Origin of the sequence: Nocardia sp. NPDC046473, from assembly GCF_040645995.1 — a bacterium.
In the GTDB taxonomy this organism is placed as follows: domain Bacteria; phylum Actinomycetota; class Actinomycetes; order Mycobacteriales; family Mycobacteriaceae; genus Nocardia.
Map to the genome: position 1 here is coordinate 190,719 of NZ_JBEYZJ010000009.1, position 55,873 is coordinate 246,591.

At 66.9% G+C, this 55,873-nt stretch carries 57 protein-coding genes (1 of these 57 running past the window's edge); 19 read left to right on the forward strand and 38 right to left on the reverse strand.

Features of this window, described 5'->3' with window-relative positions:
* Positions 1-112 precede the first annotated feature (112 nt).
* From ABZ942_RS31295 to ABZ942_RS31305, 3 genes are all read right to left on the reverse strand, one after another.
* A complete protein-coding gene (locus ABZ942_RS31295; RefSeq protein ID WP_357388295.1) occupies positions 113-367 on the reverse strand; it encodes a hypothetical protein in 255 nt (84 codons plus the stop codon).
* Between the two features lie 75 nt (positions 368-442).
* Entirely contained in the window at positions 443-1,321 is an 879-nt protein-coding gene (locus ABZ942_RS31300; RefSeq protein ID WP_357388297.1) for a hypothetical protein, read from the reverse strand.
* 124 nt (positions 1,322-1,445) lie between these two features.
* Positions 1,446-2,204, reverse strand: coding sequence for an SDR family oxidoreductase (locus ABZ942_RS31305; RefSeq protein WP_357388299.1), 759 nt, complete (start codon positions 2,202-2,204; stop codon positions 1,446-1,448).
* 115 nt (positions 2,205-2,319) lie between these two features.
* Here ABZ942_RS31305 and ABZ942_RS31310 point away from each other — a divergent pair, with 115 nt between their 5' ends.
* Positions 2,320-2,463, forward strand: coding sequence for a hypothetical protein (locus tag ABZ942_RS31310; protein ID WP_357388301.1), 144 nt, complete (start codon positions 2,320-2,322; stop codon positions 2,461-2,463).
* Here the strand turns inward: ABZ942_RS31310 and ABZ942_RS31315 are convergent, their stop codons facing one another.
* The 13 genes from ABZ942_RS31315 to ABZ942_RS31375 all read right to left on the reverse strand — a co-directional run bounded on the left by ABZ942_RS31315 (position 2,464) and on the right by ABZ942_RS31375 (position 18,378).
* Entirely contained in the window at positions 2,464-3,120 is a 657-nt protein-coding gene (locus tag ABZ942_RS31315) for a DUF305 domain-containing protein (protein WP_357388303.1), read from the reverse strand.
* A gap of 2 nt (positions 3,121-3,122) precedes the next feature.
* Positions 3,123-4,697, reverse strand: coding sequence for a hypothetical protein (locus ABZ942_RS31320; RefSeq protein WP_357389004.1), 1,575 nt, complete (start codon positions 4,695-4,697; stop codon positions 3,123-3,125).
* A gap of 321 nt (positions 4,698-5,018) precedes the next feature.
* Positions 5,019-5,918, reverse strand: coding sequence for a 3-methyladenine DNA glycosylase (locus ABZ942_RS31325; protein ID WP_357389006.1), 900 nt, complete (start codon positions 5,916-5,918; stop codon positions 5,019-5,021).
* Positions 5,919-5,979: 61 nt separating this feature from the next.
* Complete coding sequence (locus tag ABZ942_RS31330) at positions 5,980-7,044, reverse strand: hemolysin family protein (RefSeq protein WP_357388305.1); 1,065 nt, start codon at positions 7,042-7,044, stop codon at positions 5,980-5,982.
* Complete coding sequence (locus tag ABZ942_RS31335; RefSeq protein WP_357388307.1) at positions 7,037-8,443, reverse strand: hemolysin family protein; 1,407 nt, start codon at positions 8,441-8,443, stop codon at positions 7,037-7,039. Before ABZ942_RS31335 ends, ABZ942_RS31330 begins: the two co-directional genes overlap by 8 nt.
* A gap of 350 nt (positions 8,444-8,793) precedes the next feature.
* Positions 8,794-10,233 (reverse strand): GuaB1 family IMP dehydrogenase-related protein, encoded by a 1,440-nt coding sequence (locus ABZ942_RS31340; RefSeq protein ID WP_357388309.1) that lies wholly within the window; start codon positions 10,231-10,233, stop codon positions 8,794-8,796.
* Positions 10,234-11,019: 786 nt separating this feature from the next.
* The gene (locus ABZ942_RS31345) at positions 11,020-11,865 is read right to left on the reverse strand and encodes a DMT family transporter (RefSeq protein ID WP_357388311.1); all 846 of its coding nucleotides are present in this window, start codon (positions 11,863-11,865) and stop codon (positions 11,020-11,022) included.
* A 5-nt stretch (positions 11,866-11,870) separates the two neighbouring features.
* Entirely contained in the window at positions 11,871-13,730 is a 1,860-nt protein-coding gene (locus ABZ942_RS31350) for a DEAD/DEAH box helicase (RefSeq protein WP_357389008.1), read from the reverse strand.
* Positions 13,731-13,939: 209 nt separating this feature from the next.
* Positions 13,940-14,878: a M48 family metalloprotease gene (locus ABZ942_RS31355; RefSeq protein ID WP_357388313.1), complete on the reverse strand. Its 939-nt coding sequence runs from the start codon at positions 14,876-14,878 to the stop codon at positions 13,940-13,942.
* Between the two features lie 40 nt (positions 14,879-14,918).
* Complete coding sequence (locus tag ABZ942_RS31360) at positions 14,919-15,308, reverse strand: BlaI/MecI/CopY family transcriptional regulator (RefSeq protein ID WP_150401655.1); 390 nt, start codon at positions 15,306-15,308, stop codon at positions 14,919-14,921.
* Between the two features lie 78 nt (positions 15,309-15,386).
* Positions 15,387-16,256 carry an ABC transporter ATP-binding protein gene (locus ABZ942_RS31365; RefSeq protein WP_357388315.1) on the reverse strand — a complete coding sequence of 290 codons (870 nt, stop codon included), beginning with the start codon at positions 16,254-16,256 and terminating at the stop codon, positions 15,387-15,389.
* Positions 16,256-17,335 carry an iron chelate uptake ABC transporter family permease subunit gene (locus ABZ942_RS31370; RefSeq protein WP_357388317.1) on the reverse strand — a complete coding sequence of 360 codons (1,080 nt, stop codon included), beginning with the start codon at positions 17,333-17,335 and terminating at the stop codon, positions 16,256-16,258. The genes ABZ942_RS31365 and ABZ942_RS31370 overlap by 1 nt, the downstream gene beginning before the upstream one ends.
* Positions 17,332-18,378: an iron ABC transporter permease gene (locus ABZ942_RS31375; RefSeq protein ID WP_357388319.1), complete on the reverse strand. Its 1,047-nt coding sequence runs from the start codon at positions 18,376-18,378 to the stop codon at positions 17,332-17,334. Before ABZ942_RS31375 ends, ABZ942_RS31370 begins: the two co-directional genes overlap by 4 nt.
* A gap of 107 nt (positions 18,379-18,485) precedes the next feature.
* Between ABZ942_RS31375 and ABZ942_RS31380 the strand changes: the two genes are divergently transcribed.
* From ABZ942_RS31380 to ABZ942_RS31400, 5 genes are all read left to right on the forward strand, one after another.
* Positions 18,486-19,196, forward strand: a complete 711-nt coding sequence (locus ABZ942_RS31380; RefSeq protein ID WP_357388321.1) for a hypothetical protein — start codon at positions 18,486-18,488, stop codon at positions 19,194-19,196.
* Positions 19,197-19,395: 199 nt separating this feature from the next.
* Positions 19,396-19,836, forward strand: coding sequence for a PaaI family thioesterase (locus ABZ942_RS31385; protein ID WP_357388323.1), 441 nt, complete (start codon positions 19,396-19,398; stop codon positions 19,834-19,836).
* Positions 19,837-19,980: 144 nt separating this feature from the next.
* Positions 19,981-20,283, forward strand: a complete 303-nt coding sequence (locus ABZ942_RS31390; RefSeq protein WP_357388325.1) for an urease subunit gamma — start codon at positions 19,981-19,983, stop codon at positions 20,281-20,283.
* 86 nt (positions 20,284-20,369) lie between these two features.
* On the forward strand, positions 20,370-20,705 hold the full coding sequence (locus tag ABZ942_RS31395; protein WP_357388327.1) for an urease subunit beta: 336 nt from the start codon (positions 20,370-20,372) through the stop codon (positions 20,703-20,705).
* On the forward strand, positions 20,698-22,419 hold the full coding sequence (locus tag ABZ942_RS31400) for an urease subunit alpha (protein WP_357388329.1): 1,722 nt from the start codon (positions 20,698-20,700) through the stop codon (positions 22,417-22,419). The genes ABZ942_RS31395 and ABZ942_RS31400 overlap by 8 nt, the downstream gene beginning before the upstream one ends.
* A gap of 3 nt (positions 22,420-22,422) precedes the next feature.
* Here the strand turns inward: ABZ942_RS31400 and ABZ942_RS31405 are convergent, their stop codons facing one another.
* Together ABZ942_RS31405 and ABZ942_RS31410 are read right to left on the reverse strand one after the other, a co-directional pair.
* Positions 22,423-22,953, reverse strand: coding sequence for a DUF3558 family protein (locus ABZ942_RS31405; RefSeq protein WP_357388331.1), 531 nt, complete (start codon positions 22,951-22,953; stop codon positions 22,423-22,425).
* A 93-nt stretch (positions 22,954-23,046) separates the two neighbouring features.
* The gene (locus tag ABZ942_RS31410) at positions 23,047-23,388 is read right to left on the reverse strand and encodes a metalloregulator ArsR/SmtB family transcription factor (protein WP_357388333.1); all 342 of its coding nucleotides are present in this window, start codon (positions 23,386-23,388) and stop codon (positions 23,047-23,049) included.
* 464 nt (positions 23,389-23,852) lie between these two features.
* On the opposite strand from ABZ942_RS31410, the gene ABZ942_RS31415 reads away from it, so the two are divergent.
* Genes ABZ942_RS31415 through ABZ942_RS31425 form a run of 3 tightly spaced genes read left to right on the forward strand, consistent with a single transcriptional unit; the run spans position 23,853 to position 25,763 of the window.
* On the forward strand, positions 23,853-24,041 hold the full coding sequence (locus ABZ942_RS31415) for a hypothetical protein (RefSeq protein ID WP_357388335.1): 189 nt from the start codon (positions 23,853-23,855) through the stop codon (positions 24,039-24,041).
* A 2-nt stretch (positions 24,042-24,043) separates the two neighbouring features.
* The gene (locus ABZ942_RS31420) at positions 24,044-24,988 is read left to right on the forward strand and encodes a CorA family divalent cation transporter (protein ID WP_357388338.1); all 945 of its coding nucleotides are present in this window, start codon (positions 24,044-24,046) and stop codon (positions 24,986-24,988) included.
* A 55-nt stretch (positions 24,989-25,043) separates the two neighbouring features.
* Positions 25,044-25,763: a TetR/AcrR family transcriptional regulator gene (locus ABZ942_RS31425; protein ID WP_357388340.1), complete on the forward strand. Its 720-nt coding sequence runs from the start codon at positions 25,044-25,046 to the stop codon at positions 25,761-25,763.
* A 1-nt stretch (position 25,764) separates the two neighbouring features.
* Here ABZ942_RS31425 and ABZ942_RS31430 read toward each other — a convergent pair whose 3' ends face one another.
* The 6 genes from ABZ942_RS31430 to ABZ942_RS31455 all read right to left on the reverse strand — a co-directional run bounded on the left by ABZ942_RS31430 (position 25,765) and on the right by ABZ942_RS31455 (position 32,036).
* Complete coding sequence (locus tag ABZ942_RS31430) at positions 25,765-26,817, reverse strand: ferredoxin--NADP reductase (protein WP_357388342.1); 1,053 nt, start codon at positions 26,815-26,817, stop codon at positions 25,765-25,767.
* 4 nt (positions 26,818-26,821) lie between these two features.
* Positions 26,822-27,769 carry an SDR family NAD(P)-dependent oxidoreductase gene (locus tag ABZ942_RS31435; protein ID WP_357388344.1) on the reverse strand — a complete coding sequence of 316 codons (948 nt, stop codon included), beginning with the start codon at positions 27,767-27,769 and terminating at the stop codon, positions 26,822-26,824.
* Positions 27,766-29,304: an NAD(P)/FAD-dependent oxidoreductase gene (locus ABZ942_RS31440; protein ID WP_357388346.1), complete on the reverse strand. Its 1,539-nt coding sequence runs from the start codon at positions 29,302-29,304 to the stop codon at positions 27,766-27,768. The genes ABZ942_RS31435 and ABZ942_RS31440 overlap by 4 nt, the downstream gene beginning before the upstream one ends.
* Positions 29,301-30,164: a metal-dependent hydrolase gene (locus ABZ942_RS31445; protein ID WP_357388348.1), complete on the reverse strand. Its 864-nt coding sequence runs from the start codon at positions 30,162-30,164 to the stop codon at positions 29,301-29,303. Before ABZ942_RS31445 ends, ABZ942_RS31440 begins: the two co-directional genes overlap by 4 nt.
* Before the next feature lie 44 nt (positions 30,165-30,208).
* A complete protein-coding gene (locus tag ABZ942_RS31450; RefSeq protein WP_357388350.1) occupies positions 30,209-31,087 on the reverse strand; it encodes a metal-dependent hydrolase in 879 nt (292 codons plus the stop codon).
* A 124-nt stretch (positions 31,088-31,211) separates the two neighbouring features.
* Positions 31,212-32,036 carry an amino acid-binding protein gene (locus ABZ942_RS31455; protein WP_357388352.1) on the reverse strand — a complete coding sequence of 275 codons (825 nt, stop codon included), beginning with the start codon at positions 32,034-32,036 and terminating at the stop codon, positions 31,212-31,214.
* Between the two features lie 734 nt (positions 32,037-32,770).
* On the opposite strand from ABZ942_RS31455, the gene ABZ942_RS31460 reads away from it, so the two are divergent.
* The gene (locus ABZ942_RS31460; RefSeq protein WP_357388354.1) at positions 32,771-33,058 is read left to right on the forward strand and encodes a hypothetical protein; all 288 of its coding nucleotides are present in this window, start codon (positions 32,771-32,773) and stop codon (positions 33,056-33,058) included.
* A gap of 199 nt (positions 33,059-33,257) precedes the next feature.
* Here ABZ942_RS31460 and ABZ942_RS31465 read toward each other — a convergent pair whose 3' ends face one another.
* The gene (locus tag ABZ942_RS31465) at positions 33,258-34,220 is read right to left on the reverse strand and encodes an NADP-dependent oxidoreductase (RefSeq protein WP_357388356.1); all 963 of its coding nucleotides are present in this window, start codon (positions 34,218-34,220) and stop codon (positions 33,258-33,260) included.
* A gap of 381 nt (positions 34,221-34,601) precedes the next feature.
* Here ABZ942_RS31465 and ABZ942_RS31470 point away from each other — a divergent pair, with 381 nt between their 5' ends.
* Positions 34,602-35,504 carry a trypsin-like peptidase domain-containing protein gene (locus tag ABZ942_RS31470; RefSeq protein WP_357389010.1) on the forward strand — a complete coding sequence of 301 codons (903 nt, stop codon included), beginning with the start codon at positions 34,602-34,604 and terminating at the stop codon, positions 35,502-35,504.
* Between the two features lie 22 nt (positions 35,505-35,526).
* Here the strand turns inward: ABZ942_RS31470 and ABZ942_RS31475 are convergent, their stop codons facing one another.
* Positions 35,527-36,213, reverse strand: a complete 687-nt coding sequence (locus ABZ942_RS31475) for a TVP38/TMEM64 family protein (RefSeq protein WP_357388358.1) — start codon at positions 36,211-36,213, stop codon at positions 35,527-35,529.
* A gap of 183 nt (positions 36,214-36,396) precedes the next feature.
* Here ABZ942_RS31475 and ABZ942_RS31480 point away from each other — a divergent pair, with 183 nt between their 5' ends.
* The 3 genes from ABZ942_RS31480 to meaB are packed head-to-tail and all read left to right on the forward strand — an operon-like array spanning position 36,397 to position 41,677.
* Positions 36,397-38,274, forward strand: coding sequence for a methylmalonyl-CoA mutase family protein (locus ABZ942_RS31480; protein ID WP_357388360.1), 1,878 nt, complete (start codon positions 36,397-36,399; stop codon positions 38,272-38,274).
* A complete protein-coding gene (gene scpA, locus ABZ942_RS31485; protein ID WP_357388363.1) occupies positions 38,274-40,574 on the forward strand; it encodes a methylmalonyl-CoA mutase in 2,301 nt (766 codons plus the stop codon). Before ABZ942_RS31480 ends, scpA begins: the two co-directional genes overlap by 1 nt.
* Complete coding sequence (gene meaB, locus ABZ942_RS31490) at positions 40,571-41,677, forward strand: methylmalonyl Co-A mutase-associated GTPase MeaB (protein WP_357388365.1); 1,107 nt, start codon at positions 40,571-40,573, stop codon at positions 41,675-41,677. Before scpA ends, meaB begins: the two co-directional genes overlap by 4 nt.
* Before the next feature lie 3 nt (positions 41,678-41,680).
* On the opposite strand, the gene ABZ942_RS31495 is transcribed toward meaB, so the two are convergent.
* Positions 41,681-42,088, reverse strand: coding sequence for a type II toxin-antitoxin system VapC family toxin (locus ABZ942_RS31495; RefSeq protein WP_357388367.1), 408 nt, complete (start codon positions 42,086-42,088; stop codon positions 41,681-41,683).
* 12 nt (positions 42,089-42,100) lie between these two features.
* On the reverse strand, positions 42,101-42,424 hold the full coding sequence (locus ABZ942_RS31500) for a type II toxin-antitoxin system Phd/YefM family antitoxin (RefSeq protein ID WP_357388369.1): 324 nt from the start codon (positions 42,422-42,424) through the stop codon (positions 42,101-42,103).
* A gap of 259 nt (positions 42,425-42,683) precedes the next feature.
* Between ABZ942_RS31500 and ABZ942_RS31505 the strand changes: the two genes are divergently transcribed.
* Together ABZ942_RS31505 and ABZ942_RS31510 are read left to right on the forward strand one after the other, a co-directional pair.
* Positions 42,684-43,358, forward strand: coding sequence for an L-2-amino-thiazoline-4-carboxylic acid hydrolase (locus ABZ942_RS31505; protein ID WP_357388371.1), 675 nt, complete (start codon positions 42,684-42,686; stop codon positions 43,356-43,358).
* Positions 43,359-43,588: 230 nt separating this feature from the next.
* Positions 43,589-44,053, forward strand: coding sequence for a hypothetical protein (locus ABZ942_RS31510; RefSeq protein ID WP_357388373.1), 465 nt, complete (start codon positions 43,589-43,591; stop codon positions 44,051-44,053).
* Positions 44,054-44,141: 88 nt separating this feature from the next.
* On the opposite strand, the gene ABZ942_RS31515 is transcribed toward ABZ942_RS31510, so the two are convergent.
* Positions 44,142-44,636: a MarR family transcriptional regulator gene (locus tag ABZ942_RS31515; protein ID WP_357388375.1), complete on the reverse strand. Its 495-nt coding sequence runs from the start codon at positions 44,634-44,636 to the stop codon at positions 44,142-44,144.
* 91 nt (positions 44,637-44,727) lie between these two features.
* On the opposite strand from ABZ942_RS31515, the gene ABZ942_RS31520 reads away from it, so the two are divergent.
* The gene (locus tag ABZ942_RS31520) at positions 44,728-45,387 is read left to right on the forward strand and encodes an NAD(P)H-binding protein (RefSeq protein ID WP_357388378.1); all 660 of its coding nucleotides are present in this window, start codon (positions 44,728-44,730) and stop codon (positions 45,385-45,387) included.
* Between the two features lie 100 nt (positions 45,388-45,487).
* Entirely contained in the window at positions 45,488-45,979 is a 492-nt protein-coding gene (locus ABZ942_RS31525; RefSeq protein ID WP_357388379.1) for a hypothetical protein, read from the forward strand.
* A 52-nt stretch (positions 45,980-46,031) separates the two neighbouring features.
* On the opposite strand, the gene ABZ942_RS31530 is transcribed toward ABZ942_RS31525, so the two are convergent.
* The 3 genes from ABZ942_RS31530 to ABZ942_RS31540 all read right to left on the reverse strand — a co-directional run bounded on the left by ABZ942_RS31530 (position 46,032) and on the right by ABZ942_RS31540 (position 49,789).
* Complete coding sequence (locus ABZ942_RS31530) at positions 46,032-46,940, reverse strand: amidohydrolase family protein (protein WP_357388381.1); 909 nt, start codon at positions 46,938-46,940, stop codon at positions 46,032-46,034.
* Complete coding sequence (locus ABZ942_RS31535) at positions 46,933-47,955, reverse strand: nucleoside hydrolase (protein WP_357389012.1); 1,023 nt, start codon at positions 47,953-47,955, stop codon at positions 46,933-46,935. Before ABZ942_RS31535 ends, ABZ942_RS31530 begins: the two co-directional genes overlap by 8 nt.
* 487 nt (positions 47,956-48,442) lie before the next feature.
* Positions 48,443-49,789, reverse strand: coding sequence for a CoA transferase (locus tag ABZ942_RS31540; RefSeq protein ID WP_357388383.1), 1,347 nt, complete (start codon positions 49,787-49,789; stop codon positions 48,443-48,445).
* 40 nt (positions 49,790-49,829) lie between these two features.
* On the opposite strand from ABZ942_RS31540, the gene ABZ942_RS31545 reads away from it, so the two are divergent.
* Complete coding sequence (locus tag ABZ942_RS31545; protein ID WP_357388385.1) at positions 49,830-50,591, forward strand: alpha/beta fold hydrolase; 762 nt, start codon at positions 49,830-49,832, stop codon at positions 50,589-50,591.
* A gap of 43 nt (positions 50,592-50,634) precedes the next feature.
* Here ABZ942_RS31545 and ABZ942_RS31550 read toward each other — a convergent pair whose 3' ends face one another.
* From ABZ942_RS31550 to ABZ942_RS31575, 6 genes are all read right to left on the reverse strand, one after another.
* Positions 50,635-51,024 (reverse strand): DUF2784 domain-containing protein, encoded by a 390-nt coding sequence (locus tag ABZ942_RS31550; RefSeq protein WP_357388387.1) that lies wholly within the window; start codon positions 51,022-51,024, stop codon positions 50,635-50,637.
* Positions 51,025-51,040: 16 nt separating this feature from the next.
* Positions 51,041-51,820 carry a class I SAM-dependent methyltransferase gene (locus tag ABZ942_RS31555; RefSeq protein ID WP_357388389.1) on the reverse strand — a complete coding sequence of 260 codons (780 nt, stop codon included), beginning with the start codon at positions 51,818-51,820 and terminating at the stop codon, positions 51,041-51,043.
* Positions 51,821-51,874: 54 nt separating this feature from the next.
* Entirely contained in the window at positions 51,875-53,305 is a 1,431-nt protein-coding gene (locus tag ABZ942_RS31560; RefSeq protein ID WP_357388391.1) for an SDR family NAD(P)-dependent oxidoreductase, read from the reverse strand.
* Positions 53,306-53,400: 95 nt separating this feature from the next.
* Positions 53,401-54,111: a hypothetical protein gene (locus ABZ942_RS31565; RefSeq protein ID WP_357388393.1), complete on the reverse strand. Its 711-nt coding sequence runs from the start codon at positions 54,109-54,111 to the stop codon at positions 53,401-53,403.
* A 126-nt stretch (positions 54,112-54,237) separates the two neighbouring features.
* Positions 54,238-55,761 carry a hypothetical protein gene (locus ABZ942_RS31570; RefSeq protein WP_357388395.1) on the reverse strand — a complete coding sequence of 508 codons (1,524 nt, stop codon included), beginning with the start codon at positions 55,759-55,761 and terminating at the stop codon, positions 54,238-54,240.
* Positions 55,758-55,873 carry the 3' portion of a hypothetical protein gene (locus tag ABZ942_RS31575; RefSeq protein WP_357388397.1) on the reverse strand. 100 nt of this gene lie beyond the right edge of the window, so only the last 116 of its 216 coding nucleotides appear in the window; its start codon lies beyond the right edge, outside the window; it ends in the stop codon at positions 55,758-55,760. Before ABZ942_RS31575 ends, ABZ942_RS31570 begins: the two co-directional genes overlap by 4 nt.

Below are 55,873 nucleotides of genomic sequence, written 5' to 3' on the forward strand. Positions count from 1 at the left end.
CGCGGTATTCGAGCACATAGGACCGCTGTCCCCACTCGACTCGGCCGCCCCGCACGAAGGCCGTCACCTCGAGGTGACGGCCGACCTGTTCGCTCGATCTGCGACGCTGAGGTCAGTCGGCGAACACTTCTTCAAGTGGCTTCCCCGTAATCGCGTCAACTAGCCACTGCGTCAGCTGCTCAGGATCTGCGCAGTGAGTTATCCGGGCGTCGATCTCCGGCGATGTCTCGATCTGTTTGGTGGACAGGGCCATTCGCAGCACCTGGCGGCAACCTATGTTGATGCTTTCGTTGTAGCCTTCGTTGTAGCCAGCGAAGTAGATATTGCGAAGGTAGTCGCTGTTTACCGGGCAGTTGTCAGTCCGCAAGGGATTCTCCGGGGATGGGTTGATCCTCACCTCACGACGAGGACCAACTTGGGCGTTTGACCTGTATCGCTGCGGCTACTCGGCGAACACTTCTTCGATCGAGTCCACAGTGATGGCTCGCATAATCCAGTGGTCGAGCTGATCCGGGTCAGTGCAGCTATTGACCTTGGCCTCGATGTCGGCGGTGACTTCGAAACGCATTGTTGCCAGAATCTTCAGCAGGGTTCCGGCCTTGCCTTCGGCCTTGCCTTCGGCCTTGCCTTCGGCCTTGCCTTCGACGTACAGCTCATTGAAGTAGTCGCTGTAGAACGGGGCGGCGTCAGTCATCATCAGCATCTCCCGGAAGTGCTGGGCCACCTTCTCGGAGAAGGCGGACATTATGAGGTCAAGATACTCTTTGCTCTTGGGAAAAAGGTACAGGGTCTCGGCGAGGTTCGTCAGGATCGCCTCGTTGTCGGGGTGATCGAGGTGGGCGATGGCGGTGAGCACGGTGAGGTCGGGATGTTCGGTGGCGGTCTGCGCGTCGGTGATCACGGGTACATCGGCCGGGCCGAGGACGAGCGGCGTCAAGGTGAAGCCCGGTGAGACCGTGATCGGGTGGCGGCAATGCGTTGCCGCGCGCTGATTCGGGCACAGCACGACAAGCATGGACTGACAGCGCAGCCGGGCGCGCAGGGTCGTCAGGTATACCGGCCAGCTCCAGTTCTTATCCTTGTCCGGTCTCAGTTGGACCTCGACGACGACGCCTAACACCGGCACCGTCTCGGCGGTCAGGGTGACGACGAGATCGGCACGGTATTCGGTGGGATGTAGATCGGGCAAGTCGCAGGAGTCCAGGCGTGCCTCATCGAAATGCGGCAGCGTGGCACCGACGACAACAGTTAGTAGCTCAGCGACGAATTCCGGTCTGCGCCGCAACAATTGGATGAGTGCTTCGTGCACCGAGGAGGGCATGCAGCGTAGGTTACCGATATCCACCGACAAACGTATACGTATCGCCTATGGATTACTATTGCGATTACTTCGGGCTCCTGAATGGCACAGCCGAATGTTCCGGAATTAGTTCAGGCGAACGTTCCTAAGTGATCAGCATGCCGCCGTCTATGACGATGATTTCGCCGGAAATCCAGGAGCTGGCGGGGTCGGCTAGGCGGGTTATCCAGGGGGCTACGTCGGATACTTCGCCTATGCGGCCGGTGGGGGCTTTGTCGGCGTAGCCGGAGCGCCAGGTGGTGACGGTTTGGTCGGAGAGGCCGCCGGTGGTGAGGATGGGGGTGCGGACGTTGCCGGGGGCTACGCCGTTGACCCGGATGCCCTTGGGGCCGAGTTCTACTGCCCAGCTGCGGATGAGGCTGTCTATGGCGGCCTTGCTTGCTGCGTATACCGATTGTTGGGGGGTGGTGCGGCGGGCGGAGATGCTGGAGACGACGACGATGTTGCCGCCGGGGGCGCGGAGCAGTGGAAGTAGCTTGGCGGTCAACAGGATTGGGGCGAAGACGTTGACCTCGAACTGGTGGCGGACGTCGGCGGGGTCGAGCTCGTCGAGTGGGGTGAGGCCGAAGACGCCTGCGTTGTGCACGAGCACGTCGAGCTTGCCGCCGCGCGCTTGTACGGCTGCGGCGATGGCATCGACGCCTACCTCGGTCGCGATGTCGGCGATCACCGGGATTACCGCCGGGTGCAGGGCGGCCACCTCGTCGAGTGGCTCGCTGCGGCGGCCGGTGATGATCACGCCGGCCGCGCCCTGTTCCGCGAACGCGAGGGCCGCGGCCCGGCCGATGCCGGTCCCGCCGCCGGTGACGACAACGTGCTGCTCTGCGAACGCCTTATCGGACAATGCCGTGCCTCTCTGTCGCCGGCCGGCGATCCGTGCCGACCTTCGTTGTCGGCAACACGGCAAACGGGCCAGGCATTCCGATAGGCAGATACGGCCTGGTCCGATGCGGATTGGAATGCTGCCGGTTGACCTGCGCGAACGCCTGTCGAATCTGGCGAAGATCGAGCCGATCCGGCATCGATCGCAGGGCGGCGACTACGACCGCAGCCTGCGGCTGGAAGCCGCGGACGCGACCGGCTTCGGGTCGCACACCACCTGATCAGGGCAGGGGTGCGGCGCCGAGTTGGGTGAGTAGCATCCCCATCACCCCGGTCTCCTGTCCCTGAGCCTGGATCATCGAACGCGCGGTCTCCTTCACCGGTCCGGACGGCAGCAGTTCATCGGCGGCTTGCGCCATCGCGATCCCACCCTGATGGTGTCGAAACATCAACTGCAGGAACAGAACTTCGGCGTCACGACCGTGCGCGGCGGCAAGGGCGTCGAGTTCGGCCATCGTCGCCATTCCGGGCATGATGGTGTCCGGCCCCTTCTTGTCCGGCATCGCGACCGCTGCCGAATGCTGATGTGGCACAGCATCATCGGTGTGCATCCAGGCCATCGGATGCGTTGGCACGGGCGACGCGTTGGCCAGCCGCAGCCAGCCGAGCATGGTGCCGATCTCGAGCCGTTGCGTGTCGTCGAGCTGGTCGGCCAGGCGCACGACGACGGGATCGATATTGCGGTCGAGGCGTTGCACCATGATCAGCGCCTGCTGATGGTGCGCGGTCATGTCCTGCACGAAGCCGATCTCGACCGAGTTGAGAATCGGTGTGGCCGTGTGTGTTTCCGGCAGCACGAGCGGTCGCAGCGCGGCGCCGAGCACCAGCAGAACGAAGGCGAGCGAGGTGAGTGCGGCACCGCGCATCCAGCGTGGCATCGCTACGACCCGACGATCGACTCTTGGTCCGCCGGAGGCGAATACACGTTGTTGTCCAGCTGTAACACCATGAATCCGTTGTCGCTGCACGTGACATACAGTTGTGAGCCTCGCCATTCCGGCGGCGAGAGGCACCAGTCGGTGGAGACGTCGCCGAAGGCGAGCCTGCCGGTGCGTGGGGTGAGCGCGTCCAATGGATTGAACTGCCCCTCCAGTACGGCGCGAATCGCGGGCGGCGCGCTCATCAACGGCACGCCGATGATCGACGCGAGCGCGTGCGGCGAATTCCAGAGGCTCAGGTTCTGACCTGTCCGTGCGGGCGGGTTGTAGTAGGCGATCTCATGAATGTTGAACGGGTCACGCACATCGAAAACCCTGATGCCGGAAGAGATCCAGCCACATGCGAGAGCCGTCGGGTTGTCCCTGCGGTCGGCCGTGCAGTAATGCGATTCGTAGGCGAAGGCCGAACCGCCCATGGACGAACCGATATTGCTGTCGATGTTCTGCGGCAGGTTGATTTCCAGCTTGATCTTCGCGGCGACCTTCGGGTTGGTGTCGTCGGCGATATCGATGAGTTTCACACCGCCGGAACCACCTTCGTCGACGGTGTAGAGGTAGGGCTTGCCGTCGTAGGTCACCGGGATGCTGTGCTGGGTGGCCCAGCCGTCGGTCCAGAAGACCCGGCCGATGTGCAGCACCTGCGGGTTCGGGTCGCGGCGCTGCACCGCGCTGATGTCGAGCACGGTGAAGCCGCCGAGTGCGGACAGGTACATCCGGTTGCCGTCGGCGCTTACCCCGAAGCCGTGCGCCTCGATGCCGGTCAGGCCCTGCCAGACGACGTGTGGGTTGGTCGGATCGGTGAGGTCGACGGCGCTGACGAAACCGGGCGCGATGCCCGAGGCCCAGTAGGTGTTTCCGTCGGGGGAGAAGCCACCCTCGTGCGTCGTAATCGGCAGGGGCATCAGCATATTCGTGCCGGGGCCGGGATTGAGCAGTCGCGGATGCGCGCAGTCGGAGATGTCGTAGACCGACAGGTAGCCGACGCCGGTGCCGATCGGGACGCCCGTGCCGACGAGCAGCTTGCGCGCGGTATTGACCTTCAGACTCTCCCAGGTGCCCGCGAGCATCGCGGGTTCGGCGAGCGTGGCGGTCGGTCGCGGGTTCGCCGGATCCGACACATCCAGGACCTGGACGCCGCGGCCCTCGCTGATCAGGTCGCCGGGGAAGAAGGAGCCCATGTAGGAGCAGTGCTCGAAGCTGGTCGAGGTGATGCCCGCGCCGCGACCGGCGAAGCCGCCGACGAACGACATATTGCAGCGGTAGCCCTGGGTACTGCGGCCACTGTCTCGGTCGGCGGCGGTGACGTCGCCCTGCATGCCGTTCTCCGGCAGTGAGCCGGGCCCGCAGTCGGCGCGCGGGATCGCGGTGCGGCCGACGTCCAGGAATTCCTGGACGGCGTTCTGGAGGTCGGACTGTAGATCCGCCGATGCGCTGCTCGGCAGCATCAGTACAGCGGCGAGGCCGACCGTGACCAGGGCCAGCGGTTTGAAACGGCGCAAGCTCGTCAGTGAGCGCATCGTCGGGTCCCTAACCTTCATCAGTTGATCCGTCATCCCTCTGCTGACTGGGACAGCTGAGGGAACTGACTGAATGGTAGTAACTGCCGTTAACTTATGTGGCAGGTTTCGCGGAAATCCGATGAAGTGGCTGGTCGGCGGCACGGCGTAGCTACGCGGCGGCTTCGCTGCGTGGTCGCGGCTGCTGCAGTAGGGGATGTGTGCAGGCCGCCGCGTCTCACGATGGGTGGTGCTTACGAGGCGGGAGGGGGCGATGAGAGGTGTGGCGGTGACTGGTGCAGGCTGCGCGGCCGCAGGGCGTCGCCTTACGGAGCGCGGGTGTTAGTGGGCGGACAGTTGCGCCAGGTCGTAGGCGAGGAGCTCATCGCAGGCCGCCAGCAGCATCCGGCGCAACTCCGCCGACCGTTCGGCCAGTGCGGACTGGGATCGCACGTACTCCGCACGTCCGGAAGGTGTTTCGATCCGGACGGGTTCGTATCCGTACTCGGACAGATCGTAGGGGCTGGCCCGCATATCGAGTTCGCGTGCCGCGCAGGCGAGTTCGAAGCAGTCCAAGACCAGCGAAGACGAGATCAGTGGGGCCAGTTTGAAACCCCACTTGTAGAGATCCATGTTCGCGTGCAGGCAGCCGGGCTGTTCTCGGCTGACCTGGTCGGCGCGGGTCAGCGGCTCGACATTTCGGCCGACCGCTTCCGGCGTGAAGAAGCGAAACGCGTCGAAATGGGTGCAGCGCAGCGACATCGATTCGACAACCTCGTCGGTGCCTGCTCGGCCCAGACGCAACGGCACCTGCTGATGCCGGACGTCTTCGGTGCGGTACACCATCGCCCATTCGTGCAACCCGAAACAGGACAGTTGCGCGGGCCGTGACGCGGTGGCGCGCAACAGTTTCGCGATGAACTCGACGGTGTCGCGGCGTCGGGCCAGGTAGCCGGGGTCGGCCGTGAAGACAGACTGCGGTGCAACAGAATCCGGACCGATCGAGATCCGGTGGTACCCCCGCGCGCCGTCGTATTCGCGTGCATCGGCCAGCCCGACGCCGAACCCTGGATGCCAGCGCCGCAACTGGGCGGGCTTATGTCCGTAGTAGGTGAACAGAAAATCGATCACCGGATGCGACGAACCCGCCGCTCGCCGTTCGACATACGGCCCGACCAGCCGATCCACTCGAACGAGATGCTCGGCCACCTGGGTGCGCCACTGTTCTTCGGCCAGCACCATTGGCTCGGCCCCGCTCATGCCGCCGCCCGAGACTCGGCGCGCACCCGCTTGCCCCACCCGCTCATTCGATGATCCGGTGCGTCCCGTCGCGGACGGTGCCGACGAACTCTTCCACCAGATCTTCCAGCGCCACAATGCCCGTCGTGTTGCCACGAGCATCGACGACACGACCGAGGTGACTGTTGGTGCGGCGCAGCCTGGCCAGCGCCTCGTACAGCGGCGTGTGCAGGCTGACCGTCGGCAGTGGGCGGATGTCGGTGCGCGGGATGGGGGTTCCCGGTCCGGCGCTCTCATCGGCGACCTTGTCCAGCACGTCCTTGACGTGCAGGTAGCCGACCAGCGAACCGTCACTCGCCTGCACCGGATAGCGCGAAAAACCCGTTTCGGCGACGGCGGTTTCGATGTCGCCGAGGGTGGTTCCGTTGCCGCGCAACGGAACTGTCCTTGTCGTGGCCAGCGCCACCATTACGTCGGCGACCACCCTGTCGCTGGTGCCGAGGGCCTGGGTGAGCCTGCGGTGTTCCTCCTCGTCGAGCAGGCCCTCCGAGCGCGACTCGCCGATCATCTCGGCGAGTTCCACCGAGGAGACGGTCGCCTGCAGCTCGTCCTTCGGCTCGATCTGCAGCAGTCGCAGCGTGAGATTCGCGGCCAGGTTGTAGAGGGCGATGAGCGGCCGGGCGAGGCGCAGCCACATGAGGTGCACCGGAACCAGCAGCAGCGCACTGCGTTCCGGGCCGGCCAGCGCGATGTTCTTCGGGATCATCTCGCCGAACAGGATGTGCAGGATCACCACGATGGCCAGCGCGAGTGCGAAAGATACCGGGTGCAGCAGCTGTTCGGGCAGGCCGAGGAAATCGAACGGGCCCTCCAGCAGGTGGGCCACGGCGGGTTCGCCGACGCGGCCGAGCAGGATCGAACAGATGGTGATGCCGAGCTGGGCGGCGGCGAGCATCATCGACAGGTTCTCGCCCGCCCGAATCACGATGTCGGCGTTGCGCTTTCCCTGCGCGGCCAGCGCTTCGAGCCGGTCGCGGCGGGCCGAGATCAAGGCGAACTCGGCCGCGACGAAGAACGCGTTGCTCGCCAGCAGCACCGCGGTGAGCAGGACAGCGAGGAGGTCACCCATGACTGTGCTCCTGCTCTGGCTCGGCCTGCAGCTGTCGGAACGCGAGGTCGTCCGGTGCGACCGGAATCAAGCGGACCCGGTCGATCCGGCGTCCGTCCATCCGCTCCACCCGGGCGATCCACCCGCCGGTGGTCGGCTGATCGCTCGAAGACCATTGCTGCGAGCGTGGATTCGGCAATACGACCTCGTCGCCGGCCACCGGGATGCGACCGAGTCGGGTGAGCACGAGGCCGCCGAGCGTCTCGTATTCGCCTTCGGGAGCGTCGTATCCGGTGGCGCGGGACACCTCGTCGATGCGCAGCAGGCCGGAGCAGTCCCAGCCGTCCGACACCCGGCGCACGTCGAGTTCTTCCTCGTCGTGCTCGTCACGGACGTCGCCGAGGATCTCCTCGATGATGTCCTCCATGGTGACGATGCCCGCGGTGCCGCCGTATTCGTCGACGACCAGCGCGACCTGCATGCCGTCGGCCCGGATCCGTTCCAGCACCTCGTCACCGTCCAGGCTGGCGGGCACGATCGGGACCGGATGGGCCAGCATCTGCAGCGGGATGGTACGACGCACGTTCGTGGGATGGGTGAACGCCTGCTTGATGTGCACCACGCCGAGGGTGTTGTCGAGGTCGCCGTCGATCACCGGGAACCGGGAGTAGCCGGTGCGGCGGGCGGCGTCGATCAGGTCGGCGATCGTGTCCAGCTTGTCCAGCGCCTCGATCTTCACCCGCGGGGTCATCAGTTCCTCGGCGCTGCGCTCGCCGAACTGCAGCGACCGATCGATCACCAAGGCGGTGCGCTGATCGAGCGCGCCGCGCAAGGCGGAGGTGCGCACCAGCGACCCGAGTTCCTGCGGCGACCGCGCGGAACGCAGCTCCTCGGCCGGTTCCACGCCGAGCCTGCGGACGACCCAGTTCGCGGTGTTGTTGAGGAAGTGGATCAGCCACTTGAAGATGACGGAGAAGGCGACCATCGGCGGAGCCGTGGTGCGTGCGGTGGCCAGCGGCTTGGCGATGGCGATGTTCTTCGGTACCAACTCGCCGTAGATCATCGACAGCGACGTGGCCAGCACCAGCGCGAGGGCCAGCGAGATGCCGTGCGCGGCGCCGTCGCTCAGCCCGATGCCGCTGAACAGCGGATCCAGCAGCCGGGCCAGCACGGGCTCGGCGATGTAACCGGTGATCAGGGTGGTGATGGTGATGCCGAGCTGGGCGCCGGACAACTGGAACGACAGCGTCCGATGCGCTTGGCGGACCATTCTGGCGCGGACGTCACCGTCGCGCGCGTGCGCTTCTACGGTGCTGCGTTCCAGCGCGGTGAGGGAGAATTCGGCGGCGACGAAGAGGGCGGTGCCTGCCGTGAGAGCGACGAATCCCAGCAGGCTGAGCACCGTGAGTGTGACGGACATCGTCAGCACCCGCCGAACGGTACTGGGAACTGGCCGGTGGGACGTGGGGCTGGGAGTAGGAGGACGCCGGGTTTGTCACCCGGCTCGGTAGAGGAGCCCTCCTGTGCTGCGCCCTCGGACGCGGGTGACAACTGGATCCTTTCGCAAGCCGGAGATGTTGGGCCGGAGACCGGCAACCACCATGTTACCGGCCCACGCGTCAGGTCGCGTGGGCCGGTGGTCGTGCCGTCGTGGGCGTGTCGCGAGACGATCACCCGCACGGCCGGGGTCTATCGAAGCTCGAAGCACCTGGGTGAGTCGCGGCCGCGCGGGCGAGCCGCGAACTCACAAGTGCGGCAATCGGTTACCGCTCACCAACCGCTGGGCAGCGGGCGGCCCTCGGCGAAACCGGCCGCCGACTGCACACCGAGCACCGCCTTCTCGTGCAACTCGGCCAGGCTGCGCGCACCCGCGTAGGTGCAGGCGCTGCGCACGCCGGAGCAGATGTGATCGATGAGGTCCTCGACGCCGGGGCGTTCTGGGTCCAGGCGCATGCGCGAGCTGGAGATGCCCTCCTCGAACAGAGCCTTGCGGGCCCGGTCGAAGGCGCTGTCGGTGGCGGTGCGGGCGGCGACGGCGCGCTTGGAGGCCATGCCGAAGCTTTCCTTGTAGGCGTTGCCGTCGCGGTCGGTACGCAGGTCACCGGGGGATTCGTAGGTGCCGGCGAACCACGAGCCGATCATCACGTTGGACGCGCCCGCGGCCAGCGCGAGTGCGACGTCGCGCGGGTGCCGCACGCCACCGTCGGCCCAGATGTGCACGCCGAGTTCCTTGGCGGCAGCGGCGCATTCGGCGACCGCGGAGAACTGCGGGCGGCCGACGCCGGTCATCATCCGGGTGGTGCACATGGCGCCGGGGCCGACGCCGACCTTGATGATGTCGGCGCCCGCGGCGGCCAGGTCGCGGGTGCCCTGCGCGGACACCACATTGCCCGCCACCAGCGGCAGGCCGAGTCCGAGATCGCGGACGGCGCTGAGGGATTCGAGCATCTTGGCCTGGTGGCCGTGCGCGGTGTCCATGACCAGGACGTCGGCCCCCGCGTCGGCAAGGGCCTTGGCCTTGGCGACCACGTCACCGTTGATGCCGACGGCCGCGGCGACGCGCAGCTGGTTCTGATCGTCGACGGCGGGCTGGTAGATCCCGGCCCGGACCGAGCCGGTGCGGGTCATCACGCCGGCCAGGGTGCCGTCCTCGGCGGTGAGCACCGCGAGCTGGGTGTGCTTGGCCTCGAGCAGTTCGAAGATGTCGCGCGGCGAGGTGCTGGCCGGGGCCTGCACGAAATCGGTGATCGCGACGTCACGCAGCCGGGCGAACCGGTCGACATCGGTGCACGACGCCTCGGTGACGACACCGATCGGCCGTCCGGTCTCGTCCACCACGACGACGGCGCCGTGGGCGCGCTTGTGCATCAGGGCGACGGCCTCGGACACCGAATGCTCCGGGCCGAGAATGACCGGGGTGTCGGCGGTGAGCGAACGGCTCTTCACGAACGCGATGGTGTCGGCGGCCGCGCTGATCGGCAGATCCTGCGGGAGCACCACGAGGCCACCTCGGCGGGCGACCGTCTCGGCCATCCGGCGACCCGCGACCGCGGTCATATTGGCCACGACGATGGGAATGGTGGTGCCGGACCCGTCGACGGTGGAAAGGTCGACGTCGAACCTCGAGGCGACATCCGTCCGATTAGGGACGAGGAAGAGGTCGTCGTAGGTCAGGTCATACGGCGGCTGATGGCCAGGGAGAAACTGCACTTAACCGATGATAACCAAGTCCGCCCGGTACCGCGCAATTCTCCAGCACCCGGCGGAGACGAACTTCACAGCCAGCAGCGCCCCCGCTGACTGCGTCGACGGCGTCACCCCACCGCGCACAACGAGCCCGCGCATCACAGCGAACCGTCCGCCGCGCACGAATTTGCCCGCCCCGCGCAAACCTGCCGACAATGTCGTGCGCAGCGGGCCATTACGTGCGCTGCGCGGCAAACCGCACAGTCCGTTCGCCAGCACGTCGCCAGTAGGCGCCGCGCACAGATCCGCCTGCCGCGCACGGATCTGCCTGCCGCGCACGGATCTGCCTGCCGCGCACGGATCTGCCTGCCGCGCACGGATCTGCCTGCCGCGCACGGATCTGCCTGCCGCGCACGGATCTGCCAGCTATTTCGTGCGCTGCGAGCCACTAGGTGCGCTGCGTGATAGCAAACCGCACGGTCTGCTCGCTAGTGCATCGCCAAGGGCTCCGCGGCGCCGCCGATTGGGTGCCGCGCACAGGTTTACTTGCCGCGCACGAATCCGCCAGCAATTTCGTGCGCGGCGGACGAGAAGGTGCGCGGCGGCCTCGAGCCTCGCAGTAGGTCACCGGGCTGCTGCGCATCCGACTGCGCCGATGATCAGGACCGTGCGCGGCGTGGCAATCCACACGGTCTGCCCGCCAGCGGGCGCCGAGGTGCACAGTTCGGCCTGCTGTGCACAGATTTGCCTGCTGCGCACGAATCTGTCGGCGATTTCGTGCGCGGCAGGCGAGAAGGTGCGCGGGGTCGGTCAGGTGGCGGCTTGGGTTTGGGATAGGCGGATTGTGGTGGCGCACATGATGGTTACGGCGAGGGCTGTTATTGCTAGGCCGAAGGTGCTGGTGCGGAAGCGTTCGTCCAGGACGGTTACGCCGATGAAGGCTGCGGCGAGGGGTTCGGCGATGGTGACTGCGGGCAGTGATGCCGAGAGCGGGCCTGCTTGGAAGGCTCGTTGTTGCAGGTAGACGCCGGTGATTCCGGCGGCTACCAGCGCCCAGGTTTGCCAGCTGCTGAGTACTTCGCCGATGCCGTGGTCGAAGAGTGAGGTGACGTAGGAGGTGAGGGCGGCGGCCAGTCCGTAGAGGGAACCGCTTGCGGTGCCGAGAAGCAGCGCTCGTCGGCCGGGTTCGGTGCTGTTGAGACCGATGATCGTGGCCGCACCGATGAGGGCGACCAGGATGATCAATGGGAGTAGCCAATCATGTAGTGGCGCAGTGGTATTGCCCTCGGAGGGGTTGCCGACCACTAGGAAGCAGACTAGTGCTGCGGTGAGTGCGAGTGCGGTGGCCCAGGTGCGGGCGGTGATGCTGCGGCCATTGAGTTTGGCGGCGAGTGGTAGCGCGAATACCAACGCGCTCACCAGGATTGGCTGGACCAGCAGGACCGCGCCTAACGCGAGTGCGGCGACCTGCATCGCGTATCCGCCGACGTCGCCGACGATACCGGCCCACCAGCGCGGGTTGCGCAGCAGTGCGCGGACCAGCGAATCACCCTCGGGCACTGCGGCGGCCGCGCGCTGCTGTGCGACGGCCGCTACCGCGAAGAACAGCGCTGCCAGCAGGGCGCAGGCTATAGCGCCCACTGGATGATTGGACACAACCGTCAGTTTGCCCCACGATTGCGGGTCCCCGGCGCGCGCTGCGGGCGTACGGCGCGTCGCCGTGCATTCCCGGGCGTGTCGCCGCTGGTAGAGCCGCTGGAACGGCCAGCGAAACCGGAGGTGGAACCGGTTGAACGACCAGCGAATCCCGATGCGCCCCCCGCGTTGCGACCGGAACCAGCCGACCCGCGAGCGCCACCGGCACCCATCCCGCCCGAACTACGAGCGCCGCCGCTCGCCGCGCCAGTCCCGCGTGCGTTGCCGGATCCGGAGCCGCTGTTTGCCGCACCCGATCCGCGTGCGTTGCCGGATCCGGAGCCGCTGTTTGCCGCACCCGATCCGCGTGTGCCGCCGGATCCTGAGCCGCTGTTTGCCGCACCCGATCCGCGTGTGCCGCCGGATCCTGAGCCACCGTTCGCCGCACCCGATCCGCGTGCGCCGCCGGAACCTGAGCCGCCCTTCGCCGCACCCGATCCGCGTGCGGTGCCCGCCGCAGCCGACCGACTCGACGAACCCGCATCGCGTGAGGATCCCTTGATGGACCCGTCCTTGCGCCGTTCACTCGCCGACGCCTCGGCCCGCACCGGAGCACCCCCACCCCGAGTCTCCGTCGTGCGCCGCCCCGATCCGCCACGCCGCCGCCCGGTCCCCGCCTTCGAGGCCCCTTCTGCCACAGGCTGTTTGGGCGGCGCGGGAGCCGCAACCGGAACCCCGGACGGCTGCCGTGCCCCGGTGATCTCGATCAACCGACGATCCCCGGGCCGCACCTCGATACCGACGATCTCGACGCCGGCCTTGCGCGTCATCGCCTCGACCTCGCGCCGCTCCTCGTCCATCACCAGCGTGACGACCACACCGTCCTCGCCGGCCCGCGCGGTACGCCCGGCACGATGCAGATACGCCTTCGACTCAGCGGGCGGATCAACATGCACCACAAGGGAAATGTTGTCGACGTGGATACCGCGTGCCGCGACGTCGGTGGTCACCAACACCGGAATCGAACCATCCGCGAACGCCGCCAATGTCCGCGTCCGGTTGTTCTGCGCCTTCCCACCATGCAGCGCGCCGGTCGCGATCCCAGCCCCGCGCAACTGCTTGGCCAACCGATCGGCCCCATGCTTGGTGCGCACGAACATGATGGTCAGTCCGTCCCGCGCGGCGATCTCCGCGGCAACGGTCCGCTTCGCCATCTTGTCGGGCACGAAGAGCAGGTGGTGCGTCATTGTCGCGACCGACGCGGACGCGGGCGCGGTGGAGTGCGTGACGGGGGAGCGCAGGTACCGCTTGACGAGCTTGTCCACCTCCCCGTCCAACGTGGCCGAGAACAGCAGCCGCTGACCATCTTTCGGCGTCTGATCGAGCAGCTTGGTGACCTGCGGCAGGAACCCCATGTCGGCCATGTGATCGGCCTCGTCCAGCGCGGTGATCTGCACATCGCCCAGCGCCGCCGACCCCTGCGCGATCAGATCGGCGAGTCGCCCCGGTGTGGCGATCAACAAATCGACGCCACGCGCGAGCCGCTCGGCTTGTCGCCGAATCGGCGCACCGCCGACCACCGACGCGACCCGCAGACCAACCGCGAGCGCAGGGGTGTCCAGCGCGCGTTCGATCTGCGCGGCCAATTCGCGAGTGGGCACGAGCACTAAACCGCGCGGCCTACCCGGCTTCGTCGCCCCGCTGGCCAGCCGAGCCAGCATCGGCAGGCCGAAGGCCAGCGTCTTGCCGGATCCGGTCGGCCCGCGCCCGAGCACATCCTTACCCGCAAGGGCATCCGGCACCGTCGCGGCCTGAATCGGGAACGGTGCCTCGATGCCGTCGTTGCGCAGTGCTTGCACGAGCACGGCGGGCAGGCCGAGGTCCATGAAGGTCACGGGCGCAGCGGCGACTGGCGTCGAGGAGGTCACGGGTGGTGTGTGCCTTTCGTAAGACGACGCGCTCGGGCTGCGCGCTGTTCGGTGGATCGGGCGGAGACCGGTTCGGTCCGCGCACTGCGACCAAAGAGCGCAGCGCGAAAAGGTGAGGAGGCCGACCGGGTGGCAGGCCAAGTGTTCAGGATACGTCCTACGACTGTCTAGCCGCGGAAGAGTCGGCCCAGCTCAACGAGCCACGGCACCGCGACGGCCATCGTCGGAACGACAAGGATGGCGGCCGAGCCCAGGTAGGCGGCGCTGGCGACCCGGACATCACCGATCCGCCCGGTGAGGCGCTGGATGCGAATCAGCGTTGTCGGCCCGCCCGCGGCGAGCGCACCCTGCGGCGCGGTGGACTTCGAACACGCGACGAGCGCGCGGGCCAGCGGCTTCGGCCCGGTGACCTTCACCGCGGAATCGTCGGCGAGTAATTCGATGAGCAGTTTCACCGAGCCGAGTGCGGCCTTGCTACGCACGAAACGCGGAAACGCTTCGTGCACAGCGGTAAACGCCTCGAGCACCAGGTCGTGCCTGGCGCGCAGGTGTGAGCGTTCATGACTGACGATCGCGGTGATCTCGGCATCGTCGAGATTGGTCAGCGTGCCCTCGCTGATCACCACCCGCTGCCGCAGGCCGGGTAGGCAGTAGGCGATCGGCTCGGTCGCGGCGAGCACCCGGATATCGGAGGCGCGACGGCGCGGTCCGCTTTGGTCGAGCAGGTCGACCAGCATCCGATGCCTGGCCCGGCGCCGCCGCGTGTGCACCCCGACCCGGACGATCGCGTAACACAGCCGCGCACCGACCAGCAGCGTCAGCGCGAACACGAAAACATAGGCCAGCCACAGCGGTAACCCGAGCGCGTCGATCTCGCGGGTGGGTTGCGTGGTCGGCCGACCGTCGAGACCGGGCACCAGCAGTTCCGCGGCGATGGCCAGTCCGGACCCGAACGCACTGAGCACGGCGGCAAGCGCGATGGCCTGCCACAGCACCAATGCTGCGCGGGGCGTCCGGTATGTCCAGGTCGCCCGGCTGAGCAGGGCCGGGGCAGGCCCCGCGAGAAGCAATGCGAGTCCGGCGAATACCGGCGCGGTTGCGTTCATCGACTCAGCTCACTGCGTTGGGGGCAAGGTCGCGAGGAGTCTACTGCGGGGGCGGTGTGTCCTCGGTTGCTTCGAGCTTAGCGAGTGCCTCCCGCAGCGCGTCAGCCTCATCCTTACCGACCTGTTCCACGAAGTGCACCAGCGCGGCGGCGCGGCTGCCCGCGGCGTCGGCCTGTTGCAGTGCGTCCACCATCAGACTGGCGACCAATTCATCCCGGGTGTGCACCGGCGCGTAGCGATGAGCACGGTCGTCGCGCTGCTGGACCACGAGGTTCTTCTTCGCGAGTCGTTGCAGCACCGTCATCACCGTGGTGTACGCGAGTTCGCGGCGTGCGGCCAATGCCTCGTGCACCTGCCGGACTGTCTGCGGTTCATCGGTCGACCACAACTGGTCCATGACCGCCTTCTCGAGTTCACCAAGTCCTGCCATTCCACAATTTTACGGACTCAACGACGCGCATGCGTACTACAGGGTGTCGTAACTATGGAATAGCTGGTGTGTTAATAGTCATACTGCGGTGGATTCGGGCATGACGGGACCGCCTGCCTTGCCCACGACATGCCGCGTTCCGATGGGAACCACCATCGGTCGACCGGAGACCGGATCCTCCAGCACCGAGGCGTCGAGGTCGAAAACCTCGCGCAGCAACTCGACGGTGATGATGTCGGCGGGACGGCCCTGCGCGACGATCCGGCCCTCGCGCATGACGATCAGTTCGTCGCTGTAGCGGATCGCCAGATTGAGGTCGTGCAGCACCATCACCACGGTGCGGCCGAGTTCGGCGTGCAGCCGGTCGACCAGGTCGAGCACGTCGACCGCGTGCGCGAGGTCGAGATACGTGGTCGGCTCGTCGAGCAGCAGGATGTCGGTGCCCTGCGCCAGCGCCATGGAGATCCAGGCCCGTTGACGCTGTCCGCCGGACAGTTCGTCGAGCGCGCGGTCGGCCAGGTCGGCGATGCCGGTCTGCCCGAGCGCGGCCAGCACCTCGTCCTCGTCGGACGCCGACCACTGCCGGAACCAGGTCTGATGCGGATGACGCCCGCGCGCAACGAGATCGGCGACGGTGAGCCCCTCCGGCGCGACCGGCGACTGCGGCAGCATGCCGATCACCCTGGCCACGTCCTTGGTCTTCATCGTCGAAATGGCCTTGCCGTCCAACAACACTCGCCCCTGTTGCGGGCGCAGCAGCCGGCCGAGCGAGCGCAGCAGCGTGGATTTACCGCAGCCGTTCGGGCCGATCACCGTGGTGATCACGCCGGGCGCGATGTCGAGGGTGAGTCCGTCGATGATCACCCGGTCGCCGTAGGCGAGCTTGACGTGGTCGGCGGCGAGCCGGGTGGACACCGGCTCCGCGCCGGTCGCAGCGTCAGGGGTCATCACAGCGTCGCCTTTCGATTCATGCGAATGAGCAGGTAGAGCAGGAACGGTCCGCCGAACGCCGCGGTGACGATGCCCACCGGCAGGTCCGCCGGAAACACCGTGCGCGACGCGACATCCGCGCCGACCACCAGGATGGCGCCGACGAGCGCCGACCCGATCAACGGTTCGCCGGGGGTGCGCAGCAGTCGTCGCGCGATCTGCGGCGCGGCCAGCGCGACGAAACTCACCGGGCCGACGGCCGCGGTCGCCACCGAGGCGCCGATCACCGCCGCGCCGATCAAGATTGCCTGCTGGGTCTGGATCCGCACGCCGAGCGAGCGGGTGGTGTCGGCGCCGAGCCGCAGCGCGGCCAGCGTGCGTGCCGAGCCGAGCGCGACAATCACCACGAGGGCCAGCGCGATGGTGGCCGGCAGCAAACCGGATCGATCGGCGGCGTTGAGAGATCCGTTGAGCCACAACTGCGCTCGCTGGGCGTCCTGCAGGGTGGCGCGGGTGAGCAGCCAGCTGATGCCCGCGATCAGCACCGCGTTCAAGCCGACGCCGATCAAGACCAGTCGCACACCCGTGACGCCCCGGTCCCCGGTCGGGCTGCGTCCCCAGGCCAGCAGGTAGATCGCCGCGGCCGTGAGCAGACCACCCACCAGCGCGGCCAGTGGCGCACCGATCGTCGCGAGCAGTCCGGTCCCGCCGCCGACGACCACCGCGACAGCGCCGAGGCTGGCACCGGAGGTGATGCCGAGCATGTCCGGCGCGGCAAGCGGGTTGTGCAGGATGGATTGGGTAATCGCGCCCGAGAGTCCGAGCGCCGCGCCGACCACCAGCGCGGTGAGCGCCCGCGGCAGCCGGGAGTCGAGCACGATGAATCGCTGCGATCGCGTTCCGCCGCCGCTCAGCACGTCGATCACCCGTCCGAGCGGAATATGCGTTTCACCGGTGGCGATGTCCAGGCAGAAGCACAGCAGCAGCAACGCGACCAGCGCGATCACGAGGAAAACCATCACCGGCCGCAACACCACCGAGACGGGCCCGACCCGCAGCGCCGGCCGAACGCTCTCGGTCTTCAGCGACACAGTCACAGGCTCACCAACTTCCGACGCCGGACGAACGCGATGAAGAACGGCGCACCGACCACCGCCAGCATCACACCCACCTGCAGCTCGCCGGGCTTGGCCACCACCCGGCCGACGATGTCGGCGATCAGCAGCAGCACCCCGCCGATCAAGCCGGAATACGGGACCAGCCAGCGATAGTCCGGTCCGGTGATGACGCGAGCGAGATGCGGCACCACGAGGCCGAGGAACGCGATCGGCCCGACCGCCGCGGTCGACGCGCCGGACAGCAGCACGATCGCGGCCAGTCCGAGCGCGCGACTGCGTCCGATGTGCACCCCGAGCCCACGTGCCACGTCGTCGCCGAGACTGAGCAGGTTCAACCCGGGCGAGGCGATGAGCGCGAGCAGCACCCCGACCGCCAGGAATGGCAGTACCTGCCAAAACACCGTGATATCGCGCCCGGCGACGGTGCCGACCACCCAGAATCGGTAGGTGTCCAGCGACGCCGGATCCAGCAGCACAATGGCATTCGTCATCGCCTGCAAAAATGCGGTGACTGCCGCGCCGGCCAGCACCAGGCTCAGCGGACTCGCCTTGCCACCGCCGATCGACGACGCGGCGAACACCACGACGCCCGCGATCAACGCACCCGCGAACGCGAACCAGATGTACTGCTCCGGCGTCGTGAACGCGAACAGGTACATGCTCAGCGCCGCAAGGAATGCCGCACCCGCGTTCAAGCCGAGCAGGCCCGCGTCGGCGAGCGGGTTGCGGGTGTAGCCCTGGATCAGCGCGCCCGCTATGCCGAGTGCGAGTCCGGTGACCAACGCCAGTGCCGTGCGCGGTAGCCGAAGTCCACGTACGATCTCCTCGGCGGTGGATCCGGCCGGGCAGCTGAACGGACCGCCCTGACAGGTGATCGCGTGGTGCACGGCGTCGTAGACGGTGCCGGGCGCGAGCGACCTGGTACCGATCGCGACACTGGCGAGCACGGTGAGCAGTAGCAGAACGGTCAGCCCGATCAGACCGGAAAGGCGCCGCCGCCGTGTGTTGCCGAGCGTGGTCACGGTGACGAACTACTCCTGAGATTCGTTGTAGCAGAGAACCGGATGGTCTGGTAAGCCTAACCTATCTTGCGGTCCGCACCGCTATGGCCAACCCTCGAGGAGGTTCAATGCCCGAGCTCATGACCACCTGCCCGCCGCGCCATGCCCACATGGCGTTCGATCGCACATGCGACAGGTTGCGCGCGTTGCAACCTGAGCATCCGCGTGTGTATGCGGTGGCGGCGATGGTCGAGCAGGGCAAGCGGCGCTGGTGGCGTTTGGCCGACGGGGTGCGCGAGGGTCGCATCGAACGGATGTATCGCAGGCATGCCGCGGAGATGATCCGTGCCGACGTCGCGGCCGAGGTGGTCGCGACCGCGCTGATCCACGCGGTGATCGGCCGGGTGATCGCGCTGCTGGTGGCCGAGGGGCGGGCCTGGGATCCCGGCCTGGAGAACCTGTGGATCCACACCGACAACGACGGCGGCATCGACTGGGCGGGCTTGGGCGACACCACCATTCGCGTGCTCGAGGGCGACCCGCTGGCGGCGGAGTCCGGCGCGGTGAGCCTGCCGTGCGAGGGTGCGATGTATGTCTGGCTCGCACATCGTTGCGAGCCCTCGCTGACGCTGATCCAGTCGAGCATGGCCCGCTACTCGGGTTTGAGCGCACGCCGATTCTGGTTGCTGGTCGGTGAATCCATCGCCGGCGCTTCGACCTACGTGCCGGATCTCGCCGGCACCGATGCGGTGGTCGGTACGCGGCGCGGTCAAGGCCTCTTGGCTGCCTTGGAGCAGCGTGGATTGCCGGTTCGTCGTGCGACGGCCTTGCTTAGTTAGGTAAGCCTGACCTATAGTCATAACCGGCGTAAGGATTGGTCGAGAGTCCCGAGGGCTGCGGTGACCCCCGATCCATTGCCGCGATGGGCTCCACGTCTAGCCGTGGAGCCCATCGCTTATTCTCCTGCGGCGCAACGAGCGACCGCTCACGGCGAGCCAGCGGTAATCGGGCCGTGGCCGCTGTGCAAAAGTGGACCGCATGACAGACCAGGAGACCCGGGCGGCGGATTGGCTCGCGACCATCACGCCGGAGCAGATGACGAAGGTCAGCGAAGGCACGTTCTCCGACCTGATCGGCCTGCGCTACACGGAAACGACCCCGGACCGGGTGCGCGGTGAGTGGACCGTCAAGCCGCACCTGTACCAGCCCGCCGGCATCCAGAACGGCGGCGTCTACAGCACCGTCATCGAGACGCTCGCCAGCGTCGCCGGCGGAATCTGGTACGGCGCAAAGGGGACTGTCGTCGGGGTGAACAACAACACCGACTTTCTGCGGGCGGTCCGTGACGGCAACCTCGTCGGCGAGGCGACCCCGATCCACCGCGGCAGGCTGCAGCAGCTGTGGCAGGTAGTGATCACCGACGAAGAAGGGCGAGTGGTCGCGCGCGGCCAGGTTCGCCTGCAGAACCTGCCCGGCTGAGGACTGACGCAGCCTCCGGTCAGGGACGCCACAGCCACTCGGCCGGAGAGCGCGCAGCCGCCCGCCGAGACGCTCGTCCCGCGTCGCCGGAACGGGCGTGCCAGAATGACCGTCACCCATGAACCGACCCGGTGAGGAGCCCGGATGCGACTGTCGCCGCATGAGCAGGAACGGCTGCTGCTGAGCTACGCGGCCGAGCTGGCCCGGCGCAGGCAGGCGCGCGGGCTCAAGCTCAACCATCCGGAGGCGGTGGCGCTGATCAGCGACCACGTGCTCGAAGGCGCGCGGGACGGACGCTCGGTCGCCGAGCTGATGTCTTCTGGCCGAACGGTTCTCACGCGCGCCGACGTGATGGACGGGGTGCCGGAGATGATCCACGATGTTCAGGTCGAGGCCACCTTCCCGGATGGCACCAAGCTGGTCACCGTCCATCATCCGATCGGTTAGGAGGACTGGATGAGAGATCACTCCGAGTGGTTGCCGGTGGGCACCGAACGTCGCGTGCGTGCCGACCTCGAGCGGATGTGCGCGGCATGATTCCCGGTGAATACCTCTGTGCTGAGGGCATTATCGAGCTCAACGCGGGTGCGCAGCGAATCGAACTCGACGTCGTGAACACCGGCGACCGTCCCGTACAGGTCGGCAGCCACGTGCACTTCCCGCAGTCCAACGCCGCGCTGCGCTTCGACCGCGCCGCCGCGCACGGCCACCGCCTCGATATCCCCGCAGGCACCGCGGTGCGCTTCGAACCCGGCTTGGGGCAACGTGTTTCGCTCGTCCCGCTGGGCGGCACCCGCGAGGTGCACGGCATCAGCCTGACGCCCCCCGGCCACCTGGACGCGGCCACCCTGGAGGGGCACGATGACTGAGTTGAGCCGCGCACGGTACGCGGAGTTGTTCGGACCGACGACCGGTGACCGAATTCGGCTGGCCGACACCGATCTTTTCGTCGAGATCACCGAAGACCGCAGCGGCGGACCGGGTCTCGCGGGCGACGAGGCGGTCTTCGGTGGCGGCAAGGTGCTGCGCGAATCGATGGGCCAGGCCCGCGCGACCCGTGCCGACGGTGCCCCCGATACCGTGATCACCGGCGCGGTGATCATCGATCACTGGGGGATCATCAAGGCCGACATCGGCATTCGCGACGGTCGCATCTGCGCCATCGGCAAGGCGGGCAACCCCGACACCATGAACGGGGTGCACCCCGACCTGGTGGTCGGCCCGTCCACCGAGATCATCGCGGGCAACGGCCGCATCCTCACCGCGGGCGCCATCGACTGTCACGTGCACTTCATCTGTCCGCAGCTGATGGACGAGGCGCTCGGCGGCGGCATCACCACTCTGATCGGCGGCGGCACCGGTCCGGCCGAGGGCAGCAAGGCGACCACGGTCACCCCGGGCTCCTGGCATCTGGCCCGCATGCTCGAGGCCACCGACGGCTGGCCGATGAACATCGTGCTCCTCGGCAAGGGCAATACCGTCAGCGCCGAGGCGATGTGGGAGCAATTGCGCGGCGGCGCAGCGGGTTTCAAGCTGCACGAGGACTGGGGCTCCACCCCGGCCGCGATCGACGCCTGCCTCACCGTCGCCGACGCGGCGGGCGTCCAGGTGGCCCTGCACTCGGACACGTTGAACGAGGCCGGTTTCGTCGAGGACACCCTCGGCGCCATCGCGGGCCGCGGCATCCACGCTTATCACACCGAGGGCGCGGGCGGCGGGCACGCGCCCGACATCATCACCGTCGCAGCGCATCTCAACGTGCTGCCCAGCTCCACCAACCCGACCCGCCCGCACACCGTCAACACCCTCGACGAGCATCTCGACATGCTCATGGTGTGCCACCACCTGAGTGCCTCCATCCCGGAGGATCTCGCGTTCGCGGAGAGCCGGATCCGCCCGTCCACCATTGCGGCCGAAGACCTGCTGCACGACCTCGGCGCGATCTCGATGATCGGCAGCGACTCCCAGGCGATGGGCCGGATCGGCGAGGTGGTCATGCGCACCTGGCAGACCGCCCACGTGATGAAACGCCGCCGCGGCGCGCTGCCCGGCGACGGCGCGGCCGACAACGCCAGGGTGCAGCGCTACATCGCGAAATACACCATCTGCCCGGCCGTCGCGCACGGCCTCGACCACGAGATCGGCTCCGTCGAGGTCGGCAAGCTCGCCGACCTGGTGCTGTGGGAGCCCGCTTTCTTCGGCGTCCGCCCGCACGCGGTACTCAAGGGCGGCGCCATCGCCTGGGCCGCGATGGGCGACGCCAACGCCTCCATCCCGACTCCGCAACCGGTGCTGCCCCGCCCGATGTTCGGCGCGGCTCCGCTCGCCGCGGCCGCCACCTCACTGCATTTCGTCTCCGAGCAGGCCATCGACGACGGTCTCGCCGACCGCCTGCGGATCAATCGAAAACTGGCCCCGGTCAAGAACGTTCGCGATCGCAAGAAGACCGACATGCCACACAATTACGCCATGCCGCGCATCGAAGTCGACCCGGACACCTTCACCGTCCGCATCGACGGCGAGGTCTGGACCGAGCAGCCCGCCACCGAACTCCCGATGGCCCAGCGGTATTTCCTGTTCTGAGACTCACGGCGACAGGTCGACCATCATGGTGGCCAGGTCGAGTGCGGCCGCGCAGGGATCGAGTGCTGTTGTGCGCGAACGGTTCTGGACCCGCCAGGTGATGGCGCCGTTGGCGGCGGCGGTGACCGCGCAGTCGCCGGGGTCGTGCGGGTTGCGGATGTAGAACGCGGTCGCGGTGACCGTGCCGAGGACGTGTTTGGTGATCACCATGTGCTCGGTCTGGAAACCGTCGGCTCTGGCGCGGTCCCACAGCTGCTGCAGCGAGTCCTGCGCGGAGTAGGTGAAGCTGACGGTCGCGTCGCCGTCGCCGACCTGCGCCTCCCAGTAGCACACCTGCGGTGAGTGGTGCGTGGTCAGGCCGCCCGCGTGCACGGCGTCGCTGATCTGCTGGTTGGTCAGCGGCGCGCAATCGGCGAACGGGTTCGCGGGCGCCGCGGGGGCGGCGTCCGGCGTGCTCACGCTGCTACATCCCGTCACCAATCCGGCCAGGGCAATAACGGCAAGTCCGGCATTGCGGACAGAGAACGGGTTCATCACCGCTCCCTTTCTGGATCATTAACGGGTCAGACCAGGTCACGGTACCCAGCGGACCGCCGAAACGCGACCTGAGCAGGCGCGATCTTGCTCTCAGTCGCCCAGGCCCTCGGGCAACCGCCCGCCGTGCAGCCGGTGGTGCCGGAAGGCGAGGCGGACGATGTCGGCGATGCCGGGATCGGCGATCACATAGACGTTGCGCCGACCCTCTTTGCGCATGTGCACCAGGCCGGCCAGTTTGAGCTTCGCGAGGTGCTGGCTGACCGCGGGCACGGTTTGCCCGATCTCGGCGGCCAGCGAGCCGACGTCGCGTTCGCCCTGACTGAGCAGCCAGAGGATCTGCAGCCGGGCGGTGGCCGCGAGCATGCCGAAAACCGCTGCCGCGTCATGTAGTTGAGCCGCCGGGATGGGACCCGGCTCGCCGTGCTCGGTCACGTCCGCCCTCCAACCTGTCCGTAGCGTGGCATGGAGTCGAATACTTGCGCAACTGATTGACGAACGTACGACGCCGGGTTTCTAATAATGGGTGCGCAATTCTGCGTAGTGAGCAACCAACCGAAGCGGGGTGAGCGGCTGATGCCGGTTGACAGTATCGACGTCTCTAGCCGGACCGCCTTAGCGAAACGGGTTGTGCCGGTTCGTCGTTGATCTGCCCGCGCGATCCGCGGCCGAGCTGAGCGGCCGGCCGATCGCCTGACGCGGCACCAATTCTCAACATTCTTTCGACCCGAAGGGCCGGCGCGCACGGCGTCGGCCTGAGTAGCCGGTGTGACCGTCCCCGACGGCCGCACCGGCATCCGGGCGCGGCTGCCTGCTGTCCGCGCTCGGCCCGCGGCAGGCGGGCGTGTCACCACCAGACGTTGTCACCATCAGACGCTACGAAGCATTGGAGTTCCGCCATGGCGATCATGTTCAAGAAGGCCGAAACACCGCACCGCGCACCGAATTTGGAGCGGCAGTCGATCTGGTTCACCGTCGGTCTCTATCTGCTGATCAGCGCGGGACTGCTGACGATGCATTACGCCCACCCGCAGGCGCCCGTCGGCTCGTCGTCCGTCTCGCCCGCCCACTCGTCCTACGGTCAGTAGCGATGCGTGCCCCCACCAGCGCCGTGACCACCGACCGGTTCGACACCGAAGTCCTGCAACAACACTGGATTCCGCTGGCCGCCACCGACGCCGACACCGCCGCGGTACTGCGCGAGCGGCTCGGCGTCGACTTCGCCGCCGCGCGCAACCGGGTCTGGGAGACCGACAACTTCCTCTACCTGCCGGTCGTCGCCAACTACAAGCGCGGCGACGCCATCGAACGCGAAACCATCGTCTTCGCACTGGGTCCGGAATTCCTGGTGACACTGCAGCCGGACGAGCACTTCATCCCGTTCGACAAGGCGATCGCGAAGATGCGCCGCAACCCGACCCTCACCGGTTCCTCGCACGGCGTGATGTACGCGCTGTTATGGGCGCTGAACGAGGCGTCCGAGCGGGTGATCTACTACGCCAGCGACGCGCTGGAGGCGATGAACGACGAGATCGAAATGGCCACCAACGGTTACGACCAGCGCGGTCGCGAGATCGGCGTCGCCGACATGCGCGGCACCATGTCGCGGATGAACACGGCCGAGGAGATCGTCTCGCGCACCCAGGAGACCCAGCTCCAATTAGCCCGCGCCGCAAGACATCTGATGGCCGATATCACCGTGCGCAGCGCCGAACTGGAGAGCCTGCTTGCCATCCTGATCGCCGACGTGGACGGGGTGAAACAGCACGCGGGCTTCGAGCACGACAAGGTGCGCTACCTGCAGCAGTCGGTGATGACCTGGCTCGACGTCAAACAGAATCAGATCGTCAAGGTGTTCACCATCATCACCGCGGTCTTCCTCCCGCCCACCCTGATCGCCACCTTTTACGGCATGAACTTCACCTGGATGCCCGAACTGGAATGGCAGCACGGTTTTCTCGCCACCACCCTCATGACCCTGGTGGCCGCCGTGATCCCGCTCGCCTACATCAAGCGAAAGGGCTGGCTGCGCTGACCTTGTCGTGGCCCGAAGCGCGTGGCCGAGCTCGGCATTCAATATCATGACAGGCATGACGGCCGCCGGTAGCAGCTCGCCCGACGCGCCGCGTCCGGATGCCAGGACCGAACGATGGCGCGCGCATCGGGAGCAGGTGCGCGGCGAATTCGTCGACGCCGCCTTCCGGGCACTCGCCGAGCACGGCCCCGACGTGAGCATGGACGACATCGCGCGGGCCGCGGGCTGCGCCAAGCCGAAGCTGTATCGGCACTTCGCGGACAAGACCGATCTGTACCTGGCGATCCTGGATCGGGTGCAGAGCATGCTGTGGGAGCGGGTGCTCGCGAAGATCAGCCTGACCACCGATTCGGTGGCCGAGCTGATTCGCATCGTCACCGGCGAGTATGTCGCCGTGGTGGAGGCACAGCCCGATGTGTTCCGGTTCCTGGTGCACAGCCGGCTCGCCCAGCAGGCCGAACAGCCCGAACGCGCCATCGAGGTGGCGCAGCGGTCGGCGCTGCTGGCGGCCCAGATGGTCGAGGAACGGCTGGAAGGGCAAAACGTCGACACCGGCAGCCTGGAGCTGACCGCCTATGCCATCTTCGGCGCGGTCGGCTCGGCCACCGACTGGTGGCTCGGCGCCAACCGCAGCAGGGCCGAGGTGATGTCGACCGAGCGGTTCGCCCAGCATGTGAGCATCATCGCCAGGAACATGCTGGACGGGGTCGCCGAGCTCAACAACCTTCCGTTCGACGTGGCGAAACCGGCGCACCTGGCGTTCGAGCCGGAGTGAGTCACTGGTCGAAGGCGATGTGCACCCGGGGTGACTCGGGGAGGGTCTGGCAGGCGAGGGTCAGTCCGAGGGCGAGTTCGTCATCGATGAGAGCCTCGTTCTGCCGCATCCGGGTGCGTCCCTGTTTCACCGAGCAGACGCACGTGCCGCAGGCGGATTCGCGGCAAACGTAGGGCGCGTCGATTCCGTTGTCCAGCAACACATCCAGTAGGGGAGTGTGCTTGGGCCACTTCAGGATGTGGGTTTCTCCGTCGATGTCCACCTCGACAACGGCTACGTCGCCGAGTGGTGTGTTTCCGTTGGTGTGGATGGGTTTATCGAACGGATTCGATTGCAGGGATCGGTATTCCTCGGTGTGGATGCGGGTGGTCGGCACCCGCAGCGCGTGCGCTGCGGCGCCGACCACTGTCATGAATCCGGCAGGGCCGCAGAGAAACCAATCGCGACCGGAGTGCGGTCGGACGAGTTCCTCGACGGCCGCCGCGGTCGGCAGCCCGCGCTCGGATTCGAGCCAGTGCAGTACCTGTAGCCGACCGGGGTAGCGGTATGTCAGGTCATCGAGCACGTCCGCGAAAATCACCGACCGCCGATCCCGATTGGCATACAGCACAACAACGTTCCCACGGCCGCCGACCATTATGGATTTGATGATCGACAGGACCGGCGTGATGCCACTGCCCGCCGCGCACAGCAGCACATCGGCATCCAGCTCGCGCGGCCCGAACGAACCGGACGGCTCCAGTACCGTGATCAGATCGCCGACCGCGACGGTGTCGCAGATCAGGTTCGAGGCATAACCGTCCGCGATCCGCTTGACTGTCACCGCGATCCGATCATCGCAATGCGGGCTGCTACACAGCGAATAACACCGAGCTACCGAGCCGGTACGGGCACTCGGCACCCGCAGAGTGAGGAACTGGCCAGGGCGATACCGGAATCGCTCACTGAGCTCGTCGGGCACCTCGAAGACCAAGGTGCGGGCATCGGCCGTCTCCTCGACCACCGCACTGACCTTCAGCTCATGGACACCTTTGTCCGCGCTGCGCTCGCTCAACGTGCTACCTCGGCACCTCGATCGGCGCGGAAACCGGCTGCGCCGCTGTGGAAGTCACGGACACCGGATCGAGCAACCGGAGCATCCGCCGCCCGATCCGTTCGATCCGCTCGACATCCAACGGCTGGGTGATCCGCCGATTCACTCCTGGCGCGATCCGCAGCATGAAGTAGCCCAACCACGCCTCGGTCCGCACCGGAACGACGGCGAGGTCGTACCGCACCGCGCGCTGGGCCGCCCGCGCCACCAGATCCGGACTCATCGGCGAGAACGGCAGTTTCGCCGCCACCTCCTGCACCCGTCGCGCTACCTCCTTGCCGCGTGCGATCAACTCCTGATCGACACCGACGGTGACGGCATGCTCGCCGATGTTGGTGTTGATCACCCCGGGACAGATCGCACTGACGCCGATTCCCTTGGGCCCGAACTCGAGTCGCAGGCACTCGGTGAGCATCTTCACCCCGGCCTTGGACACCGAATACGCCGACATCACCGGCGTCGGCGTAAAGGCCGCCGCCGACGCGATATTCACGATGTGCCCGCGCTTGCGGTCGTCGATCATCTGCTGCCCGAACACCCGGCAGCCGTGCACCACGCCGAGCAGGTTCACACTCAACTGGCGATCCCAGTCGGCGGGCGTCAGATCCACGAACGCGCCGCTCACCAGCATGCCCGCGTTGTTGACGAGTACATCCGGCACGCCGTGATCCGCGAGCACGTCCCGGCCGAACGCCTCCCACGCCTTGGGGTCGGTGACGTCGAGCCGGGCCGCGGAGGCCCGCTGCCCGCGCGCGTGGATCATCGCCTCGGTCGCCAACGCGGAATCCAGATCCAGATCGGAAACCACCACGTGCGCGCCCGCTTTGGCGAACCGGATGGCGATGGCCCGGCCGATGCCGCTACCCGCACCGGTCACCACCACCAGTTCCGGGTGGATGTTGGTGATTCTCATACGGATTCCTCGAGGATCGCGCCGGTCCGCGGCGCGGGCACGGGCTGCCGGTAGTGGTAGTCGTCGAGATCGAAATGCCGGTTCTGCCAGTACATCTCGCCGTGCGTGGACGGACGGAACGGTGAATCGCCGTGGCTGTTGATGTAATAGGTGTTCGACCCGTCGCAGGCGGAGGTGAACAGGAAGTTCTTCTCCTGGCGGCGTAGACATTTGGCGAAGTACTCGTCGTGCGCGTGCTGGCTGATCTCGCATACGGTCGCACCGCGCCGCTTGGTCTCGGCGATGGCCCGGCTCAGGTGCGCGGCCGTGGCCTCGATCATCCAGATGTAGGAGCCCAGCACGAAGCCGTAAGGCCCGGTGATGGTGAACATATTCGGGAACCCGGGCACCGAGACGCCGTGGTAGGCCTGGAATCTGTTGCGGTCCCAGAACTCGCCGAGGTCGAGCCCGTTGCGGCCGGTCACCGGGAACGGCGGTATCGAATCCTTTTCCCACAGTTTGAATCCGGTGGCGCAGATCAGCACGTCGACCGGATGCTCCACCCCGTCCTCGGTGGTGATGCCGCGTTCGCCGATGAAACCGATCGGCTCGGTAATCAGGCTGACATCCGGCCGATTGAACGTCGACAGGTAGTCGTTCGACATCGATGGCCGCTTGCAGCCGAGCCCGTAGGCCGGAATCAGCTTCTCGCGGATGACCGGATCATGCACCTGGGCCCGCATCCAGCGGCGCGCCGGGATCTCGGCCAGCCGCCGGCCCGCGTCGCCGAGCCAGGTCGGACCGGCCACCATGCCGCCCATGCCGATCTCGGTCGCGATGGTGCCGAGCATCCGGATACCGGAACGCACCCAGGGACGTTCGAGGATCGCGCGGCCGATCGATCCCACGGCCGCATCGGATTTCGGGAACACCCAGATCGGTGTCCGCTGGAAGACGCTCATATGCGCCGCCTCGTCGACGATCGCGGGCACCAGCTGCAACGCGGTCGCACCGGTCCCGATCACCGCGACCCGCTTGCCGGTGAGCGCGACGTCGTCGTCCCACAGCGCCGTGTGCATCAGCGTGCCCGCGAAGTCGTGCAGGCCCGGAATGTCGGGCATCTTCGGCCGTTCCAGCCCGCCGATCGCCATCACGACGTAGCGGGCGGTGAGCGTGCGACCGCCGTCGGTGCCGAGCAACCACAGGCTGTCCTGGGCGTCGAACACCGCCGAGACGATCGTCGTGTTCAACCGCAGCTTCGGCCGCAGCCCGTACTTGTCGACCATGCCCTCGGCGTAATCGCGCAACTCGGTGCCGGGTGCGAAGATTCGTGACCAGTCACCGCGCTGCTCATAGGAGAAGCTGTAGATGAACGACGGGATATCCACGGCGACACCCGGATAGGTGTTGGCATGCCAGGTTCCACCGACACGATCCCACTTGTCGACGATGACGAAGTCGTGGATGCCTTTGCGTTGCAAGGCGATAGCGGCCCCGATGCCGCCGAACCCCGCGCCGATCACGACTACTTCATGATCGGCCTGCACCGCGCTCATCGGACACGATCCACGAGCGCGCCTTCGGCGCCGAACAATTCGGTCTGCCACTGCTGGAGCAGGGCCGCGGTGTCCACGTCGTCCGGGTGGAAGCCCGGTTTCAGGTACACCTGGATCTCGCTGAGCAGCCCGCGCACGATCGGTCCTCGAATCAGTCGGTAGGACTGCCGGGTGACCGTGATCGGCTGCCAGGCAGGGGGATCGGCGATGATCGAGGCGAGCACGCCCAGTCCGACCACCGGAATCGTGAAGGCGTACAGCACCGACATGACCGCGATCCGCAGCCACTCGGGCCCGCCGACCGAGCGATAGACGTCGAACGCCACCGACTTGTGTTCCAGCTCTTCGAGCGCGTGCCAGTTGAGCAGGTTGCGCACCTCGGGATCGGCCGCGAGTCGCTGGATTTCGGGGCTGGACAGCACCCGCGCCGCCAGTACCGCGGTGTAGTGCTCGGCGGCGGCCGTGATGGCGAGGTGGGCGGCGGGCGGTGCCAGCCGCTCGGCCCGCTGCAAGAGCCCGCCACGCCCGCTCACGAAGCGCGGCAGGGGATAGCCGAGCGCGAACAGCTGTTCGTTCAATCGGCCGTGCTGCTGGCCGTGCACCGCCTCCTGGCCGATGAACGCCGCGACCCGCTTCTTGAGCACCGGATCGGTGATCTGCTCGGCGAATCGGCGCACCGACCGGATGAACGATTCCTCGCCGGGCGGGAAGGCGGCGGAGAGCAGCGCGACGAGGTGGCTGAGCACGATGTCGTCGCCCGCGTAGTACTTGGTCATCGGTTCCGGTTCGCCGAAGCGGAACTTCATCCGCCGCACCTTCGGGTAGCCGCCCGCGCCGTTCTTCTGCACGCTGGTAGTCATGTGAATCTCCGTTGATTCCAGGGGTATTCGATTGCGGTGAGTGGTTACTTCAGGTGATCGACGAGGCTGCCTTCGGTGCCGAAGAGCTCTTTCTGCCAGTGCTCCAACAACTCTCGCGAGTCGATGTCGTCGGGATGGAAGTTGGGCCGCAGATACAGCACCAGCTCACGGCCGATGCCGCGGAATACCGGCCCGCGGAACAGCGTGACGGCTTCTCTGGCCAGACTCAGCGGGTACCGCCGTGCGTCCGGGTCGCGGCTGATCGACGCGGTGAGCGTGACCGCGGTGAGCGGGAGCGTGAGCGCGACCAACGTCGCCATCGTGAGGATGCGCATCGTCTCAGTGCCGCCGACCGCGCGGTACACGTCGAACGCGACCGACTTGTGCTCGAGTTCCTCGAAAGCGTGCCAGTTCAACAGATTTCGCACTTCTTCGTCACCGGCCAGCGCCTGGATCTCGGGACTGGACAGCACGCGTTCGGCCAGTACCGCCGTGTAGTGCTCGGCCGCCGCGGTCGCTGCGAGATGCAGCCGGGCGGGGAGGCGCTGCTCGAACCGCTTCTGCCGTTCGACGACCTCCGGTGCGTCCAGCCATTCGATGGCATAACCCATCTCGATCAGCTTCTCGTTGAGCCGCCGATGTTCCTGGCCGTGCATCGCCTCCTGGCCGATGAACCCGGCGACCCGCTTCTTGAGTAGCGGATCGGTGATCTGGTCCGCGAACCGGCGCACCGACCGGATGAACGACTCCTCGCCGGGCGGGAACCCTGCGGACAATCCGGCGATGAAGTGGCTGAACACCATGTCGCCGCCCGCGTAGTACTTCGACATCGGCACCGGCTCGCCGAAGCGGAATTTGATTCGCCGCGCCTTCGGGTATCCACTGCCCGTGCGTTCCCTGGCTCGCACACTTTGCTCGGTCATCTCGCACCTCATTGAGCTCGGTACCGTCAGTATGCGGTACTACTAGTACGATACCGTCTCAGACGGATAGGGCAAGAGGTGCTTGCAATGACGCAGGTAGACGGAATTCTGTTGGGACCGTGCGTCAGCCGTGTCTGGTAACGCTGCGGGCCAAGTCGGTGAGGCGGTGTGCGCGGGCGTTCTCGGCCGGGGTGAAAGGTTCATCAGCGCGGACGAAGATGAGCGGGCGGTCCGGCTGCCACGGCACGACCAGGGTGGTGCCGTCGAACGTGAGGTCGCGTTGGGTGAAGGTGCCCGGGGTGAGGTAGCGGGCGCCGAGCAGTTCGGCGATGGCGAGGGGGAGTTCGTCGGGATCGGCCGCGACGCGGGTCGCGATGCTCAGTGCCTTGGTCTGGCCGTCGATCAGGGCGAACGCGGAGGCGGGCCAGATGCGGACCCCGGATCCGCCGGCGTGCACGACCGCTGACGACAAGGCATCCGGGGTGATGCCGGTCGGCGCGGCGATGACCAGCTCGTTGAGGACGCCCGATTCGAGTTGGTGCACATGGACATTGAGGATGTTCGCGCCGCGACGGGCCAGGTGCCTGGCGAGTGCCTCCAGCTGGCCGGGACGATCGTCGACGCGGACGCGGATGCGCCACAGGGTGGGCGCGCGGTCGACGTCGTCGCGGCTGCGGAGCTCGGGGCCGTGCAGCCACGCGCCGAGCATGCGCGTCGCGGAGGGCTCGACGACCCAGATGATGAGCGTTGTCGTGCTGATCGTCAGCAGGGCCACGGTGAGCAAATAGGGCGGGTCGTAGTAGACGACGAGCGCGTGCAGCGCGAGTTCGACCGGAAATACCGCAGCCAATTTGGCCAGCGTCAATCGTGCTCGGCGCGGGTGCGGCAAACGGCCGCAAACGTCACACGCCAGCACATGTACACGATGTCGAGATCGCATCGGACGCATGCGCACAGCGTCCGGGGTGAACATTTCCGATCGCGTGCCGAATGTGTAACGCGGCAGTGAAATCGGAAGGGAAAGCGGTTGAGCGGCAGGGGTTTACGTGGTGATGCTGAGCACAGGGCGGGTGATGGGTGTCCGAGCGCACATTGACTGGATAAGTCGGCGGTAATCGCGGCGCGTCGCTGCTGACGAGCCCGACCTCTGCTCGGGTCCGAATAGTGCTGAATGTCTATGTATTTCGCGAATCGGCAGAATGGCATGTTTGGGTGTCAACACCATTTCGGCGATATGGACGCGAATCTTTACGCCAGGATCGTCGGGTTGCCGAAATTGGATTTACCGGAGGGTTGTATCGGCGCATTCGCGGCGGGGTCGATGGTTGCCGCCGTGGCGAATGGTCCGATTGCCGGCTCGTCTGGGTCGGTCTGCGACCTCGGCGAGTGGGATGGCCTCGCGGTGGGGATCGCCAGGTGGCGGGCCGCCGCCGGAAGTAACCTCTGAACTGCGGAGAAGCCCCGCCCTCGACGGCTTCGAGGTGCGGGGCTTCGCGCTGGCTACCTGCGGGTCAACCGCCTCGTGACAAAATGTTTGCTCAAATGTTGCGGAGTTGCGCGTGTCGAGCTACGTTCATAGCGAACGGATAGTCGTAAGTGCCCTGCCTGTTGAGTAATACCGGGAGCATCCGATGCGGAACCGACTTGTAGCTGCAACATTGCCTGTGTTGGGTCGTGGGTGACATGACCATGATGATCACCCCCGACGACGACCTGCTGGCCACGAACGAGTTCCTCCGGGACGGCGTCCGTATGAGCGTCCTGATCGGCCGCCCCCAGCCCTATCCCACCGGCGCAGGCTGGCGCTGCCGGGTCCGGGTCGAATGCGGAACCACCCGCCTCGAACAGTCCCAGGTGGTCGCCCCGACCGCCCAAGAAGTCCTCCGCTTGGCGCTCGAGCTGGTCACCACCCGCCTAGGCATGACCGAATCGGAGTTCTTCGAGGGTGCCACCATGAGCCCCGCCGCGTAACTTCTTGCGGCCCAATGGAAGACCGAAGGCGCTCTTCGTCCCGTCTGCCCTACCGAAGGGGCCCTTCGGTAGGCCGGTTCGCTTCGGATGAAGGCGACCTTTGGTTGGCTGGACCCGCTGCCGGGCGCCTTCGGTCGGGGTGGTGGGGGTGTGGCCGGGGAGGTGTTCGCGGGCAGTCGATTTCGTCGCGCGGGTGCGATTACGGGACAAGTACCAGCTTGCCGGGTGCGTGTCCGCTGATTCCGGCCTGGTGCGCCTTCGCTGCCTCCTGTAGCGGGTAGACGTTGTCGATCAGCACCAGCAGCTCACCCGCGCCCGCACGGGCCGCCAGCTCAGCCCGCGCGGCCTGCCGGAACTCGGTACCCGCGTCCTCGCCCGGCCCGTAGCCGAGCACCTTGATCCCGGCGGCCAGGCGGCCATCGCCGCCGGTGATCGAGACGATGCGCTGCGGGTCGGCCACCAACTCGAGGGATGTGTCGAGCGCTTCGTCGCTGCCCGCGCAGTCCACCGCGGCGGTGACGCCGCCGGGCGCGGCAGCCCGCACGCGGTCGAGCAACCCGCTGCCGTAGGTCACCGGGATGGCGCCGAGGCCGCGCAGCGCTTCGTGATTGCGTGCCGCGGCAGTGGCGATCACCGTCGCGCCCAGCGCGGCGGCCAATTGCACGGCCATCAACCCGACTCCGCCGGCGGCGCCGTGAATGAGCACGGTGTCGCCCGCACCGACGCCGGCGGCGTGCAGGGCGTGTGTTGCCGTGAGGCCCGCGAGCATCAACGACCCGGCCTCGGGCCAGCCGAGATCGGCAGGCTTGGGGATCAGCGCGGCGACGGGCGCGGTGACGTAATCGGCATAGGCGCCGGAGGCCGGGTAGACGATGACCTCATCGCCGACCTGGACCCCGGTCACCTCCGAACCGATGGCTGTGACGACGCCCGCGCATTCCATGCCGAGCCGAGGCAGGTCGGCGGCGACACCGGCGGCATCCTTGTGCTCGTCGTCCACAGTGTGGAAGGCGCCGCTGTAGATCTTCCAGTCGATGGGGTTGACTCCGGCAGCGCGGACTTCCACGACGACACCGTCGACGGCGGGCTGCGGGATGGGTGTCTCGACGATCTCGAGGACTTCCGGTGTTCCATAAGCCGTCGGTCGCACGGTCCTCGCCATAGTGCTCACTCCTGTATCGGTTCGTCGGTCACTGCGCACGCAGCGGCCATGCGGATGCATGTTGTCTCGTAATGCGATGTCGCTGAACGGAATTCGAATCCCCTGCTGATCGGGGCGGCCGGAAAGCTGCGTTCGCTGTGAACACAGTCTGTGTCGCCGGTGGCATGATGTCCAGTGCATAGTTTGCACACCAATATTGCGTTGAACGCAACAGTTCGGCGGCGGGTCGGTACGCGGCGCCGGATGGCAGGCGACGGTACGGCGTCGATTGGTTGTGCCTGTGGTGAACACGGTGCGCCCCGAGCGTCCTGCGGGCATGCTGGAGGGGTTGATGCAAACGTGTAATCAGGGGTGGTGGTCGACGTGGACGATGACGCCGCGATGGATGCCTATTCGCGCACGGTGACCAGGGTTGCCGCGTCGGTCACGCCGCACGTGGCCAGCGTGCGGACCAGACGGGGAAGCGGCTCGGCGGTCGTGTTCACCGACGACGGCTTCATGCTGACGAACGCGCACGTCGTCGGGTCGGCCAGCGGCGGCGAGGTGGTGTTCGCCGACGGGGTGGAAGCCAAATTCGATGTCGTCGGCATCGATCCGCTGTCGGATCTCGCGGTGCTGCGCTCCCGCAACGGCGCACCCGGGGCGGTCACGCTGGGCGACGCGGATGAACTCGTCGTCGGCCAGCTGGTGGTTGCCGTCGGCAGCCCACTCGGCCTCGCCGGTTCGGTCACCGCCGGAGTGGTGAGCGCGCTGGGCCGAGCCGTCCCGGTCGCCTCGCGTCGCGCGGGACGAGTGATCGAAGACGTGATCCAAACCGATGCCGCCCTCAACCCGGGCAATTCCGGTGGGGCACTGTCGGATTCGGCAGGCCGGGTAGTCGGCATCAACACCGCCGTCGCCGGAATCGGCCTCGGCCTGGCGATTCCGATCAACGCCACCACTCGCCGCATCATCGGCACCCTGCATACCGACGGCCGGGTCCGCCGCGCCTACCTCGGCCTGGTCGGCATGCCCGCGCCGCTCCCCGCTACGGTCGCCGCGCGCACCGGCCAAGCCGCCGGTGTCCGCATCATGGAAGTCGTCCGCGGCGGCCCGGCGGAAGAAGCAGGCTTACGCCGTGGTGACTTGGTCTTGAGTGTCGCTCGCGCGGAAGTCCGTGACGCTCAAGGCATTCAGCGTCAACTCTTCGCCGATGCCATCGGTGTCAAACTCCCGGTCACGGTCCTGCGCAACGGCGCAATGGTCGACGTCATCGCAGTACCCATCGAACTGACCGTGGACTGACAACACCGCGGCGAACGGTGGACTAGTCGGCGACTGTGGCCGGTGTGGGTTCCTCGGCGAGCTCGATGCCCTGATTGCCCCAGCGAGCGTCGACGACCAAGCCGATCACACCTACGGCAATCAGCACTGCGGAGAACACAATCAGCGCTGGGTGTGTGGTACCCGTGAGGGCGTCGCCGAGGATGACGGTCCCGACGGTGCCCGGGAGGACGCCGATCAGGGTGGCGATCATGTACGGCCAGAAGCGGATCGAGGACAGCCCGCAGCAGTAGTTGATCACCGAGAACGGAACCGCGGCGATCAGTCGCAGCGAGCCGACGGCCAACCAGCCGCGGCGCTGTAGCCGATCATCGACGGCGCGCACGGCCGGATGGGTGAGTCGCGACGCGACCTGCTCGCGATCGAGCGCACGCACCAGCAGGATGGCAAGGGCGGCACTGATCGTCGTCGCGCCGACGGCGAGGGCGATGCCGAGCACGGGACCGAACAGTAGTCCGGCGCTGACCGTGAACACCGTGCGCGGGATCGGCGCGACCGTCACGAGCGCGTGCACCACGAAGAACAGCACCGGAAAGATCGGGCCGACCGAGGTCGCCCAGTCTTGGATCTGCCGCGGACTGGGTAGCGGGACCAGCATTGCCGCCACGAACAATGCGACGACACCGACGATCAACGCGAGCACGCGCGGGTCACGGATCAGCCTGGTCACCGGGGCCAGATTACCGGGTGGTAGTGGTACTAGGGGACAACGCGTTGCGGAGTTGCCGCTAGCATCAGAAGAAACGGGACGAATGCTCGTTAACCAAAGTAGTCGCTGAACTGGGCGAATACGGTGGTTTTGGCACACAATCACGGGTGCGCCTGCAGTCGAGTGGAAGAGGAACAGCAAGCTATGCCGATTGCTTCAGAGCCCGGACCGGGATCGGCGCCCACGGGCGCGGATCCGGTGCCGCAGTTCGCCGCGTGGCGCAAAGGCGTGGCCGGGGTGCTGGCGAAAGTCCGGCGGGTCGAAATCGCCGAACTGCCGGACGAGCCAGAGCATCTGCTCGATGAAACGACCTACGACGGGCTGACCATCGCCCCGCTGTACACGCGCAAGGACGAGCTGCCCGAGCAGCCGCTGCCCGGTACCTATCCGTTCGTCCGGGGCAGCGACGCCACCCGCGACGTGCACCGCGGCTGGCATGTGAGCGCGCACTTCGGCGGCGGCGACGCTGCCGCGGTCAACCGGGAGATCATGGCCGGTCTCGGCAACGGCATCAGCGCCGTATGGCTCGGTGTCGGCGAGCGGGGCGTGCCGGTCGCCGATCTGCCTGCCGCTTTGTCCGGCCTGCTGTTCGACCTCGCACCGCTGACCTTGGACGCGGGCACCGCGACCGCCGATGCGGCCGAGCACCTGTACACCGCGCTCGACGGCTATGCGGCGTCCTCGCGCAAGGACATTCACGTCTCGCTCGGCGCGGCACCGCTCACCAGCAGGTTCGCCGGAATCGCCGATACTTCGCTCGGCGAGACGGTGACATTGGCCGCGACCGCGGTCGCCCGTGCCGAGACGGTGCGCGCGATCACCGTGGACGGCACCGTATTCCACAACGCGGGCGCCTCCGACGCCCAGGAGCTGGGTGCCGCTGTCGCCGCGGGCCTGACCTACCTGCGTGCCCTCACCGAGGGCCTGGACATCGCGGATGCGTTGGAACAGCTGACCTTCCGCTTCGCAGCCACCGACGATCAATTCGCGACGGTCGCCAAATTCCGTGCCGCCCGCCAACTTTGGGCTCGCGTCGCGCACGCCTGCGGCGCACCGAATTTCGGCGGCGCGCCGCAGCACGCGGTGACCTCCGCCGCCATGATGACCCAGCGCGACCCATGGGTGAACCTGCTGCGTACCACCCTCGCGGCGTTCGGCGCCGGCGTCGGCGGGGCGGACGCGGTCACCGTGCTGACCTTCGATTCGGCGCTGCCCGACGGTGAGCTCGGCGTCTCGAAGTCGTTCGCGGACCGGATGGCTCGCAACACCCAGCTGCTGCTGCTCGAGGAATCCCGCCTCGGCTTCGTGCAGGACCCGGGCGCGGGCTCCTGGTATGTCGAGGACCTGACCGGCGCGCTCGCCGCGAAGGCGTGGGCGTTCATGCAGGAGATCGAGGCGGCCGGTGGTTATCTCGCCGCGCTCGATTCCGGGCTGCTCGCCGAGCGCATCGCGGAGACCAAGGCGGCACGCGATTCCGATGTCGCGCATCGGAAGACGTCGGTGACCGGCGTGAACGAGTTCCCGAACCTGGCCGAGCGTCCGCTGTCCGAGGCGGCGCGGCGCGACGATGGGGTGGCCCGCTACGGTGCCACCTTCGAAGCGCTGCGCAACCGGTCCGACGCCTACCTGGCCGAGCACGGCGCGCGGCCGAAAGCGCTGCTGGTGCCGCTCGGTTCGGTCGCCGAACACAACGTTCGGGTGACCTTCATCGCGAACCTGCTGGCCTCCGGTGGTATCGAGTCCAGCAATCCCGGACCGTTGGCGGTCGACGCGATCGCCACGGCGGCAACCGAAGCCGGTGCGCCGATCGCGGTGGTGTGTGGTTCGGACAAGCGCTACGGCGCGGAAGCCGGTGCGGCAGTGCAGCAATTGCGTGCCGCCGGCGTGCAGACAGTGTTGCTGGCCGGTGCCGCGAAGGCGGTCGCCGAGCTCGATGACGCGCAGCGTCCGGACGGATATCTCGCGGCGAAGATCGATGCGGTCGCCGCATTGTCCGCCCTGCTGGAGAAGGTAGGAGCCTGATGACACTGGGTCATATTCAAAACCAGGGTGAAATCAAGCACGTGATAGGCAATTTCGCCGAGGTGCCGCTGACCGAGCACGCGCCCGAGCCCGCTGCCGTGGACTCCGCGCAGGTCGAGGCCTTCATCGGTGACGCTGCGAAGGCCAATCACTATGCGCCCGAACAGTTGGTGTGGTCGACGCCCGAAGGTATCGACGTGCCACCGGTGTTCACCAAAGCCGATCGGGATGGTGTTGTCGCCGAGGGCTATCCGCTCGACAGTGTGCCCGGTGTCGCGCCGTTCGTGCGCGGGCCTTACCCGACGATGTACGTCAACCAGCCGTGGACCATCCGCCAGTACGCGGGCTTTTCTACCGCCGCGGACTCGAATGCCTTCTACCGCCGCAATCTTCAGGCCGGGCAGAAGGGTCTGTCGGTCGCCTTCGACCTGGCCACCCATCGCGGTTACGACTCCGACCATCCGCGCGTGCAGGGTGACGTCGGAATGGCCGGTGTCGCCATCGATTCCATTCTCGACATGCGCCAGCTGTTCGATCACATCCCGCTCGACCAGGTCAGCGTGTCGATGACGATGAACGGCGCGGTGCTGCCCATCCTGGCGCTGTATGTCGTTGCGGCAGAAGAACAAGGCGTCGGACCGGAGCTGCTGGCCGGAACTATTCAGAACGACATTCTGAAGGAGTTCATGGTCCGCAACACCTACATCTACCCGCCGAAACCCTCGATGCGGATCATCTCCGACATCTTCGCCTTCACCAGCGCCAAGATGCCGAAGTTCAATTCGATCTCCATCTCCGGCTACCACATTCAGGAGGCGGGCGCGACCGCCGACCTGGAGCTGGCGTACACCCTCGCCGACGGTGTCGAATACATCCGGGCCGGTATCGACGCGGGCATGGAGGTGGACAAGTTCGCGCCGCGGCTGTCGTTCTTCTGGGCCATCGGGATGAACTTCTTCATGGAGGTCGCCAAGCTGCGCGCCGGGCGGCTGCTGTGGAGCGAGTTGGTCGCGAAGTTCGAGCCGAAGAGCTCGAAATCGCTGTCGCTGCGCACACATTCGCAAACTTCGGGGTGGTCGCTGACCGCGCAGGATGCCTACAACAACGTCGCGCGTACCTGCATCGAGGCGATGGCCGCGACGCAAGGGCATACCCAGTCGCTGCACACCAACGCGCTGGACGAGGCGCTCGCGCTGCCGACGGACTTCTCCGCGCGCATCGCGCGCAATACCCAGCTGCTGATCCAGCAGGAGTCCAAGACCACGCGCCCGGTAGATCCCTGGGGCGGTTCGTATTACGTCGAGTGGCTGACCCATCAGCTGGCCAACCGGGCTCGCGCGCACATCGCCGAGGTGGAGGCCCACGGCGGGATGGCGCAAGCGATCGGTGAGGGCATTCCGAAGCTGCGCATCGAGGAAGCCGCCGCGCGCACGCAGGCGCGGATCGACACCGGCCAACAGCCGGTGATCGGCATCAACAAGTATCAGGCGGAGGAGGACCAGCAGGTCGAGGTCCTCAAGGTCGAGAACTCGCGGGTGCGCGCCGAGCAGATCGAGAAGCTGCGGCAGTTGCGCGCCGATCGGGATTCGGGTGAGGTCGAACGCGCGCTGGCCGAATTGACCCGTGCGGCAGGCTCTTCGGCGGGCGGCATGGAGAACAACCTGCTGGCCCTCGCCATCAATGCCGCGCGCGCCAAGGCCACCGTCGGCGAGATCTCCGACGCGCTGGAGAAGGTATACGGCCGGCATCAGGCCGAGATCCGTACCCTCTCCGGTGTGTACCGCGACGAGGCAGGGAAGGTCAGCAACATCACCAAGGCGAGCGATCTCGTCGAGGAGTTCGCCGAGGCGGAAGGTCGTCGCCCGCGTATCCTCGTCGCGAAAATGGGGCAGGACGGCCACGACCGCGGCCAGAAGGTGATCGCCACCGCCTTTGCCGACCTCGGCTTCGACGTCGACGTGGGCCCGCTGTTCCAGACGCCCGAAGAGGTGGCGCAGCAGGCGGCCGACAACGACGTGCACGTCGTCGGCGTCTCCTCGCTGGCGGCCGGCCACCTCACGCTGGTGCCCGCCCTGCGGCAGGCACTGGCCGATGCGGGCCGCCCCGACATCATGGTCATCGTCGGCGGCGTCATTCCGCCCGGCGATTTCGACGCGCTGTACGAAGCCGGCGCCGCGGCGATCTTCCCGCCCGGCACCGTCATCGCCGACGCCGCCATCAACCTGCTGAAGAAGCTCGCCACTGAACTCGGCCACCCGGAGCTGTCTCCCGAAACCCACAGCGCCGCCGAGGCGGAATGAGCGACGACAAGTCCGCCGCCCCCTCGACCCAAGGCGCCCTTCAGGCCGACTCGACCGCTGAGGGGGCCCTTCGGTCGTTGTCCGGTGCGTCGGCGGGGCGGGGGCGGGCGATCGATGTCGAGGCGATGGCCGAGGCGGTGCGGGCGGGGGAGCGGGCCGCCCTCGCGCGGGCGATCACCTTGGTGGAGTCGACGCGGGCGGATCATCGGGATCTGGCGCAGCAGTTGCTGCTGCGGCTGACGCCGGACAAGCACAGCTCCGAAGCCGCGGTGGTGTCGAATCGTGTTGGCATCACCGGTGTTCCGGGTGTCGGCAAGTCGACGTTCATCGATGCGCTCGGGATGGATCTGATCGGGAAGGGGCATCGGGTCGCGGTGCTCGCGGTCGATCCGTCCTCCACTCGGACCGGCGGCTCGATCCTGGGCGACAAGACGCGGATGGCGCGACTGTCGGTGGAGCGCAACGCCTATATTCGCCCGTCGCCGACCGCGGGAACACTGGGCGGGGTGGCCAAGGCGACTCGCGAGACCATCGTGTTGCTCGAAGCGGCCGGGTACGACGTGATCCTGGTGGAGACCGTCGGCGTCGGCCAATCCGAGGTCACCGTCGCCAATATGGTCGACGTTTTCTGCTTCCTCACCCTGGCGCGTACCGGAGATCAGTTGCAGGGCATCAAGAAAGGTGTGCTGGAACTCGCCGACCTGGTCGCGGTCAACAAGGCCGATGGCAAGCATGAGCTGGAAGCCAAGTCGGCGGCCCGCGAACTCGCGGGGGCGCTGCGGCTGATCCACCCGCACGACGCCCTCTGGCGTCCACCGGTGCTCACCATGAGTGGACTGGAAGGTATTGGCCTGGACAAGTTCTGGGCCACCGTCCTCGAACACCGCCGCGTCCTCACCGACGCAGGCGAATTCGACGAGAAACGCCGCCGCCAGCAGATCGACTGGACCTGGACCATGGTGCACGACCAGCTCCTGCGCCGCCTGGCCGACAACCCCAACGTGAAAGCCATTCGCGCCCAGGTAGAAAAACAGGTCCGCGACGGCACCCTAACCGCCGCCCTGGCCGCCGAAGAACTCCTCCGCGCCTTCGACACCCACTGACCCTCACTCGAAGGGGTTGATGACTGCAGCCCCGGTCTCCTCGAAATGCTTCACATTACGAGTGACCACAGCGAGCCCATGCGCGAGCGCAGTCGCCGCGATAAGCCCGTCCGCCATGTCGGTCGAATGCACGCTGATACGCGCCCATATTCGGACGACCTCGGTGGTAACCGGCAGAATCCGGTCCCCGTGCCTGGTTTCGATGTCGGCGATAGCCTGCTCGAATTTGTCTGCTCGCGCTGTACCGCCCCGATGCCGCAGCAGCGCGACGCCACGGCGAAGTTCGCCGAGCGTGATCACGCTCAACCATTGGTCGGCGAGGCGGGCCTGAGCGAACCAGTCGAGTACCGCGGGCGCGGGCTTCGGACGCATCACTTCGGACAAAACATTCGTGTCGATGAGGTAGCTCATGACCCGGCCCTGTTAGCCCGCAGCGTCGTCGAACAAATCGACATCGCGCGGCAGGCTGTGCTGTCGCTCGTTCTCGACCTCGTCCAGTACGTCGGCAACCTCGTCGCCGAGGCCGGAGAACGTCACCAAGAGATGGTCGACGAAGCTGATGTCCGGTCGCATCAGCTTGCGGTACTCGTTGATATCGATGACCACCGCGACCGCATCGCCATGTCGGGTGATGGTCTGCGGCCCGTCCGACTCCGCCGCCCGCAGCATCTCCGAGAACCGCTGCTTGGCCTCCTGAACCTGCCACTGCACCGTGCCCGCCTCCTGCTCTAACTGAAGTATCCCCATCTGGACAGTCTAGACAGACCATCCGATCGTGTCGACCCTGTGGTCGTCGAGGCTGTCCTGTGCCAGAACCATTGGACAGGTGTGGTGGGGCGTGGGATGCTGCGAATGTTCCGCAGCCGCGGGACTATCCATGAATATCGTCAGCGCCAGGTAGGTCGGTGGAGCGCGTTGGCGTGCTCGTCGGTGGCGGGCACAGCCGACTCTCTGCTGTGGGGTTGTGCTGTGTTTCGAGACCGGCGATGTCTCGAAAGGACGCAGTATGAACACCGACCGCTTCGGACTTGCCGGAGACGATTATGTGCCCGATGTGGCAGGCGACTCGGCGGCGATTGTCGAGGCATTCTTCGACCATCTCGCGGTGAGTTTGCGGGATGCGGACCTGCCCGATGAGCTGTTCATCGGTATGCGTGCGTCGCTCGTAGAGCTGGCCGCCGCCGATGAGCAGCGTGGTGTGGATGAGTCCGCGCGCTACAACCTGTGGATGACGCTCGCGTTGGTGGTCGCCTATCGGGCCTTGCGACCTCGGCTCGGGCGGGAAGTCACCGTTGCCGCACTGCGGGCGGCGTTCGTCGAACCGCTCGCGGAGCCCGTTCAGGCGGGCACGAGGGCGATGCTCGACGCCGCCGATGATCCGTTCGCCGCGATGGTGGCGGTGTCGAAGGCGCGCGAAATGTATGCCTTTGGTGCCGGATTCGATTTTGCGCGCACCGTGGACGACGACGAGAGCTACCACTTGGATGTCGTGCGCTGCTTCTATCACGATGTGCTGGTGGCACATTCGGCCCCCGAGCTGACGCCGGTGATGTGTGAGTTCGACGCGAACTGGATCAGGGCCATCGATCCGGCGAAGCACGGGTTCCGGTTCGAGCGCGTCATCACGATCGGGCTCGGCGGGACGCACTGTCCGTTCCATTGGGATCGCACCGAGAGCTGATCGGTCGCCGACCGGCCGGAGCAGCGGCGTGGCCGCAACCCCGGTCGGTCGCCTACCTGTGCAAACATCGCGTCCGATGGATATTTGCCGACGGTCTGCTAGTTGTCGAGCCGTATTGACGAGTAGTAGATTGGAAGGTTCCTCAGCTGGCGACGATGCGGCGATGGGGACTCGCCAGCCGACGTGTGCGGGGGGATCGTTCCCTCCGCTGGGCTAAGGAGGTGCTGGCGATGTCGGATGAAGCGATTGCTCGGCCGTCCGAGTCGGGGATGGTTCGGCCGCAGTGGACTTCGGGTCCGGAACCGCCTCCGCCGCAGCGGAATTCGTTCACTGCGGCGCCGGTGCTGGTGACGGTCGGCGATATCGGGTGTACCGCGACGCAGGTCATGACGCCCTCCGGGCAGCATCCGCTGGCCGGGACCACGTGGATTGTCACCAACCAGACCAGCGTCAACCAGCGCATTCCGTCGTATGCGATCGTGCTGGCCGTCCTTCTGATGGTCTTCTGCCTGCTCGGCCTGTTGTTCCTGGCCGTCAAGGAGGACAAGATCCAGGGCTTCGTGCAGGTGAGCGTCCAAGGGCCCGGCTTCTACTACGCGACCCAGGTCAAGATCACCGACCGCGCGCAGGTCTTCGACACCGAGCAGCGCGTCAACTACATCCGCGGACTGGTCGCCGCGCTACCCGCGGCCTGACTGAGCCTCGCGCGCATCGATCAGCGCATCGCGCACTGTTCGGCCGGCACATTCGTGCGCACGGGAAGGACGGCTGCGCGGCGTGGAATCATTGTGCGTCGCCCAGGGATTCGAGCAACGTGCGCAACGCGTCGGCGAGCGCGGCGCGTTGCTTCGGGTTCAGTGGCGCGAGCAGGCGCTCTTCGGTGGCGACGTGATCGGGTAGCGCGTCATCGATAAGCGTGCGCCCCGTGTCGGTGAGGTCGACGCGGATGCCGCGACCATCGGATTCGCTGCGGGACCGGCGCACCAGGCCGCGTTCCTCGAGGCGATCCAGGCGCTGGGTGATCGCGCCGGAGGTGACCATCGCCGAATGCATCAGCTCGGTAGGAGTCAGGCTATGCGGCGGTTCGCTGCGTCGCAGCGTCGCCAGGACGTCGAACGAGGCCGGGTCGAGGCCGTGCGTGGTGAAGGTTTTGCGCAGTTCGGCACCGGTGAGCTGGGACAGTCTGGACAGCCGACCGAGCACTGCCATGGGGGAGACGTCCAGGTCTGGGCGCTGGTCCTGCCACTGCGCGAGAACATGGTCGACGTGATCGGTCACCACCGCACTCTAGCGAATATCTCAACGGTGAGGTATCTCATGGGGGAATTGCTGAGCGCTAAGGTAAGTTACTTAGAGCTAAGCAATCAAAATGAGTTGGAGGTTGATCATGCGGATCACGGTGTTCGGCGCGACGGGTGAGGTCGGCAGTCGCGTGGTGGCCGAGGCGTTGTCGCGCGGTCATGAGGTCGTCGCGGTCATGCGGAACCCGGCCGGTGTGGCCGCAGTGCCGAGTGCGGCGGAGGTCAGGATCGGCGATGCGATGAATCTCGACGATGTCGTAACGCTCAGTGCCGGGCAGGATCTCGTGATCACCGCGACCCGTCCGGTAGCCGGTCAGGAGCATGAACTGCCCGAGATCACCTCGGTGCTTTTGCAGGCGTTGGCCCACAACGGTGTCCGCCTGCTGGTCGTCGGCGGTGCCTCGACGCTGCTGGTGCCGGACGCCGATGGCCTCACGCTGCACGAAACGCCCGACTTCCCAACGGAATTGCGGCCGATCGCGCAGGCTTGCGCCGATCAGCTCGCGCTGTGCCGAACAGAAACCGTTGCGGACTGGACCTATCTGAGCCCGCCTGCCCAGCTGGTGCCAGGGGAGCGCACGGGCACTTACCGGGCCGGTCTCGATGAACTGCTCACCTGCTCCGACGGCGAATCGGCCATCTCGACGGAGGACTTCGCGGTCGCCCTGCTCGACGAAGCTGAGCGGCCTGCGCATCGCCGCGCCAGGTTCACCGTCGTGGCGGCGTGAATACCGCATCGGATGCCCCGATCTTCGGGGGATAGGCGTGAAATCGTATGTGGCGCATAGTAGATAGCACCTGCTGGCCACCGAACTCAGGAGGCGGCACATGACCGAATCGGAACGTACCTGCTGGCAGACGATCGCGGGCAGTGGCGTGATCGAGCGGCTGGATCAGGTCGGCTCGCTGGTGGCACTCGAACGGATACCGCACGCCGCAGGCGCCACCAACTGGTACACCGCCGAATCCCGTGCAGATCTGGTGAAGATCGTGCACGCCTTGGGGCCTGGGTCTCTTGTCAGCTTCTACTTCGACAATAGGATCTCACGAGCGCCGTACGCCGAGAAGGTTCGGACGGAGTTGCTCGAGTTCATCACCCGTGACAGGGATGCCCTCATCGGTTGGCCCGCACCGGACGGCATTCGTATCGATATGGCCGTCGTCGGCGGCCCGCGAGACATCGATGAGGAAGTCAGCGACTCGGAAAGTGACGAGGACGTGTTCTACGGCGCGTACCCAGGGTGGGACAACGATGGTGTGGAGGCAATAACCGTCACCCTGCCCGACGCCGATGGCGTGACTCGCCAGCACCCGTACTGACGGGCGGTTGACCGCATCCGACGCATGTCATTCAGCAGCGCTGACGAGTCCCCTACTCGATACCGAACAAATCCGCGGCATTCTGATAGCAGACCTTGCGCAACCAGTCGTCGCCGAGTTCGAGGCGTTCCAGCGCGGAGACCGCGTGGCCGTAGGTGTACGGAATGTTCGGGAAGTCGCTGCCGAACATGATCCGGTCGCCGAGGGTGCGCAGCCTGCCGCGTTCGGTGTCGGGGAACGGGTCTACTTCCTCGAAGAAGTCGGTGAACGTCATGGTGGTGTCGAAACGGACATCCGGGTATTGCTCGGCGAGGTCGAAGAATTCGGTGTACTCGGGTGCGCCCATGTGCGCGATGATCAGCCGCAAGCGGGGAAAGCGCTGCAGCAGTGCGGCAATGGGGACCGGTCCGGTGAATTCACCTGCTACCGGACCGGATCCACAATGAATGACAACCGGAATTCCCGCGTCTTGGATCAAGCTCCAGGTCGCGTCGAGCAGCGGATCGCCGGGATCGAAACCGCCGACCTGGATATGCACCTTGAACAGCCGGGCGCCGCGTTGAATCGCCTCGGCGGCATAGCTTTCGGCGCCCGGTTCGGGATAGAACGTAGCCGTGTGCAGGCAATCCGGTGTGCGCTCGGCGAATTCGGCGGTCCATTCGTTCAACCAGGCCGCCATCTCGGGCTTGTGTGGGTAGACGAGGGCGCTGAAGGCGCGAACACCGAAGCCACGCAACGTCTTCAACCTGACCTGCTCGTCATGCCGGTAGGCGATGGGCCAGGTGCGCGCGGTGAGCGGGCCGGCCGAGTCGAAGTACGCCCACACCTTCTGCATCACCGGTTCCGGCATGAAATGCGTGTGCACGTCGATGATTCCGGGCAGTCCGAGCCGATTGCGGAACTCGGCGAGGTAGGTGATGTCGTCCTGGTCGCCGACCACGGCCTCTCCTGTCTCACACATTCGGCGGGTACACCTGCCGCGCGAAGTCGCCGACCCGGGTGATCAGCCGGTCGAAGAACAACTGCTGATCGGTACCGATCACGATGTCCGCGTTGGGTTCCCGGCCCCACATGCCCGCCCAGTCCGCCACCGTCGTCGCGCGCGTTATCGTGCCCGCGAGCTCGACATCGACCGTCGCCGGACGCGTGACGGCCAGGGCCGGGTCGAGCGCAACCGCCGCCGCGAACGGATCATGCATGTGCGCGAGGTACCCGAGGTCGTAGAGCCGGTGGAAATCGAAGTAGAACCGCACCGCGTCGGTGGCATGCCGGACGATGGGATTGCTCGCCACCGACCGGGCCTCGGGCGGATCGGTCTCCGAAACCGTCTCCACCGGAACGCTGCCCGCACGCTCGGCAAGCAGCGCCAGATGCTTCGGTCGCATCTCGATGGTCTCGGTGATGTCGAGCGCGCACACGATCGGCCGACGGTCCGGCGGCGCGGCGGAGAAGGCGTCGAAGACCTCCTTGGCGGCCTCCGGATCCACGTGCACGTTCCATTCGTTGGTGGGCGTCGTGTTGCCGGGGTGATTGAACGCGCCACCCATGATCACCAGCCTGCGCAGCAACGTCGGCAACGCGGGCTCCAGCCGAAGAGCCAGCGCCAGATTGGTCAGCGGCCCGGTACACAACCCGACGATCTCACCGGGATGCGCACGCACCAGATCGACCCACATCTGCGCGGCCGACCGCGACGAAAGAACCCGCGTCGAGGCCGGCAACTCGGCATACCCGACCCCCTGCGGCCCATGCGTGTCCTCAGTGGTCCGCAACGGAATCGCGAGCGGCTCGGCGGCCCCCAGTGCAACTTCGATCTCCGGCGCCTGACACACATCAAGCCAGGCCAGATTGTTCGCCGCCACCTGTGGCGCAGGCACATTCCCCGCTGTAGAGGCAATCCCGACAATCTCAGCCTCAGGCGACGCAAGCAGATAGAGCAGCGCAAGGGAATCGTCGACCCCGGTATCAACATCCATGATGATCTTCTGCCGCACCCAACGAGCCTAACCGCCCCGCCACCCCAACCCCCTCCGCAGGGTTCGCACCAGCTCCGCGCGCCCCGTTCGTCACGCCGCGCACCGAACTGCACGCAGATTCGCGCGCCCGGCACCACGATGTGCGCGTGCCGCTGAGATGTGCGCGTGCCGCTGAGATGTGCGCGTGCCGCTGAGGTGTGCGCGCACCGCTGAGATGTGTGCGGCGTCGGTGTGATCGTGTGGTGCGCGCGTTGTGGTGTGGCGCGCATCGAATTGCGTGCTGATCTGCGCGCTCGGCACCACGATGTGCGCGTGCCGCTGAGATGGGCGCGTGCCGCTGAGATGTGCGCGTGCCGCTGAGGTGTGCGGCGTCGGTGTGATCGTGTGGCGCGCGCGTTGTGGTGTGGCGCGCGCGAATTCGTCGGCTGATCCGTGCGCGTCAGGTTGAAGTGTGCGCGGCGAGTTGAGGGGGTGCGGGTGGTGTCGGTTAGTGAGTTTTCAGGGGCCAGGCGGGGCGGTCGCCGCCGTAGGTGGGGGCGGGCCAGGTGTAGGCGGGGTATTCGGCGATGGCGGGGGTGGCGGTGATGACATCGCCGTGGGACATGACGTGGGCGGGGTCGGGGAGGGTGGCCGGCGGGTGGCGAGGGGTGCGGTCGGGGGCGGCGAGGAGCCAGGCGGCGGTGCGGGCCAAGGCGACTCGGACGTCGCGGCCGATGCCGTCGGACGCGCGCAGGGACAGTGCGTCGATGACGCCAGCGGCGAGGAGGTAACCGGTGGCGTGGTCGAGGGCCTGGGCGGGCAGGGCGCTCGGGACGGAGGGTGCGCCTTCGGCGATGGCGATGCCGGAGGCGGCCTGCACAATGCTGTCGAAGCCGCGTCGTTCGGCCCACGGTCCCACCTCGCCCCAGGCGCTGACGCGGCCGTGAATCAAGCCGGGGCGCATAGCGGCAAGGAGACCCGCGCGTTCCAGCGCGCCCGGCCGGTATCCGGTAACGAGCACGTCGGCAGAGGCGAGCAGGTCGCGGATCAGCGGCAGTTGGGTCCATAGATCCACCAGCGTGGAGCGCTTGCCCTGGCTGGTATCGGCGTACTGCCAAGAGATTTCGGGCAGCTGGGGCGGATCGACGCGCAGCACATCGGCACCGAATAATGCCAAGGTCCGCGTCGCGACCGGCCCGGCGATCACTCGGGTCAGATCGAGCACCCGCAGCCCACGCAGCGGCTGGAAAGGCGCCGCGCCAACCGGTAATCCGGGCTCGCCACGGTCGGCCCGCGTCTCGACCGCGACCAGCGGCCCATACGCGGCGGCCCACCCCTCGGCACTGCCCGCCCACTCCTGTTCGGTGCGGACGCGGACCGCGATCGCCCCGTGCGCGGCGGCATGGTCCTCGACGTCCGCCGCCCGACTCATCGCCATCTGCGCCACGGCGAGATCGAAGGGTGCGTCGGCGGGCAGGCCCAGCGCGGCGAGCAGGCGGGCGCGATGGTGCGGGTAGTTGGCGTGCGTGCGGACCCAACCGTCGAAGGTGGGGAAGAATCCGGAGAGGTCGCCGAACATCTTGGCGGGCCGGCCGTTGATCCTCAGCAGGCGTTCACTACAGAACGCAGCGGTGATGCGCGCGGGGTCGATGCGGTGGGCGACCGGGTCGAGGCCGCGGATGCCGCGGATCCGGTTGGCCGCACCGATCAGTGCGGCGACCGACCCGGCGGCGAGCGACCAGACCGGCAGTGTCGCAGCCAGATTGCTGCCCGGATCGGGAGCGGGCGTAATGACAGCGGAGGTGACACCGATTCCGGCTTCGTAGTCGTGGACCAGCCGTGTGTGCGCGTTCACCCGAAAGAGCGTAATAGTTCCGTCTGAGAAGGAGACTTACATGGGCCGAACCGTCGAGTCCGGTGTGTGGCTGCGGATCCTGCGATCCGAGGCGACTCCCCGGCACCACCTGCTGTGTTTCCCGCCGGGCGGCGGTCCGGCGACCGCATACCGAGATGTGGCGCAATGCTTCGGCGCGGGCGTCCTCGTCGCCGCGGTGCAGTATCCGGGTCGGCAGGATCGGCTCGGCGAAGCACCGATCACCGACCTGGAGGCGCTCGCCGAGCGGATTGCTGGAGAGGTGCTGAAGCTCGGAATGCTTGATGGGCTAGCGTTATTCGGTCATAGCATGGGCGCAACAGTCGCGTTCGAAACCGCACGTCGACTCGAGCGCAAGGGCCAGCCGGTGTCGACACTGTTCGTCTCCGGCCGTCCTGCCCCGACTTTCGTGGAGACGAAGCAGCTGCACCTCGGCACCGACAACGACCTGATCGCGGACCTGGAGCGCTTGGCCGCCGACCCCGCACCAATCCAAATGCTGCGTGACGAACCAAGTCTCGCGGAGTTGGTGCTGCCCGCCGTCCGTGGCGACTACCAGGCCGTCGAGACCTACCGATACACGCCGGGCGCCCCCTTGGCCGCCGACATCGCCGCCTTCGTCAGCACCGAAGACCCCACGGTGACACCCGAGCAGGCCGACGAGTGGCGCGCCGTCACCACCGGAACCTTCACCCGCACAACGTTCCCCGGCGGTCATTTCTATCTGGACGAACACCCGGCGGAAGTCGCCGAAGCTGTGGAGAAACAGCTGGCGTCGTCCTGAGCGTCAAAACCGCTCTCGGCCAAGCTGTTTCGTAGCCGTGTAACTAGTGGGATGCCTGCAGGCGGGCGGTCGACCCGGCTGCCCGCCGCCGCAGCCAGCCATACCCCACCCACGACACCGCGACACACACTGCGACGAGTACCCGCACCAACCCCAGCGCACTCTCCGGATAGAGCACCCCGGTGATGTAGTGATCGATGAACCCACTCGGCGGCAGCCCCGCCTCGCCCGCCCGATGCCGCGCCCAATTCTCCAAATGCGTGAGCGGACAATCGATCCGGAACAACACGGTGCTGAAGCCCCAGCAGAACGCGATCGCATGCAGCCAGATACTGCGCGGCCAGCGCCACGCTATGAACCCGCCGATGACCACATACGCCACGAATACGAAATGTGCGGCGGCGGTGGCATCGGCCAGCAGCCGATACAGCACCCCACCAGCGTAGCCGTCAGCCGAGGAATTCGGACTCGAGCACGAGATCGGCGACCAAGGATTGGTATTCCAGGTGCGTTTTGTGCTCCGTGGTGCGCCAGCGCGACCCTTCGTGCTCGCGCATATAGCGGCGATACCCTGGCGCACCCGGAATTCTGACGTTGTCGGCCACCACGATCGTCCCGGGATGCAGCCAACTCGCCGACATGATCGCCTTCAGATCCGGCAGATACGCGGTCTTCAAATGATCGATGAACACGAAATCCAATGCGCCGGGCCCGAAGTCGTGCTCGATGGCGAGGTGTCGCATGGTCGCGCCGCCGTCACCGATCTTGCCGACCACCACGGTGACCCGATCGGCCAGGCCCGCGTGCTCGATCACCGCACGCGCGATCTCGGCGTTGTCCGGGCTCGCCTCCACCGTCACCAATTGTGCGGTCGACGGCATCACCCGACCGGTGCGCACCGCGCTGTACCCGCAGTAAGCGCCCAATTCGAGCAGCAGCGTCGGCTCGGCCCGCTTGATCGCGTTGTCCAGAATCAGACCCTTTTCGTCGCCGACGTTCATCAGCAGACTGCGGTTGCGCGCGAAGTCATCGATCGCGGCGAGCACGCTGTCCGGATCGCCCGCCGTGGCAGTGGCGCGAACGTGCGCGAGCAAGGCCCGCTCCCGACCGTCACCCACCTGACCCGTGCGCAACAGACTGCCTATCCCGAGCCCCATCCGAATGATCGACCAGCGCAGGAACGGCAGCCGATCGCGCACCATCGCGCCGAGCCCACTCTGATTCGTCATGTAACCCCTTAAGCAGGTCGGTTTGCGGCCGATTCTGCCTGGGGCACGGCGCGATTACCAGGGCGAAGGCCGGTAGTCCTTGAGGAAGCAGCCGTAGAGATCGGTGCCGTTCTCACCCTGCACGATCGGGTCATAGACCCGGGCCGCACCGTCGACCAGGTCGAGGGGCGCGTGGAAGCCTTCCTCGGCGAGCCGGACCTTCGTGTAGTGCGGTCGCTCGTCGGTAATCCACCCGGTATCGACGGCGGTCATCAAAATGCCGTCGGCTTCGAGCATTTCGCCCGCACTGGTGCGGGTCAGCATGTTCAACGCGGCCTTGGCCATATTGGTGTGCGGGTGGCCCGGCCCCTTGTACGCGCGGGCGAACTGGCCCTCCATCGCCGAGACATTGACGATGTACTTCCGCCGTGCCGAAGAGGCGGCCATGGTCGGCCGCAGCCGCGACACCAGGATGAACGGCGCCACCGAATTGCACAGCTGCACTTCGAGCAGCTCGGTCGGGTCGACCTCCGCAACGGTCTGCACCCAGCTGTTGGTGTGCGCGAGATCCGGCACCAGACCACCGGCATCGATCGCCACGCCACGCGAAATCCGTTCGGGCGTAGCCGATCCCGCGACGAGCGCCAGCTCGGCGACGTCGGCTGCGGTCAGCGTCGGCGTGAGCGAGGCGGTGAGTGCGGTGGGATGGGCCTGCATCGTCTTACCGAACGTCACCACATCCGGCAGCGCACCCGCGGGCAGCGGACCGGACTCGGCGTCGACCAGCGCACTGTAGGCGCCGGGGGAGCGGCGGACCGTCTGCGCGGCGTTGTTGATCAGGATGTCGAGCGGACCCTGCGCCGCGACATCGTCGGCGAGCGCGACCACCTGCGCCGGATCACGCAGGTCGATGCCGACGACGCGCAGCCGGTGCAGCCACTCGGGGCTGTCGTCCATGGCGGCGAAACGGCGGATCGCGTCGTTCGGGAACCGGGTGGTGATGGTGGTGTGGGCGCCGTCGCGCAGCAATCGCAGCGCGATGTACATGCCGATCTTCGCGCGCCCGCCGGTGAGCAGCGCGCGACGGCCGCTCAGATCGGTACGGGCGTCCCGCTTGGTGTGGCTGCTCGCGGCACACTCCGGGCACAGCTGGTGATAAAAGGCATCGACCTGCGTGTACGGCTGCTTGCAGATGTAGCAGGGCCGCGCCCTGATCAGCGTCCCCGCGGTCGCGCCACGAGCGTTCGAGGCGAGCGGAATGCCCGCGGTCTCGTCATCGATCCGCTGCGGCGAGCCGGTGGCCGTCGCGGCGATCACCTCGCGGTCGGCCTCGGCCACCGCCGTCCTGGCCTCGATCCGGCGCCGCTGCTTGAGTTTCTTGAACATGTGCCCGACCGCGCGCTGCACCGCCACCGAGTCGGGATGCTCTTTTTCCAGCTGCCCGGCCTGGTCCAGTACTCGCAGACAGGTCGCGAGGTCGTCCGGATCAATCATGCTTTCGGCCATCGGTGGTACAGGCATCCTTCGGTGAGCTGGGAAATCGACCGGACCATTGTCGCAAACTCCGCGACCAGGTTGCCGCCCGGTTGCCTCTCGATGGCCTACGCGCGAAGCAGCGCCATGGTGGTGGCCGCGGTTCGCTTCAGCAATTCGATGACCTCCGCCACCTTGATATCGGCGGTCGTGACCACCGACGGCGGGTGCAACCAGCTGATTTCGAAGGTGGTCCAGCCGTCGCGCACGGCGAGGGTGACGCCCGTGTTCTGTGCGTGCTCGGTCTGCTTGCGGACGATATACGCCTCGTCGCCGAGCCCGGTGATCTTCGTGACGTTGTCGTCCGCGGCGAGGTCGGCCTGCGTCCAGGTCTCGAACCGCGCGGTGAATTCGGGACCGGGATCGGCCCGCTTGTGCACCAACGCGTTAACCATGAGGGTGGTGTCGTCGGCTCGTTCGCTCTTTCCCGGTGGGGCCAGGCGGATCGTGCAACTCATCGAGTCGAGCGCCGGGTGCAGTCGGGTCTGGTGCAGCGGGTACTTCAGGGTCGCCGGACTGGATGGCGCCAAGGCGAATCCGGCGTGCGCATACGGCGCGGTGTCCGTGATCGCGCAGAGGTTGTCGACGTGGTGATAGCCCCGCAGATCGGGCACCGACTCGGCCCTGCGGCTGTCGGACACGGCGAGCACGCCGACGACCGCGAGCGTCGACACACCGACCACCGCGCCAAGCACCCACAGCCGCCCCCGGTTACCGCCCGGCTGCCGCCATCGACCGAGCGGCTGCGGCGGCACCCGACCGTCCGGGTACGGCCGCATCGGCCCGATCGGCGTCAACGGTTCGTGTAGCCATCCGGCGTTGCTGAGGCTAGGAGGCCTCTGACCAGCCGGTCCCATCATGGGGCGAAAGTATCACTTCGCCGGTGGCCGCGCCGGACGTTCGAGTCAGGCCCGATCCGCGCGCAGGCCCTCGGCTGCGACGGTACGGCCGCAACTATCCGCGCGATCGGCCAGCCGAATACGCAGGGCGGCAGGGATTTCCGGATGCACCTCGATCAGTCCCTGCCACACCACATCTGGTGTGTCCGGTGTCAACGCGGCGAGGAACTCGTCGAGATCGTCCATCCCGTCGATGATCTCGAGTACCCGCGCGCGACCGTCCGCGTCCTGCGCGAGCGCGATATCGACGAGGGTGTCGATGTTGTCGCTGCGCGAGGCCACCAGGACCGCGGCGAGCAGCTGGTCCGCGCTGAGATCGCCGATGCACGACGCGAGGATCGGCGTCGCCGTGTCGGGCAGTGCGTCCACCAAAGGCAGTGCCTGCGACCAGAGTTCGTGTTCAGCGGTGGTGTTGATGACCGCGCGCAACACCTCGGGGTCCTGCATGATCGGCAGTCCGGCGATCCGGCGGCGGTCGGTCTCGGTCATGGCGAGCGCGATCGGCAGCATGGAATTCCACAGGCCGGCCGTATCCGCTTGGGCGACAAGGTCGCCGAGCTCCTCGTCGGACTTGTCGGCCAGCCGCGCGGCCAGAATGGCGAGCTGCGACGGCTGCAGATGCACCACGAGCGGCAGCAGATCGAGCCAAAAACCTTTGTTCAGTGCGGCATTCATGATCGAGGCGAGCACCGATTCCTCCTGTACCGCAGGCCTTTCGGCGAACGCGCGCAAGCTGTCCGCGTTCATCGCGCTGGTCACCGGCAGTAGCGAGTCCCAGGCGTCGAGCGTGCGGACCGCCTCGATCAGGCCGTCGAGCACCTCGCCGCCGAGCCCGGCGGCGATATCGCCGAGCGTGGCCCGATTCTCCTGGCCGACGCTGTCGAGCAGGTCGAGTCCCTCGGCCCACAGATCTTGTTCGTGCGCGGCTCGGATGACGCCGGCGAGCCGGTCGGTGACCAGCCCCATCAGCCGGTCCAGCGCGGATTTGTCCTCCATGAGGAACCCGATGCGCAGCAGATCCGCGTCGCCGAACACCGGCACCGCTGCCTGCATCGACTCCTCGGGCACCACACCGACGAACCGGCTCATCGTCACGTGGTCGTCCTGCCCCAGCAGCTCGCGCGCCACCTCGACGACCAACCGCGACGGCACCGCGGCGATGATGTCGGCGGTGCGGCGCGGGTCGAGCTGAATCGCGGTCTCGGCCAGAAACCTGGCGGGCAGCGCCTTGGCGATATCGACCGCACGGGAGGGTTCGACCGAACCTGCGACGGCCGCGCACAACACCGGGCCGAACGCCCGCTCGGCAGCCTTGGCGCTGATCGCGGTCGGCACCAATTTCGTCGCCGCGGCAACGCGTTTCATGCGCGCCGCGTCACCGTTGAACAGCAGATCGGTGGCCCGCTCGCGGAACTCTCGAATCGCCTCCGGCGAAAGCCCATTGAGGAAGTCGAGCGCTGTCGGGTCGGAAATATCAAGCAGGCGAGCGAGTTTGGTGGTCTCGGCCCGCGCCATCAGCTGGGCGCTCATAAACCGAGCGCCCTTTTCACGGTCGGCCGCATCAGCCGGGGAATGAGCTGGAGCGAGGACTCGACCGCCGCGCGGAGGCGCTCGCCGCGCGCGGTGACGGCGTTGCGCAGCA

Bases quoted from the DNA above. Each gene is read 5' to 3' on its own strand.
- ABZ942_RS31535 (WP_357389012.1), bottom strand. From the start codon at position 47,955: ATGGATGTTGATACCGGGGTCGACGATTCCCTTGCGCTGCTCTATCTG.
- ABZ942_RS31495 (WP_357388367.1), bottom strand. From the start codon at position 42,088: ATGAGCTACCTCATCGACACGAATGTTTTGTCCGAAGTGATGCGTCCG.
- ABZ942_RS31300 (WP_357388297.1), bottom strand. From the start codon at position 1,321: ATGCCCTCCTCGGTGCACGAAGCACTCATCCAATTGTTGCGGCGCAGA.
- ABZ942_RS31440 (WP_357388346.1), bottom strand. From the start codon at position 29,304: ATGAGCGCGGTGCAGGCCGATCATGAAGTAGTCGTGATCGGCGCGGGG.
- ABZ942_RS31455 (WP_357388352.1), bottom strand. From the start codon at position 32,036: ATGCGTCCGATGCGATCTCGACATCGTGTACATGTGCTGGCGTGTGAC.
- ABZ942_RS31525 (WP_357388379.1), top strand. From the start codon at position 45,488: ATGACCGAATCGGAACGTACCTGCTGGCAGACGATCGCGGGCAGTGGC.
- ABZ942_RS31555 (WP_357388389.1), bottom strand. From the start codon at position 51,820: ATGACGAATCAGAGTGGGCTCGGCGCGATGGTGCGCGATCGGCTGCCG.
- ABZ942_RS31365 (WP_357388315.1), bottom strand. From the start codon at position 16,256: ATGACCCCTGACGCTGCGACCGGCGCGGAGCCGGTGTCCACCCGGCTC.
- ABZ942_RS31565 (WP_357388393.1), bottom strand. From the start codon at position 54,111: ATGCGGCCGTACCCGGACGGTCGGGTGCCGCCGCAGCCGCTCGGTCGA.
- ABZ942_RS31320 (WP_357389004.1), bottom strand. From the start codon at position 4,697: ATGCGCTCACTGACGAGCTTGCGCCGTTTCAAACCGCTGGCCCTGGTC.
- ABZ942_RS31460 (WP_357388354.1), top strand. From the start codon at position 32,771: ATGACCATGATGATCACCCCCGACGACGACCTGCTGGCCACGAACGAG.
- ABZ942_RS31385 (WP_357388323.1), top strand. From the start codon at position 19,396: ATGACAGACCAGGAGACCCGGGCGGCGGATTGGCTCGCGACCATCACG.
- ABZ942_RS31425 (WP_357388340.1), top strand. From the start codon at position 25,044: ATGACGGCCGCCGGTAGCAGCTCGCCCGACGCGCCGCGTCCGGATGCC.
- ABZ942_RS31450 (WP_357388350.1), bottom strand. From the start codon at position 31,087: ATGACCGAGCAAAGTGTGCGAGCCAGGGAACGCACGGGCAGTGGATAC.
- ABZ942_RS31395 (WP_357388327.1), top strand. From the start codon at position 20,370: ATGATTCCCGGTGAATACCTCTGTGCTGAGGGCATTATCGAGCTCAAC.
- ABZ942_RS31350 (WP_357389008.1), bottom strand. From the start codon at position 13,730: ATGGACCTCGGCCTGCCCGCCGTGCTCGTGCAAGCACTGCGCAACGAC.
- ABZ942_RS31380 (WP_357388321.1), top strand. From the start codon at position 18,486: ATGCCCGAGCTCATGACCACCTGCCCGCCGCGCCATGCCCACATGGCG.
- ABZ942_RS31510 (WP_357388373.1), top strand. From the start codon at position 43,589: ATGTCGGATGAAGCGATTGCTCGGCCGTCCGAGTCGGGGATGGTTCGG.
- ABZ942_RS31325 (WP_357389006.1), bottom strand. From the start codon at position 5,918: ATGGTGCTGGCCGAAGAACAGTGGCGCACCCAGGTGGCCGAGCATCTC.
- scpA (WP_357388363.1), top strand. From the start codon at position 38,274: ATGACACTGGGTCATATTCAAAACCAGGGTGAAATCAAGCACGTGATA.
- ABZ942_RS31390 (WP_357388325.1), top strand. From the start codon at position 19,981: ATGCGACTGTCGCCGCATGAGCAGGAACGGCTGCTGCTGAGCTACGCG.
- ABZ942_RS31335 (WP_357388307.1), bottom strand. From the start codon at position 8,443: ATGTCCGTCACACTCACGGTGCTCAGCCTGCTGGGATTCGTCGCTCTC.
- ABZ942_RS31355 (WP_357388313.1), bottom strand. From the start codon at position 14,878: ATGAACGCAACCGCGCCGGTATTCGCCGGACTCGCATTGCTTCTCGCG.
- ABZ942_RS31310 (WP_357388301.1), top strand. From the start codon at position 2,320: ATGCTGCCGGTTGACCTGCGCGAACGCCTGTCGAATCTGGCGAAGATC.
- ABZ942_RS31500 (WP_357388369.1), bottom strand. From the start codon at position 42,424: ATGGGGATACTTCAGTTAGAGCAGGAGGCGGGCACGGTGCAGTGGCAG.
- ABZ942_RS31470 (WP_357389010.1), top strand. From the start codon at position 34,602: ATGGATGCCTATTCGCGCACGGTGACCAGGGTTGCCGCGTCGGTCACG.
- ABZ942_RS31420 (WP_357388338.1), top strand. From the start codon at position 24,044: ATGCGTGCCCCCACCAGCGCCGTGACCACCGACCGGTTCGACACCGAA.
- ABZ942_RS31415 (WP_357388335.1), top strand. From the start codon at position 23,853: ATGGCGATCATGTTCAAGAAGGCCGAAACACCGCACCGCGCACCGAAT.
- ABZ942_RS31445 (WP_357388348.1), bottom strand. From the start codon at position 30,164: ATGACTACCAGCGTGCAGAAGAACGGCGCGGGCGGCTACCCGAAGGTG.
- ABZ942_RS31545 (WP_357388385.1), top strand. From the start codon at position 49,830: ATGGGCCGAACCGTCGAGTCCGGTGTGTGGCTGCGGATCCTGCGATCC.
- ABZ942_RS31560 (WP_357388391.1), bottom strand. From the start codon at position 53,305: ATGGCCGAAAGCATGATTGATCCGGACGACCTCGCGACCTGTCTGCGA.
- ABZ942_RS31530 (WP_357388381.1), bottom strand. From the start codon at position 46,940: ATGTGTGAGACAGGAGAGGCCGTGGTCGGCGACCAGGACGACATCACC.
- ABZ942_RS31405 (WP_357388331.1), bottom strand. From the start codon at position 22,953: ATGAACCCGTTCTCTGTCCGCAATGCCGGACTTGCCGTTATTGCCCTG.
- ABZ942_RS31570 (WP_357388395.1), bottom strand. From the start codon at position 55,761: ATGAGCGCCCAGCTGATGGCGCGGGCCGAGACCACCAAACTCGCTCGC.
- ABZ942_RS31480 (WP_357388360.1), top strand. From the start codon at position 36,397: ATGCCGATTGCTTCAGAGCCCGGACCGGGATCGGCGCCCACGGGCGCG.
- ABZ942_RS31505 (WP_357388371.1), top strand. From the start codon at position 42,684: ATGAACACCGACCGCTTCGGACTTGCCGGAGACGATTATGTGCCCGAT.
- ABZ942_RS31520 (WP_357388378.1), top strand. From the start codon at position 44,728: ATGAGTTGGAGGTTGATCATGCGGATCACGGTGTTCGGCGCGACGGGT.
- ABZ942_RS31360 (WP_150401655.1), bottom strand. From the start codon at position 15,308: ATGGCAGGACTTGGTGAACTCGAGAAGGCGGTCATGGACCAGTTGTGG.
- ABZ942_RS31465 (WP_357388356.1), bottom strand. From the start codon at position 34,220: ATGGCGAGGACCGTGCGACCGACGGCTTATGGAACACCGGAAGTCCTC.
- ABZ942_RS31330 (WP_357388305.1), bottom strand. From the start codon at position 7,044: ATGGGTGACCTCCTCGCTGTCCTGCTCACCGCGGTGCTGCTGGCGAGC.
- ABZ942_RS31400 (WP_357388329.1), top strand. From the start codon at position 20,698: ATGACTGAGTTGAGCCGCGCACGGTACGCGGAGTTGTTCGGACCGACG.
- ABZ942_RS31315 (WP_357388303.1), bottom strand. From the start codon at position 3,120: ATGCCACGCTGGATGCGCGGTGCCGCACTCACCTCGCTCGCCTTCGTT.
- ABZ942_RS31435 (WP_357388344.1), bottom strand. From the start codon at position 27,769: ATGAGAATCACCAACATCCACCCGGAACTGGTGGTGGTGACCGGTGCG.
- meaB (WP_357388365.1), top strand. From the start codon at position 40,571: ATGAGCGACGACAAGTCCGCCGCCCCCTCGACCCAAGGCGCCCTTCAG.